Source organism: Arthrobacter sp. G.S.26 (assembly GCF_050847375.1).
Taxonomy (GTDB): Bacteria; Actinomycetota; Actinomycetes; order Actinomycetales; family Micrococcaceae; genus Arthrobacter.
In genome coordinates, this window is record NZ_CP193754.1 from 1 (window position 1) to 55,781 (window position 55,781).

Annotated in this window: 54 protein-coding genes and 2 pseudogenes (1 of these 56 running past the window's edge); 26 read left to right on the top strand and 30 right to left on the bottom strand. The window is 59.5% G+C overall.

Going from position 1 to position 55,781, the window contains the following annotated elements:
• Positions 1–185: 185 nt before the first annotated feature.
• The 3 genes and pseudogenes from ACRB8A_RS19925 to ACRB8A_RS19935 form a co-directional block, all read left to right on the top strand.
• On the top strand, positions 186–821 hold the full coding sequence (locus ACRB8A_RS19925) for an AAA family ATPase (RefSeq protein WP_432246253.1): 636 nt from the start codon (positions 186–188) through the stop codon (positions 819–821).
• Positions 815–1,078 (top strand): hypothetical protein, encoded by a 264-nt coding sequence (locus ACRB8A_RS19930; protein ID WP_432246254.1) that lies wholly within the window; start codon positions 815–817, stop codon positions 1,076–1,078. Before ACRB8A_RS19925 ends, ACRB8A_RS19930 begins: the two co-directional genes overlap by 7 nt.
• A 367-nt stretch (positions 1,079–1,445) precedes the next feature.
• Positions 1,446–1,934, top strand: a pseudogene (locus tag ACRB8A_RS19935) (ParB/RepB/Spo0J family partition protein); the annotation flags it as partial.
• 350 nt (positions 1,935–2,284) lie between these two features.
• Here the strand turns inward: ACRB8A_RS19935 and ACRB8A_RS19940 are convergent.
• Positions 2,285–5,395, bottom strand: a complete 3,111-nt coding sequence (locus ACRB8A_RS19940; RefSeq protein WP_432246255.1) for a DNA methyltransferase — start codon at positions 5,393–5,395, stop codon at positions 2,285–2,287.
• Between the two features lie 150 nt (positions 5,396–5,545).
• The gene (locus tag ACRB8A_RS19945; RefSeq protein WP_432246256.1) at positions 5,546–5,788 is read right to left on the bottom strand and encodes a hypothetical protein; all 243 of its coding nucleotides are present in this window, start codon (positions 5,786–5,788) and stop codon (positions 5,546–5,548) included.
• Between the two features lie 748 nt (positions 5,789–6,536).
• Here ACRB8A_RS19945 and ACRB8A_RS19950 point away from each other — a divergent pair.
• The gene (locus ACRB8A_RS19950; protein WP_432246257.1) at positions 6,537–6,995 is read left to right on the top strand and encodes a hypothetical protein; all 459 of its coding nucleotides are present in this window, start codon (positions 6,537–6,539) and stop codon (positions 6,993–6,995) included.
• A gap of 58 nt (positions 6,996–7,053) precedes the next feature.
• On the top strand, positions 7,054–7,482 hold the full coding sequence (locus ACRB8A_RS19955) for an ankyrin repeat domain-containing protein (protein WP_432246287.1): 429 nt from the start codon (positions 7,054–7,056) through the stop codon (positions 7,480–7,482).
• Positions 7,483–7,558: 76 nt separating this feature from the next.
• Here the strand turns inward: ACRB8A_RS19955 and istB are convergent, their stop codons facing one another.
• Positions 7,559–8,374 carry an IS21-like element helper ATPase IstB gene (gene istB / locus ACRB8A_RS19960; protein WP_432246258.1) on the bottom strand — a complete coding sequence of 272 codons (816 nt, stop codon included), beginning with the start codon at positions 8,372–8,374 and terminating at the stop codon, positions 7,559–7,561.
• Positions 8,371–10,047, bottom strand: a complete 1,677-nt coding sequence (gene istA / locus ACRB8A_RS19965) for an IS21 family transposase (RefSeq protein WP_432246259.1) — start codon at positions 10,045–10,047, stop codon at positions 8,371–8,373. The genes istB and istA overlap by 4 nt, the downstream gene beginning before the upstream one ends.
• Before the next feature lie 203 nt (positions 10,048–10,250).
• Here istA and ACRB8A_RS19970 point away from each other — a divergent pair, with 203 nt between their 5' ends.
• Complete coding sequence (locus tag ACRB8A_RS19970) at positions 10,251–10,526, top strand: hypothetical protein (protein ID WP_432246260.1); 276 nt, start codon at positions 10,251–10,253, stop codon at positions 10,524–10,526.
• Between the two features lie 555 nt (positions 10,527–11,081).
• Positions 11,082–11,660, top strand: a complete 579-nt coding sequence (locus ACRB8A_RS19975; protein WP_432246261.1) for a recombinase family protein — start codon at positions 11,082–11,084, stop codon at positions 11,658–11,660.
• 472 nt (positions 11,661–12,132) lie between these two features.
• Here ACRB8A_RS19975 and ACRB8A_RS19980 read toward each other — a convergent pair whose 3' ends face one another.
• From ACRB8A_RS19980 to ACRB8A_RS19995, 4 genes are all read right to left on the bottom strand, one after another.
• The gene (locus tag ACRB8A_RS19980) at positions 12,133–13,449 is read right to left on the bottom strand and encodes an EAL domain-containing protein (RefSeq protein WP_432246262.1); all 1,317 of its coding nucleotides are present in this window, start codon (positions 13,447–13,449) and stop codon (positions 12,133–12,135) included.
• Positions 13,388–13,609, bottom strand: coding sequence for a hypothetical protein (locus tag ACRB8A_RS19985; RefSeq protein ID WP_432246288.1), 222 nt, complete (start codon positions 13,607–13,609; stop codon positions 13,388–13,390). The genes ACRB8A_RS19980 and ACRB8A_RS19985 overlap by 62 nt, the downstream gene beginning before the upstream one ends.
• Positions 13,590–13,811 (bottom strand): helix-turn-helix domain-containing protein, encoded by a 222-nt coding sequence (locus ACRB8A_RS19990; RefSeq protein ID WP_432246263.1) that lies wholly within the window; start codon positions 13,809–13,811, stop codon positions 13,590–13,592. The genes ACRB8A_RS19985 and ACRB8A_RS19990 overlap by 20 nt, the downstream gene beginning before the upstream one ends.
• Positions 13,812–14,549: 738 nt before the next feature.
• On the bottom strand, positions 14,550–16,700 hold the full coding sequence (locus tag ACRB8A_RS19995; RefSeq protein WP_432246264.1) for a response regulator transcription factor: 2,151 nt from the start codon (positions 16,698–16,700) through the stop codon (positions 14,550–14,552).
• A gap of 366 nt (positions 16,701–17,066) precedes the next feature.
• Between ACRB8A_RS19995 and ACRB8A_RS20000 the strand changes: the two are divergent.
• Positions 17,067–17,522, top strand: a pseudogene (locus tag ACRB8A_RS20000) (recombinase family protein); the annotation flags it as partial.
• A gap of 576 nt (positions 17,523–18,098) precedes the next feature.
• Here ACRB8A_RS20000 and ACRB8A_RS20005 read toward each other — a convergent pair.
• The 8 genes from ACRB8A_RS20005 to ACRB8A_RS20040 all read right to left on the bottom strand — a co-directional run bounded on the left by ACRB8A_RS20005 (position 18,099) and on the right by ACRB8A_RS20040 (position 24,297).
• Positions 18,099–18,317 carry a hypothetical protein gene (locus ACRB8A_RS20005; RefSeq protein WP_432246265.1) on the bottom strand — a complete coding sequence of 73 codons (219 nt, stop codon included), beginning with the start codon at positions 18,315–18,317 and terminating at the stop codon, positions 18,099–18,101.
• A gap of 29 nt (positions 18,318–18,346) precedes the next feature.
• Positions 18,347–19,003, bottom strand: a complete 657-nt coding sequence (locus ACRB8A_RS20010; protein WP_432246266.1) for a helicase associated domain-containing protein — start codon at positions 19,001–19,003, stop codon at positions 18,347–18,349.
• Positions 19,004–19,025: 22 nt separating this feature from the next.
• A complete protein-coding gene (locus tag ACRB8A_RS20015; protein ID WP_432246267.1) occupies positions 19,026–19,568 on the bottom strand; it encodes a hypothetical protein in 543 nt (180 codons plus the stop codon).
• Between the two features lie 840 nt (positions 19,569–20,408).
• Entirely contained in the window at positions 20,409–20,663 is a 255-nt protein-coding gene (locus tag ACRB8A_RS20020) for a hypothetical protein (RefSeq protein WP_432246268.1), read from the bottom strand.
• Between the two features lie 613 nt (positions 20,664–21,276).
• Complete coding sequence (locus ACRB8A_RS20025; protein ID WP_432246269.1) at positions 21,277–21,840, bottom strand: hypothetical protein; 564 nt, start codon at positions 21,838–21,840, stop codon at positions 21,277–21,279.
• Positions 21,837–22,448 carry an RNA polymerase sigma factor gene (locus ACRB8A_RS20030; protein ID WP_432246270.1) on the bottom strand — a complete coding sequence of 204 codons (612 nt, stop codon included), beginning with the start codon at positions 22,446–22,448 and terminating at the stop codon, positions 21,837–21,839. The genes ACRB8A_RS20025 and ACRB8A_RS20030 overlap by 4 nt, the downstream gene beginning before the upstream one ends.
• Positions 22,449–23,218: 770 nt before the next feature.
• A complete protein-coding gene (locus ACRB8A_RS20035) occupies positions 23,219–23,905 on the bottom strand; it encodes a hypothetical protein (RefSeq protein ID WP_432246271.1) in 687 nt (228 codons plus the stop codon).
• A gap of 116 nt (positions 23,906–24,021) precedes the next feature.
• On the bottom strand, positions 24,022–24,297 hold the full coding sequence (locus tag ACRB8A_RS20040; RefSeq protein ID WP_432246272.1) for a hypothetical protein: 276 nt from the start codon (positions 24,295–24,297) through the stop codon (positions 24,022–24,024).
• A 593-nt stretch (positions 24,298–24,890) separates the two neighbouring features.
• Between ACRB8A_RS20040 and ACRB8A_RS20045 the strand changes: the two genes are divergently transcribed.
• The 3 genes from ACRB8A_RS20045 to ACRB8A_RS20055 all read left to right on the top strand — a co-directional run bounded on the left by ACRB8A_RS20045 (position 24,891) and on the right by ACRB8A_RS20055 (position 31,034).
• Positions 24,891–25,487, top strand: a complete 597-nt coding sequence (locus ACRB8A_RS20045; RefSeq protein WP_432246273.1) for a recombinase family protein — start codon at positions 24,891–24,893, stop codon at positions 25,485–25,487.
• 148 nt (positions 25,488–25,635) lie between these two features.
• Positions 25,636–25,947, top strand: a complete 312-nt coding sequence (locus tag ACRB8A_RS20050) for a hypothetical protein (RefSeq protein ID WP_432246274.1) — start codon at positions 25,636–25,638, stop codon at positions 25,945–25,947.
• A gap of 41 nt (positions 25,948–25,988) precedes the next feature.
• On the top strand, positions 25,989–31,034 hold the full coding sequence (locus ACRB8A_RS20055) for a helicase (RefSeq protein WP_432246275.1): 5,046 nt from the start codon (positions 25,989–25,991) through the stop codon (positions 31,032–31,034).
• A gap of 17 nt (positions 31,035–31,051) precedes the next feature.
• Here ACRB8A_RS20055 and ACRB8A_RS20060 read toward each other — a convergent pair whose 3' ends face one another.
• From ACRB8A_RS20060 to ACRB8A_RS20085, 6 genes are all read right to left on the bottom strand, one after another.
• The gene (locus ACRB8A_RS20060) at positions 31,052–31,459 is read right to left on the bottom strand and encodes a LexA family protein (protein WP_432246276.1); all 408 of its coding nucleotides are present in this window, start codon (positions 31,457–31,459) and stop codon (positions 31,052–31,054) included.
• A gap of 5 nt (positions 31,460–31,464) precedes the next feature.
• Positions 31,465–31,608: a hypothetical protein gene (locus ACRB8A_RS20065; protein WP_432246277.1), complete on the bottom strand. Its 144-nt coding sequence runs from the start codon at positions 31,606–31,608 to the stop codon at positions 31,465–31,467.
• Complete coding sequence (locus tag ACRB8A_RS20070; RefSeq protein ID WP_432246278.1) at positions 31,599–32,048, bottom strand: MbcA/ParS/Xre antitoxin family protein; 450 nt, start codon at positions 32,046–32,048, stop codon at positions 31,599–31,601. The genes ACRB8A_RS20065 and ACRB8A_RS20070 overlap by 10 nt, the downstream gene beginning before the upstream one ends.
• Positions 32,035–32,346: a hypothetical protein gene (locus tag ACRB8A_RS20075; protein ID WP_432246279.1), complete on the bottom strand. Its 312-nt coding sequence runs from the start codon at positions 32,344–32,346 to the stop codon at positions 32,035–32,037. Before ACRB8A_RS20075 ends, ACRB8A_RS20070 begins: the two co-directional genes overlap by 14 nt.
• The gene (locus tag ACRB8A_RS20080) at positions 32,327–32,656 is read right to left on the bottom strand and encodes a hypothetical protein (protein ID WP_432246280.1); all 330 of its coding nucleotides are present in this window, start codon (positions 32,654–32,656) and stop codon (positions 32,327–32,329) included. Before ACRB8A_RS20080 ends, ACRB8A_RS20075 begins: the two co-directional genes overlap by 20 nt.
• A 152-nt stretch (positions 32,657–32,808) precedes the next feature.
• Positions 32,809–33,054 carry a hypothetical protein gene (locus tag ACRB8A_RS20085; RefSeq protein ID WP_432246281.1) on the bottom strand — a complete coding sequence of 82 codons (246 nt, stop codon included), beginning with the start codon at positions 33,052–33,054 and terminating at the stop codon, positions 32,809–32,811.
• A 273-nt stretch (positions 33,055–33,327) separates the two neighbouring features.
• Between ACRB8A_RS20085 and ACRB8A_RS20090 the strand changes: the two genes are divergently transcribed.
• Genes ACRB8A_RS20090 through ACRB8A_RS20100 form a run of 3 tightly spaced genes read left to right on the top strand, consistent with a single transcriptional unit; the run spans position 33,328 to position 34,252 of the window.
• Positions 33,328–33,516 (top strand): ribonuclease PH, encoded by a 189-nt coding sequence (locus ACRB8A_RS20090; RefSeq protein WP_432246282.1) that lies wholly within the window; start codon positions 33,328–33,330, stop codon positions 33,514–33,516.
• Positions 33,513–33,893: a hypothetical protein gene (locus tag ACRB8A_RS20095; protein ID WP_432246283.1), complete on the top strand. Its 381-nt coding sequence runs from the start codon at positions 33,513–33,515 to the stop codon at positions 33,891–33,893. The genes ACRB8A_RS20090 and ACRB8A_RS20095 overlap by 4 nt, the downstream gene beginning before the upstream one ends.
• 29 nt (positions 33,894–33,922) lie before the next feature.
• Positions 33,923–34,252 (top strand): hypothetical protein, encoded by a 330-nt coding sequence (locus ACRB8A_RS20100; RefSeq protein ID WP_432246284.1) that lies wholly within the window; start codon positions 33,923–33,925, stop codon positions 34,250–34,252.
• Positions 34,253–34,555: 303 nt separating this feature from the next.
• On the opposite strand, the gene ACRB8A_RS20105 is transcribed toward ACRB8A_RS20100, so the two are convergent.
• Both ACRB8A_RS20105 and ACRB8A_RS20110 read right to left on the bottom strand, forming a co-directional pair.
• Complete coding sequence (locus tag ACRB8A_RS20105; RefSeq protein WP_432246285.1) at positions 34,556–35,695, bottom strand: hypothetical protein; 1,140 nt, start codon at positions 35,693–35,695, stop codon at positions 34,556–34,558.
• A complete protein-coding gene (locus tag ACRB8A_RS20110) occupies positions 35,692–36,243 on the bottom strand; it encodes a DUF4365 domain-containing protein (RefSeq protein ID WP_432246286.1) in 552 nt (183 codons plus the stop codon). Before ACRB8A_RS20110 ends, ACRB8A_RS20105 begins: the two co-directional genes overlap by 4 nt.
• Positions 36,244–37,110: 867 nt before the next feature.
• Here ACRB8A_RS20110 and ACRB8A_RS20115 point away from each other — a divergent pair.
• Together ACRB8A_RS20115 and ACRB8A_RS20120 are read left to right on the top strand one after the other, a co-directional pair.
• The gene (locus ACRB8A_RS20115) at positions 37,111–37,812 is read left to right on the top strand and encodes a hypothetical protein (protein ID WP_432246221.1); all 702 of its coding nucleotides are present in this window, start codon (positions 37,111–37,113) and stop codon (positions 37,810–37,812) included.
• A 174-nt stretch (positions 37,813–37,986) separates the two neighbouring features.
• The gene (locus ACRB8A_RS20120; protein ID WP_432246222.1) at positions 37,987–38,508 is read left to right on the top strand and encodes a hypothetical protein; all 522 of its coding nucleotides are present in this window, start codon (positions 37,987–37,989) and stop codon (positions 38,506–38,508) included.
• Positions 38,509–38,520: 12 nt separating this feature from the next.
• Here the strand turns inward: ACRB8A_RS20120 and ACRB8A_RS20125 are convergent, their stop codons facing one another.
• Together ACRB8A_RS20125 and ACRB8A_RS20130 are read right to left on the bottom strand one after the other, a co-directional pair.
• Positions 38,521–38,847: a CPBP family intramembrane glutamic endopeptidase gene (locus ACRB8A_RS20125; protein WP_432246223.1), complete on the bottom strand. Its 327-nt coding sequence runs from the start codon at positions 38,845–38,847 to the stop codon at positions 38,521–38,523.
• Positions 38,848–39,691: 844 nt separating this feature from the next.
• Entirely contained in the window at positions 39,692–40,030 is a 339-nt protein-coding gene (locus ACRB8A_RS20130; protein WP_432246224.1) for a hypothetical protein, read from the bottom strand.
• A gap of 223 nt (positions 40,031–40,253) precedes the next feature.
• Between ACRB8A_RS20130 and ACRB8A_RS20135 the strand changes: the two genes are divergently transcribed.
• The 4 genes from ACRB8A_RS20135 (at position 40,254) to ACRB8A_RS20150 (ending at position 44,201) form a co-directional block, all read left to right on the top strand.
• On the top strand, positions 40,254–40,646 hold the full coding sequence (locus ACRB8A_RS20135) for a plasmid mobilization protein (RefSeq protein WP_432246225.1): 393 nt from the start codon (positions 40,254–40,256) through the stop codon (positions 40,644–40,646).
• Positions 40,647–40,649: 3 nt separating this feature from the next.
• Positions 40,650–42,278, top strand: coding sequence for a relaxase/mobilization nuclease domain-containing protein (locus ACRB8A_RS20140; RefSeq protein ID WP_432246226.1), 1,629 nt, complete (start codon positions 40,650–40,652; stop codon positions 42,276–42,278).
• Positions 42,279–42,307: 29 nt separating this feature from the next.
• Positions 42,308–43,540, top strand: coding sequence for a hypothetical protein (locus ACRB8A_RS20145; protein WP_432246227.1), 1,233 nt, complete (start codon positions 42,308–42,310; stop codon positions 43,538–43,540).
• A 100-nt stretch (positions 43,541–43,640) separates the two neighbouring features.
• The gene (locus ACRB8A_RS20150; protein ID WP_432246228.1) at positions 43,641–44,201 is read left to right on the top strand and encodes an HAD domain-containing protein; all 561 of its coding nucleotides are present in this window, start codon (positions 43,641–43,643) and stop codon (positions 44,199–44,201) included.
• A gap of 577 nt (positions 44,202–44,778) precedes the next feature.
• Here ACRB8A_RS20150 and ACRB8A_RS20155 read toward each other — a convergent pair.
• Positions 44,779–45,900: a tyrosine/phenylalanine carboxypeptidase domain-containing protein gene (locus ACRB8A_RS20155; RefSeq protein ID WP_432246229.1), complete on the bottom strand. Its 1,122-nt coding sequence runs from the start codon at positions 45,898–45,900 to the stop codon at positions 44,779–44,781.
• The gene (locus ACRB8A_RS20160) at positions 45,897–48,203 is read right to left on the bottom strand and encodes a hypothetical protein (RefSeq protein ID WP_432246230.1); all 2,307 of its coding nucleotides are present in this window, start codon (positions 48,201–48,203) and stop codon (positions 45,897–45,899) included. The genes ACRB8A_RS20155 and ACRB8A_RS20160 overlap by 4 nt, the downstream gene beginning before the upstream one ends.
• Before the next feature lie 214 nt (positions 48,204–48,417).
• Between ACRB8A_RS20160 and ACRB8A_RS20165 the strand changes: the two genes are divergently transcribed.
• From ACRB8A_RS20165 to ACRB8A_RS20185, 5 genes are all read left to right on the top strand, one after another.
• Positions 48,418–49,839, top strand: coding sequence for a hypothetical protein (locus ACRB8A_RS20165; RefSeq protein WP_432246231.1), 1,422 nt, complete (start codon positions 48,418–48,420; stop codon positions 49,837–49,839).
• A gap of 37 nt (positions 49,840–49,876) precedes the next feature.
• Positions 49,877–51,139, top strand: a complete 1,263-nt coding sequence (locus tag ACRB8A_RS20170) for a hypothetical protein (protein WP_432246232.1) — start codon at positions 49,877–49,879, stop codon at positions 51,137–51,139.
• On the top strand, positions 51,127–51,879 hold the full coding sequence (locus ACRB8A_RS20175) for a VWA domain-containing protein (RefSeq protein ID WP_432246233.1): 753 nt from the start codon (positions 51,127–51,129) through the stop codon (positions 51,877–51,879). Before ACRB8A_RS20170 ends, ACRB8A_RS20175 begins: the two co-directional genes overlap by 13 nt.
• 67 nt (positions 51,880–51,946) lie before the next feature.
• Positions 51,947–52,216: a hypothetical protein gene (locus tag ACRB8A_RS20180; protein WP_432246234.1), complete on the top strand. Its 270-nt coding sequence runs from the start codon at positions 51,947–51,949 to the stop codon at positions 52,214–52,216.
• Between the two features lie 62 nt (positions 52,217–52,278).
• Positions 52,279–52,701 (top strand): hypothetical protein, encoded by a 423-nt coding sequence (locus tag ACRB8A_RS20185; RefSeq protein WP_432246235.1) that lies wholly within the window; start codon positions 52,279–52,281, stop codon positions 52,699–52,701.
• A 299-nt stretch (positions 52,702–53,000) separates the two neighbouring features.
• On the opposite strand, the gene ACRB8A_RS20190 is transcribed toward ACRB8A_RS20185, so the two are convergent.
• Together ACRB8A_RS20190 and ACRB8A_RS20195 are read right to left on the bottom strand one after the other, a co-directional pair.
• Positions 53,001–54,167 (bottom strand): XRE family transcriptional regulator, encoded by a 1,167-nt coding sequence (locus ACRB8A_RS20190; RefSeq protein ID WP_432246236.1) that lies wholly within the window; start codon positions 54,165–54,167, stop codon positions 53,001–53,003.
• Positions 54,164–54,997, bottom strand: coding sequence for a hypothetical protein (locus tag ACRB8A_RS20195; protein WP_432246237.1), 834 nt, complete (start codon positions 54,995–54,997; stop codon positions 54,164–54,166). The genes ACRB8A_RS20190 and ACRB8A_RS20195 overlap by 4 nt, the downstream gene beginning before the upstream one ends.
• Before the next feature lie 420 nt (positions 54,998–55,417).
• Here ACRB8A_RS20195 and ACRB8A_RS20200 point away from each other — a divergent pair, with 420 nt between their 5' ends.
• A protein-coding gene (locus ACRB8A_RS20200) for a S1 family peptidase (RefSeq protein WP_432246238.1) crosses the window boundary here: on the top strand, positions 55,418–55,781 show its 5' portion. Its footprint extends 311 nt past the window's final position; the window shows 364 of its 675 coding nt (coding positions 1–364); the start codon lies at positions 55,418–55,420; its stop codon lies off the right edge, out of view.

Sequence of the window (55,781 nt, forward strand, 5' to 3'; positions counted from 1 at the left end):
GTACTGGTGTGGTACCAGTACCGCACCGGTACTTATTTAGCGGTGTTGCGAATGGATTTACTGCACGCGCCGGGAGATGGGATGCAGATTTAGTACCACACTAGTACCGTTAAAGCACCACACTAGTGTGGTGCTAGTACTGTACTAGTGTAGACACCACACCAGTACCGCACTAGTCTGGTGTCATGATAATTCTCGTTGCACACGTCAAGGGCGGCGTTGGTAAATCAACGATTACCGTCAACGTGGCCGCCGAACTTCAGCGTTTAGGCAAAGACGTCCTAATTGTTGAAGCAGACCCCACGGTTCGTACAGTCTCGAACTGGGCACGCGACCGCGATGAATCAGAACTCGCAAAAATTCCATGTGTTCAAAAGGGCGGCAATATCCACAGCACGCTCAAAGATCTGTCCACCCGCTATGACGTTGTCCTCGTTGACGCAGCCGGCAAGGACAGCAAAGAAATGCGTACAGCTCTAACCGCCGCCTCGGTCGTTCTGGTGCCCATGCAGCCAAGTCAAGCCGACTTGGACACCGCAGAGGCTTTCGTCACGACTGTGACTGAAGCACAGGACTTCAACCCTGACCTCCGCGTCCTTGGGGTGCTCAACCGGGCCAGCACCCACGCGACAAACTCGGACGTACAAGAAGCCAGGGAATACATGTCCTCCTTTCCGGAGCTGCCGTTGGCTGGCGTAGTCCTGCACGAGCGAAAGAGCTATCAACGATGCTTGGAAGACGGCAGGGGAGTGGTCGAGATGAAGGATCCCAAAGCTAAGGCGGAAATTCAGATACTCACTCAGGAGGTCATGGCGTGGTGAAGCCCCGAGTTCGCAGCAGCGAACCCAGCAATGAAGAGATTGAACGGTTCGGCAATCAAGCCGAGCAGGGGGCTCCTGCAGCTGGACCAGCCCGACTCAAGGAACCAAAAGTCGTGGGAATCAACTTCCGCATGACAAAAACGCAGCAAGAGCTTCTACGAAAAGCGGCCGAGGCCGAGGACGTCAGTCAACAAAAGATCCTCGACCGCATCGTATGGCCGCAGCTACAAGCTAAGTATCAGGACGGGCAACTTTAGGCGGTTTGATCACGTGGTATCTAGATTCAGGGGAACGTTGAAAAAGAAGAAGTTGCCTTATGCTCTGTGGTTTGTTGGAGCCGTGTTGGTGACTGCTCTAGCGGGCGTGTGGGCAAGGGCCTCGTGGGGTCCAGCATGGGTAAATTTTATCGGCGCACTCTTCGTTGGGGTCGGCGGGTTCCTTCTGGTCGTAGAAAGAGATCTAAATAAAAAGGCTCCAGGAGTTGTAGGGCTCGCATTTGTCACCCTCGGTGGCGGCCTAATTGCTATCGCTGCCGCACCGTGGGCAGAAACTGCTGTGGCTATTTAGGGTCTACCCCAGACTGACGTCAGGCACGGCCGGCATTCATGTCGGTTTAGGGTCGGCACGCAGGCCCAGAAAGGCCCGATGACCGAGGAACAGAAAGCCGAGCGGAAGACCCTGATAGCCAATAACCGCGAGATGGAAAGTGCCACCAAGGTCAGGCGTGAATTCGTGAAGACCCTGCTCTCGCGGAAGACCGCGCCGAAGGGCTGGCAGTACTTCACCGTCCACGCCATCACCCACGACCCCGAAACCGCCAGCGGCTACGACGGCAAGGTCGCCACCGAGATGATCGGGGCCAAGACCGGCGAGGACACCGACCGGTGGGGCTGGAATCCGCTGCGGGACCACACCGCCAAAACCACCGCACGGCCCGAGTTCTCCCTCATCGCCCTGATCTGCGCCGGGTACGAAAAGACCATCCAGAAAGACTCATGGAGGAGTGCCGAAAAGCGGAACTTCCACTACCTGAACCAGCTCACCACCTGGGGTTACACAGCAAGCGCCGTGGAAAAAATCATCCTCGACAAGCACACCACCGACACCGAGTAATGTGACGGGGAACCGGGCGGCTGTACCCCAGAGGCAGCCGCCCGGCCCTCACCCCGGGGCCAGGAACCTCCCAGAAGTGGGGCGGTCCGCCGCCCAGGGCGAACCACAGCAGCCACTCACCAGCGACGGACCGCCATTAACCGCGACCATGCACCAGCACATCACCACTTCCGCGGGAACAGGAACAACGAGGTACCAGGCTGCGGCAGCACCACAACCCTTCAGCTAAGCTGAACCACATATTTCCTTTGCAGAGGGAAACCAGAGGGGCCGGCACTCACGTGCCGGCCCCTCTGCCTATGGGCGGACCAGCCCCGTATCCAGATGGGGTGTTCCGGCACACTGTAGAACTAAGGCGTTTTTCGCTCCAACCGCCAGTCACGGACGGATAGACCGGGGACGAAGGCCCAGTCCTCGCCGCAAGACTCGCAGGCGAGATGCTTGTCGTGATCTTGAAAGCCCTCGGTGTTCTCGTGCGTCTCGATGACCGCGCCCTTCCCACAGGGGCAGGCGAACTCGTACCGCTCTGTGTCCGTCGTACCTGGCCCCGAGCCCCAGCGGCGGCCGTCCGTCGAAGAGTGCCGCAGTTCAGTACGGATGCCCCGCTCACTTTCGCTCATGATCGGAACCGGGACAACTGATTCCTGCGTCAGGCTGACATATGAAGCGAAAAGTAACTCCTGCCGTTCGAGGGCGGTGCGGCACCGTCTGGATGCTCCCATGATTTTGTCCATGACCACGTCCAACTGATCGTGTGCTTGGACTAGCTCGGGGGCCATGCCTAGGGGCGCATAGTGTTTTTCGAGGGTTCGCGCGGGATACTGCGCGCGCGCGGTAAGTATCTTGTTTCCGGCCGATGCCAGCGCGGATCGTTGGGCGTCCGTAAGTGCTGGCATTGGGAAGTTGTTCCAGGTAATGGTGCTAGAAAATGACGGGTCCGATTTCATTCGGCCGCCCACGGTTTTCATCCAAGTCCAGAACATGGACGAGGACGCCACAGCGAAAACAATGCCGTCCGGATCGATCGCGCCGTAGACCTTGTTGGAAATGATGACTTCGGGGTCGAAGTGTGACACAGGAAGGTAGCGGCGGTTCTCGCTGCTGACTTCTGGAATTCCCACGAACGGGACATCGGAGACGAGGCCAATCTGTCGGAAGAGGTGCTCGAAACGTGCCCAATCGCGGGTGCTGGCTGCCGGAGAACCGTTGCGCATGGCAGCAACGCCTTCGAGTCGTCGTTTGAGCTTGGGTGAGTGGTTAGGCGCGTCAGAGTCCATCCCTCGCAACCATAGGCACCAGCGCTTGCTACCGCTGAGCAGTTCCTTAGAGCCGACGTATGGGCGAACGTACGGGGCCATGCTGGGGTCGGCCATGACTTCGTCGTATTCATCGGGAGTGATGATGAGATTGCCGCCGTCAGAGGGCTTAGATCCGTAGTCAACCATAGGCAGATCGGGAGCCAGCGCGCGCGTACGTTTGCCCACCAATACTTCCGGCCCGTCCACGAGGTAGGCATTTATGTCTGTTACGCCAGGAATCTCAACAGAGTCGGATTTGGCCGTTGGGTAGTCCCACAGGCGGCGCTTCTTTGCATTGTCTCGGGAGAAACCGATGATGACGCAGTGAACAGCGGCCTTACCGGGAGCTTCTGAGTCCCATTGAAAAGTACGGTGTGCAAACTTGATTCGCCAGCCGGCCTCGTAGATCGGTTCAAAGAGGCGAGCCGTCTGGTCACCCTGCGTGATGGAATTAGTAGTCACGAAAGCCCACTCACCAGGTCGGTCGGTGAGAAGGCGTAGCGTCAGCGCGTGCCAACTAGTGACGAAGTCTAGGCGGGAAAGCTGCTTGGTGGTCCCCCAAGCTGTTTGCATTAGCGCCAACTGCGCTGGAGTGCGGGTGTGGTCCCCCAAGAACGGAGGATTTCCGAAGACGTAGGTCTGTCCTTGGGGCTCGGGGAGCGTTTTGTTCCAGTCCAAGGTCAACGCGTCGTGATGGATAACGTGAGCGGTTATCTGGATGGGTAGACGGTCTGGTGCTGCCCCGCGGGCTTTTGCCAGGGCAAGGTTGGCCTGGTGGTCAACGAGGAACATGGCGGTTTCTGCAATTTTGGCGGGCCACCAGTTGATCTCGAACCCCCAGAACCGGTCGATAGTGAGCTTTTGTTCGTAGCTCACGTCATACGTGAGGTCCATCGTGCCCCATCGCTTGTTGCGCTCGACGATGAGGGCAGTCTCGATCGCTCGGAGATGGGCGTAGGCAATGTTCAGGAAGTTTCCTGCGCCACAGGCGGGATCGACATAGAGGTTCGAAGCTAGTTCGTCCTGCAGCTCATCAAACTCTTTTCGGGTGGCTGACTTTTTGGCGACTAACCGGTCAGCGCGTGTGCGGTATTCGTCAAGGAACAGGGGTCCTATGGTCTTGAGAATGTTTGATTCGGAGGTGTAATGCTCACCGTCGCCCCGGCGGGCTGCCTTCGACTTCACCAGCTGGAACAGAGCTCCGAATACTGCGGGGGAAATGTGGGTCCAGCGGAATCGGCATGCTGCGATAAGGGCTTGGCGCATCTCCGTGTTCAGGAATGGAACAGGGCTGGAACCGTCGAAGATTCCTCCATTGACGTAGGGAAATTTCGCCAGGGTGTTGGGGACTCGCTTGCGATGGCTTGGCGGCGTGTTCAGTACTGTAAACAGTGCTTGGAGTTGGGGGCCGAGGTTATCAGGGGTTGTGTCGTATTCAACCCAACGGCGGAACAAGTCGTCCTCCCACAACCCGGCGTCATCGCCGTAAAGCAGGAAAAGCAGCCGGGTGAGCAGTACGGATGCCTCCTGGGCCAGTTCGTCTTCGTCTTCAGGCGAACTTGGGGCGTCATCCCCAACGGCTTCATCGGCCTCGTCGCCGACCAGTGCTTGCCACAGGGCCGCCATTCGTTTCGCGGCGTCGATGGAGGCTGCTTTTTCTTCTGCCCGGGTTACGGTTTCCTGCCCCGCCAGGAACATCAGTTGATCGACATGGCTGGGGGCGTCATCCAAACCGAACTCAACTGTCCAGGGCTCGTCGCCGAGGCGGTCGATGCGTATCCGGTCAAAGTTAGTGACTAGAACGAACTTCGGCCATTCAAATGACTGGATCGAGCCACCTGAAAGGTAATCCAGCGCTTGCCGGTGCGCCTTGCCCAAATCTTTGTCGAGCGACTTGGCCTCGCCGATTGCGACACCGGACCAGAAGAAGTCTATGTAACCGCCGCCGCCGGTTGAAGCGCGAGTGGCATCCCGCTCAAACAGATCCATTCGCTCTGGAATGACTCCGAAGCAGCGGAGTAAGGAAGACCAAAACTGTTGCGCGTAGGACTTCTCCGTGTGCGTTTGTCCAGAATCGCGCCAATCCTCGATTCGCTGTGTCCATTCCCATGCGAATTTAGTTAGGCGATCCCGCGCGATCCCACGATCCAATTGTGACTGCATGGAGTTCATCGTAATGAAGTACTGCCTATAACTATGCAAGGGGACACGATTGCGCTCCCGCACCGTGGCGTCTGCACCGGCTGAGGCGGGTGCGGCGTCGCTTCGATACGCAGATGCTTAAGAGGCCACGGTCAAAACGACCGTTTGCGGTCAGGGCGTCGGACCATTACCCAAGGCTGCAATCGCCTCGTGGAGGTTGGTTCGACTTACAGCCCATGTCCCATCGTCCTGCTGCTCGAACTTCTTGTTCTCGCGAAGCCACTTTGCAAGATCGTCCTGATGCGGGACAGGGTCGTTCTTGTAAGGGCTGTTAGTGGCTTTCGTGTCTTCTAGCAACTGATGACGCGCGTGCGACGCGATACTAATAGATTCAACCAAACCGGGCTGGGACATACGGTCTCCTTATGAGAAATCTAGGGTTCACTTGGTTCCCCCTCGGATGTGGTGTACGAGCCAGCTCCGGCTCGTGACATACCGCGAGCCTACCGACTAGGAGCCCGCAGGCAAGCCACAGCCGAACACCCCGCCAAAGGACACGATCACTTGCGTCTGCTCCGGATGACGAGAGGCGAACGGCGTCGTACGAGCCGCCGAGGACACTGCGGCATAACGCAGGTGTCGTGCGGGGCCGGGGGTGTATTTGCAATACGCAAAAACGACCCTTTGAGACTGCATGTTGGCGACGGATGGAGCATCCACTGTCTACGGCTGATTCTGACTGTCAGAAGTCGAGAGCGCAATCAAATGCGGTCAAAACCGATTCGAAAGCGTATTTGACTTGGTGGGGGAGTGGGGCCGGCCAGCGGTCCTGGTACGTGCCCGTAAGGCGATCCTCTACCGGACACGTGCGTAAGTGGCTTAAAAACTCGGCCGGGGGAGCGCCCGGGCTTCTCTTGCCTGGGATGCGTGAATATGTCAACGTGATTCAGGGCCACCATGACGGCTTGATTTAGGACCACCGTCTGGAGCATTGGCGCGGCTCGGACGGGCGAATAGGGACCGTTCGGGGCGGGCAACTGTAATTCGCGGATCAAATAGGAGTTGAGCAACCGCGCGCCTCTGAGTTCCCGGTAAAGGATCACCCTGTGGCACGTCCGTTATGGAGGTGAGGGATGATCGACGCCGGGACTAGGGTTTTTCCATGGAACAGGAAACCGGAAATGTGCGCCTGATGTTTTTGCGCGACCAAGTGGGGTTGGTACCCAGCGAGAAGTATCCGGATGTAGCAGCTGATTTGCTTGTTGAGGGCTATGACTCTCCCTCTCTTCGCGAACTGGCTGGACACCCACGGAATGATCCACGGGGGGCGTCTGACTTATGGGTCCAGGTCCGGGAGCAGTTGGGCAGGCCCTATGAGGACGACGGCGACGCCCAGCGCGCATTGGTTCGGCACTGGCTCCAACAAATCGTTGACGGCGTCCTCGACCCGTACATTGGGACAAATCTCATTCTGGGCCATGCTTGGCACGAACTAGGTCAGCCCACGGAGTTGAATTATTTGGTTGTCCTCAGGGACGACTGGGACGACATGCCGCAAAGCCGGGAGGATATTTGCAACAAGATTGTGGAGGCGGCGCACGAAGTGTTGATTGATTGGTAGTCCGTCGAGGCTGCTCATCGCAAGGAAGGCGCACCCGCCTAGTAAAGGATTGTCTATCGTGGCAGTTTGCCCCTACCGTCCAGAAGTTGAGGTATCCATGGATCCCGCCGGTCGTTCGCCGCTGCACTACGCAGCACTTACCGATGCTGCAGCAGAGGTGACTCGACTGATTGCTGCCGGCGAGTCACCCGACTCCGCGGATAGTCAGGGGTTTACCCCACTTCACCTTGCGTCTCAGGAGTATGCCCTGAACGCCGCTGCCGCGCTGATCGAGGCCGGTGCTGCGGTCGACGCAAAGAACTCATACGGTAATACACCGCTGTTCGTCGCCGTCTTTAACTCCCGCGGACGACCGGCGATGATCAATCTGCTGCGTTCGCGTGGTGCCGATCCGCTTCTGGCAAACATGTCGGGCCAGTCCCCTCTAGGACTGGCCAGACTGATCGGCAACTATGACGTGGCAGAGTACTTTCAGGATCTCCCCTAATGCCGCCGAGTGACCCCGTGCGCTGGCGGTGGCTGTTCGGCGAGCTGCCGGCTGGGACTCCTCGCCGCCGTTTAGCCTAAGCGTTTCGTTGGGCGATGGTGCGTGCGAGGCGGTAGGAGTCTGTACCGGTTTCGATAATGGTGCCGTTGAAGGTGAGGCGGTCCACAATCGCGGCGCACAGGCGTGGGTCGGTGAAGGTCTTGGTCCAGCCGGAGAAGGATTCGTTGGAGGCGATCGCGATGGAGTTTTTCTCCTCTCGCTCGGTCAGGACCTGAAAGAGGAGTTCGGCGCCGCGCCGGTCCAGTTCCATGTAGCCAAGCTCATCAATGCACAGCAGGTCGACGCGGCCATAACGGGCGATGGTCTTGGCCAGCATTTTTTCGTCGGCCGCCTCGACGAGTTCGTTCACGAGCCGGGTGGCGAGGGTGTATTTGACCCTGAACCCTTTCTCCGCGGCGGTTGTGCCGAGACCGATGAGCAGGTGGGACTTACCGGTGCCTGAGTCTCCGATGAGGCACAGAGGTGCGCCTTTGCGGATCCAGTCACCGGTGGCCAGGGTGTGGATGGTCGCGGGGTTGATGTTCGGGTTCGCATCGAAATCGAAGTCCCCGATCCACTTGTCCCGGGGAAAATTGGCAGCCTTCACACGACGGATCGAGGAGCGCCGGTCACGGTCGTCGCATTCGGCCAGCAGCAGCTCGGCCAGGAACCCCTGATAGGACAGTTGCTCTTTCCCGGCGACGCTTAGTGCTTCGTCCAGGACCGCCCGGACGGTGGGCAGCCGCAGTCGACGGCAGGCCTGGTCCACGGCTGCGACCGCCGCTTGTTCGGTCAGGCCGCGGCGTCGGCGCAGGGTTGGAGTGATGGTGGTGGCCGGTGCGGTGGGGCTCATGAGATGTTCTCCTTCGACGGTGTTCCTGCAGAGTGCTCGGTGCGTTTGAACAGCAGCTCGTCGTAGGCGCCGATCGACGGAAGCGGGCGCGTGTCGAGCGGGAGCCCCGCGATGACCGCTGCCGGGTCCATGAGCCGGCGCTGAGTAAGGCTGACAACCCGTTGCACATTCACTTCAGCAAGAGCACCCGGATGACGGTCTGAACCGGACCCACCCCAGGTCGATGCCCCTGCGTGTCTGCGGGCCTCCACTGCGACAACATCGGCATTGACAGCTCCCACGCCCAGCGCTGAGGTGATTCCCGCCTGGACGTCTCCGTCGTTCATGGACCGGTGGAGCAGCAGGACGTCGATGAGTTCCCGGGTCCCCTCAGCGTCGCCATTGACGCGACGGGAGGCTGCCCAGAAGGCCTCGTGGGCACTGGTGAACGCCCCGGACTGCCGGGCCCTTGCCAGCGCGGTGGAACCTGGCAGGGCACCTGGTTTGGTTTTGAGGACCTCAAGGTAGTGGTCCAGCTGGACCGATTGCCCTGACCGAGCCGCCATGCGCTGATGCCGCGCGACCACGGCGCGGCCGTCGAACACCACAACCTCGGATGCCCGCAAGGACACTCGGACTTTCCGGCCGATGAACCGCGCCGGAACGGAATACTTCACCATCCGCACGGTGATCAGCGAAGACCTGTCCACGGTTGGGTTGAGCACCAGGCCGGGATCGAATTCCTCCGTTGGCAACGGTGCCAAGGAGGCCTGTTCGTTGGCGAAGTCCTGGCCGATCGTGTGGATTCTGTCCATGATCCGCCGGCGCTCGTCCCCGACTTCCCACACACGGATGCGGTCGTTGAGTTCTTTCAGCGACTCAACGACCGGCATCGGGGAGAGGCGGTTCCGGCGGAACCAGCCCACCTCGCCCTCAACCCCGCCCTTTTCATGCGCCCCGCCGATACCGGGCTGGCAGTAAAAGGCATCAAAGCCGTAAAACGACCGGAACAACACCCACCGGTCGTTCTCCTGCCGCTGCCGGCCTTGCCCGAACACCACAGCGGTGACCGCGCTGGTGAGATTGTCGTAACGGATGTGCCGGACCGGCACGCCCCCGATCTCGCTGAACGCCTCAATATGGCCTTCCAGGAAAGCCTCCTGCGCCTGGGTGGGATAGACACGGTGGATGGCCTTGCCGGAATGGGAGAGCCGGAAGACAAACATGTGGCACTTCGTCTTCACACCATTGAGCACCACCCAGAGCTCTCCAAAATCCACCTCAGCCTCGGCGCCTGGCTCATGTTCCTGGGGCACGAACACTTCAACCCGGCGGCCCGCTTCCACATCGATCTGCGCCCGGCGGACCCGCACGTAATCGCGCACCGTCGAATACGACAGTTCCTCCGCGCCGTGCTCTTCGATCAACCGGGCCAAGACCCTCCGCGCGGTATGGCGCTGCTTCCTCGGCGCCGTAGTGTCCCCGGTCAGCATGGCATCGATGGCAGGTTTGAACGGATCCAGCCTGGGCGATGACCTAACCGGCTTCTTCCGGGCGGGCGGGACAGGATCCGACAAGGCCTGCCGGACGGTGTCCCTGCCGATCTGATAACGCTTTGCCAGCCCGCGGATAGACATACCCTCCACACGGGCGTCTCGGCGGATCTTGGCAAACAGCTCCATGCGCACCCTCATCCGGGACCTCCAAATGTTCGCTTTCAACAGATGAAAGCAACACTGAGGTGGTCCTGACTCAAACCGTCACAAGCAACCGGCGAGTCGTGGGTGGTCCTGATTCAAACCGTCACACCGGTCCTGAATCAAACTGCCATAGTCAGATGCGCGGGCGATGCGTTCAGTAGCCCCACAACTTCGCCTTTCGAACCTATGATCGAGGCATGTCCAAAACGACAGTGGTGGTCGTAGTTTCGGCTCTGGCGGCTGTCACCGCCCTCTTCGCGTTTCTCGGAGGACCAACCGCGGCGGCAACAGCTTTCTTCGTCTGTGCTATTGGACTTGGAGCATATGTTGGTGCTGGTTGGGGTGCGTCGCAATCTGCTGAGACAGAAAAATACCGAGAAAAAATCCTCGGCAAACGCCAAAGTCCCACCATCTACTACGACGGTGAAGGCAACCCTCTGCCCAACTACTCCAAAGATTCTGACAAGAGCTAGCATCTCCTGTGCAGTCGGTGCTCTTTCGGCGTTCCGGTAGACGATCCGCTGCGGGCGGCTACCGCCCTTGGGTTCTCTCGCGCTTCAAGGTGCTAATCGCCCTAAACAAGAGGTAAATCGAACCTGCTTCCAGCAGGGCGTAGGCGATCGTTCGCCACGAAGCCCCGTTGTTAGCGAAATCGATTGCACCAAACACCACCCAGAGAACGATCCCGATGACTGCGTAGATAGCCCATGTTCGGGGCGCTTCGATTTTTTTCACTTAGTCCCCGCTAACGCCCCAGTGAACTTGCTCCGACTCATTCGCCGGTCATTGCTCAAAGCCTAACCACGCCAGTCAAGCACCCGCGGCATCATGTATACCCGCTCCGGAAGCGCTCAGCTGCGGCTTCACGGTTCCGCATAGCCCCGCCCGTAAGGCGGTCCTCCACCGGCCGCGATACTGACCGATTTAGCGTGCAAGAAAATTCCCGACTTTCCGGGATTTTCAGATTCCCGTAAGACCCGCCCGCAAAACTGCCCGCTGAAGGGACCCTAAACGCTACACTCAACCATATGCTTATCGGTTATGCCCGCGTTTCCACCAACACCCAGGATCTGACCGCCCAGCGCGATGCTCTCGCGGCCGCCGGCGTGGATCCCGACGCTATATATGTCGACCACGGGTTCACCGGCACCCAACGCGAACGTCCAGGCCTTGGCAAAGCCTTGGCCGCCTGCCGTAAAGGGGACACCCTTGTGGTGACTAAGCTTGACCGTTTGGCTCGGTCCTTGCCTGATGCCAGGGATATCGCGGATGAGCTCACCCGCAAAGGGGTTGCTCTGAACCTGGGCGGTAGCGTCTATGACCCTCACGATCCGGTAGGGAAGCTGCTGTTTAACGTCCTGGGCATGGTTGCCGAGTTCGAGGCGGACCTCATTCGTGCCAGGACGCGGGAAGGCATGGCAGTGGCTAAAGCCAAGGGTCGGCTGCGAGGCAAACAACCTAAGCTCTCGAAATCCCAGGAAGCGCACCTCGTTAGTCTTCACCAGGGCGGGGTGCACACCACCACCGAGATAGCAGAGCTCTTCGGCGTTGCCCGTTCGACGGTCTACCGCGCCATCCAAAGGGCTACGCCAGTGCTGTTCATCTGATAGGGCGTCTCAGAACCGTGGGAAGCCTCAGCGAAGTCCAACCTGACGTAGGGGGGGCAGATTTTCTGGATCTGGGTCCGAGAACATTCGTAGCTTTCCGGGTGGCAGGTCCAGTTCCACCGCCGTTGTTATGTGATGAACATAATGCCCGTTGCCGGCAGTCGTTTGGGCGCATGCCGGCAGAGTAGTTGGGCTGTAAAGCGCCCCGGTTGTTACTACATGGGTCTTTGCGCGAGGTAGTGCAGGTGGTGGGTGTCGGAGCAAAAGAGGTTGGAGCCGGCGCGTAGAGCATCTTCGTCCTCCGGGTGGAGCCCGCAGTAGGTGCACCTTGGATGTGATCGTTTTTTTGCGAGCCTGAGCGCCAACTCTCTTCATCGAGGCCTTGGAACAATCCGCAGCTTAGGGCTCACATGCCGGGCCAGGCAAAATTGGGAACATACTGTTGCACCGGCTCAAGCACGTATCCAGTAGTCTATGAAATTAGTGGCCTTGGGTGTCCAATGAAGTACCCTTGCCCTGCAAAGACATTGATTGATCTCAAGCACGTCAATTCGGCTTCCAGCTCAATTCCTTCGGCTATAAGTTTACAATCGATCAACACGCACCAAGCAACCAAGCATTTTATAGTTTGAAGCTTTATGGTTTCTCGATGTATATTAGCCGTTAGAGTCCTGTCGAGCTTTATGAAATCCGGTCTGATTGTCAATATGTCAGTAATATTGGTGGTTCCGGTACCAAAATCATCGAATGCTATCCTGGCTCCCTGATCGCGATAACGCCGTAAGGCCGGCTCCAAAAGCTGGATTTCTTCGTTGAAGGACGTTTCGTTGATTTCGATGACGATCCGTTCCAGAATGCTGCCAAAATCGTGCATAAGCCTGTCGAATCCGGAGGACACGCAGGTCTTTGCTGAGAGATTGATAAATACGGTGTCAGTGATTCTATTCTTGCTGACATTTTCTAGTGTTCGCCGGGCTGTACTCAGCTCGAGAAACTCGGCGAAGCCCTGTGTGCGAGCGAATTGAAAAACCGGCTCAGGGCTATCCAGACCATGAAATCGGGTGAGGGCTTCCCTGCCTATACGCCTACCCGAGTCTAAATCGATTATTTCCTGATAGAAAATATCGTAACTTTCATCAAAGATTTTTGCTACAGTTTCGAGCTTCGCACAGCTTCTCTGCGTCGTTGATTCAACGGAGAATAGTATTCTTTGTTTAGCTACTTCATTGGAATCCATGCGGCGAACGAGCGCAGGCAATTCTTGTCCGTCCCGATCAGCCAGAAGTGTTGATGTCCATCCTCTTCTCACGAGTGGGGCGGGGAGCCGTTCGGAGGAGGAAATCTTGTATGGATAACTTTCATGCACGTTGCTTGCCAGCATGGTGCGCCGCAGATCCTTTTCGATGTCCGCACTATTGCTGTTGAGTGCAATGATCTGTCCACTTTTGCTGATGTCAAGGACAACGAAGAACGTATCGGCATGTGTGCCTGGCCTATGTCTTCGTTTTTCCGTTGAGTTTATTTGTACGGTTATCAATCCAAACGCAATAAAGACAAGCAAGGAAGCTATGAGTAGAATTGGTGCCCAAGTGTGGGTTGCCATTCCAAAAATCGCACCAACTGCGCTGATAATTATCAGCAAGCCGAGAAGCGTTGCAAAGATCAGTTCGCGCGTAATCCAGATGCGTGGGGCGGCATGGGCACGTCTATCGGATTTGGTGATCCTTCTACAATAAACTCGCATCTGATGGATGAAACGTTTTACGGACCGGCTCACCATTTTCGTCATCCAATTCAATAACTAGTTTATTTGAACTTGCTTTCACAACTTTTCCGAATTCGCCGGCATTCCAGACGCTAGTTATTACGACATAATCCCCCTTTTTTGGGCGGTTGTGACCTTTTGGCGATTCCTTGTCCGTTTCGGCTTCAAATTGTGGGTTGTCCATCACTCGTCTCCGCCGGAAGGGTTTTTGCCTTCGCCAAAAGGTTAATTACTTCCTCTTCTGGTATGCGTATTAGCTTTCCGATACGAAGCGAGACGAGGCTACGTTGACGTACCATTCGGTAAATAGTCATCTTTGAGACGCCGATCCGGTCAGCAACGTCACTGACAGTCAGATACTTGTCCTCCACTTTTCCTCTGGTCATTTAGCCTCATTAGAAATTGAAATGCCTACAATGACACGTTGAAGCGGCGGGACGGAACACCTAATTCCAGCCGGTGAGGCCGGCACCCCCCGGGGAAGAGAATGTCGACCAACTGGTTGGCACATCCGCCCCGCCGATTCCACGATTAGACCACCGAGTTTCCTATGTGGCTGATGAGGATCATCCACCAAAGGGGTATTTCACCCGCCTTTTCACCCTCCCCTTCAGGGGTCGCCAGTACCCACATGATTCCTTCACGCTCAAATGCCAGGAGTCACTGCCGTCAGGACAGGCGTTCAGAATGCCTCATCAACGTGTTTTCGATCCCGGAGGTCGCAGGCAGAGTGCAGGAACAGGTCTGAGATACGGGTCGAATTCAGGCCAAAGCTCTGGCATTTATCTCCACTGAAGGAGTTGCAGTAGGTTCCGCCGAACGCTTCGATGCTCCCCCATCCGGTCCTGTTCGATCACGGGTTCTCAGCCCTTCCATTGGCCGTCTTCACTCTGAGACGCCGGCGGCGATCAACTCCCCAGAGGCTGACAGCCTACGGAAGGACCCGGCCATCAGAGCCGCCTGGTACGGGGTTACTTCAAGCATCTCGCTCCCACCCCGGGGCAGGTTCGTGGAAACCAGCACTCCTTCGACGACCCGACACCTCACCCGCCATCCTGGGTTACGGCAGGAGTTACTCAACTGCAAGTTGTCTGGGACCTAAAGAGGTTTTGCATTCCGGAAGCCTAGAGCCGGAACTGTCGGGCCTGCTCAATTGCCTGGGCATACGTCTCGACGCCGAGTTTCCTGTAGAGCGCCTTCAGCTGGGTCTTTATCGTGTTCTCTGACCGGTAGCTGGTATCCGCGATCTGCTTTCGGGTCAGTCCCTGACGCAACATATCAAGAATCTCTTGTTCTCGCGCGGTAAGAACAGGCCGTTCCTTACGGACGTCGCGAATGACCGGCATCGATCTGAGCATGGCTCGGGCACCCGGTTCCAACAGATGTTCCAACGGCGAAGAAAGCCCCAGATATCGCAGCGGGAGCAGATCGATTGGCTCACCATCACGCCGATGGGAGCGTTCGATGGCTGCGACCGCAAGAGGGTCAAGATCCCCGGACGCCCGTGCTGCCATTTCCAAATAGAGAGCCGGGTTGCGGTGCCGTGGACCAGGCGCTGTCCACTGGAAGGAATCCAGGGCTTTTAAGGCCTTGTCCTGATCTTCGGAGATCAGGTGGCCCAAGACTTCAAGGTTACGGAGTTCCGGCCATTCCCCTGACCCGGAAACGCCCGTTACATCGGCTTTGCAGGTCCGGGCCGTGAGCTCAACGTGCGCGAGCATCCGCGTAGCCAAGGGGGCGGCAGAGGCATAGGGGCGTTCGTGACGCATGGCAGTCATCAACGCAATGGCCGAATCCGGGTCATGCTGCAGAATATTTCGCATACCCAGACACCACGTATGGACTGACCAGAATTCGTCATTATCGGGCCGCCTGGGAAGCCTGAGCAGTGCATCACGAAGAGCCTCAACGTCCAGCGATGAAATGGCGATGTGGGCGCGGGCGAGGTCAGCGCATCGGCCGACCATCCGGCGCCCCCACCCCACCTTCGCTTCCACTGCCTCATGGCGGGCGATCCAATCCCTCGCCGAGTCCGTGTCACCTTCCTGGGCCGAAAGGAGCGCCAGGTTGGAGGTGATGTTGGCATCCAAAAATGCCCGTTCGGCCAGATGCGCCCAATCAAGGGCGGCCTCATAGCTCTGCCTGGCTGGGACGCTTTGCCCAGCCAGATGAAAAGTTATGCCCGCATGCAGTTCCACAAAGCACCCCAAGACCGGGTTGATCTGGTGAACATCGGCTGCCTTCGATAACGCGAGACGAAGACGCGAAGCAGCCTCGGCTGCTTCCACGTAATTCCCGGAGAGGCGAAGATAGCTGATTTTCAGCAGACCCACTGTCAGCGCCTTCGCACCCGGGTTCCGGTACAACCTATCGGTTTGCTTCCTCAAACGTTGTGCCGTCGTATCACGCGCGTAATCCGGTTCGAGACTCGGCAGCGGCAGCTCCATTCTTTCCGCGCCGGCGGCAGTAAGAATCCTCATAGCGACAGGGAACAACCCGGATTGCTCGGAAAGGAAACGCGGCAAGCGCCCGACCGACCTGGCCAACCCGGAAGGATCTGAAATGAAAAGATCAGCCCACCGCTCAGCCAAAAGATCCTTAAGCGCCGGCCATGACCGCTGCCGGACGGCGAGACTAACCGCAGCAGGGACACCGGCAGTTAGGTCCATGGCCCTGACCGCTGAAGCCGCCAGGTTTTCAGCGCGGCCTGGTTCCAAATTCTGCATCCTCTCAACAAGCGAATTTCTTACAAGCGAGGGAATGAACCACCCGTTCGGCTCCAGATGCCGGGCCAGCCCAGCAGCCGCAAGCTCATCCACCAGAGGCAACCGCCCCCCCTGAAGCTCATACTCAAAAGCAGACAAAAACTCCGTCTCCAGGCTGGGCAGGAAACCCGCAACATCCCACTGAGTACTCGAATCAAGGCCATCCAACCATCGACTCAACGCAGGGTTAACGATGGCCTTGGCGGAGACCAGCCCACCTGAACCCAACATCGCCTCCAACAGGCGCAGCCATCCACCCGTCAGTTGATATAACTCCAAGGCACTCTCATTACCGACAGGTCGCGCATCGCTTCGACAAAGGTCCTGAAGCTCATCCAGTTCCAGGAACAGATCCCTCACACCGGCAACACTGCACGGAAGACTTGTAGCCAGACGCCACGCAATCTCTGCAGACTCGGTCACGACCGCCAAATGAAGAGAATGGTCCTCCTCAAGCCGCCTGGCGATCGACTCAACCGAAGATCCCGACCAGCCCAAGGTCAGGTCCAACACCTCACCTGGCCGGTCGGAAACCCAACTACGTCCAAAACGAAAACGACCACACCCCGCCGGGCCCTGAACAACCAGAAGACGCTCCCGAGACATGACCGCTGACGCAAAGCGAGGCCACGCGGGATGAAAGCCCTGAGAGGCCCGAACCGACATTATTTCCCCCAATAGAAATCATAGTTTGCGCTAACATACGGGTCATAACACCGTTATCATGTGGATACGTCTCAGAAGTACAAGGGCGTACCGAAAACGGTCCGGCTCTTCACGACTCAACCACCCTGCCTCAGTACCGGGTGCCTATTGAGAATGAGCCTCAGGTCGGAATGGGTTCTGACAGTGTAGCCCTTGGTCTTGATAAGTCCGAGTCCAGCGGATGTGAAGCGTCCCCAGCTCGTGGAGTTGGTGAAGTTCGCCCGTGAGGGTGACACCTTGGTAGTGCACAGCATGGACCGTCTCGCCAGGAACCTTGATGACCTCCGGGCCCTGGTGCAGAAGCTCACTGCCAAGGGAGTACGGATTGAGTTCGTGAAGGAGAACCTGAGCTTCACGGGGGAGGACTCGCCGATGGCTAACCTGATGCTCTCGGTGATGGGTGCTTTCGCTGAATTCGAGCGGGCGTTGATAGGGGAGAGGCAGCGAGAAGGCATTGCCCTGGCCAAGACCAGGGGCGTCTACCGCGGCCGGGCCAAAGCACTCTCACCCGAACGGGCCGGCACCCTCAGAGCCAGGGCCGCAGCTGGAGAGCAGAAAGCCGCCCTCGCCCGAGAATTCGGGATCAGCCGGGAGACGCTGTACCAGTACCTGAAAGCGGGCACCTAAGCATTCATTCGGGGGAACCCCTCATTTTTCTGCGACATACTGTTCTCGTTGGCCGCTATCCAACAACACAGAAGAAGGGAGTGCACGGGTCCATACCCGTGCACTCCCTTCACTGTCTGTTGCCCGGGGGATTAGCCCTTACTAGACCCCATTAACCAGTCCGAAAATTGATAGTCCCAGACCGAAGACAGCAGGACGGAGCCTGTGATTCTGATGAGGAAAAGCTGCCGTTTTTGAAACCTGCTTCGATCAGTATCTGTTGCGAGAAACGGGTGGGATCTGCCTGCGAACCTAGCTAGGCGCTTCGAAATTAGCCATCCGAAGATGCCGGCTGCCAGAACAACCAGGCCTGCGATCAGTACGGGCGTCATGGCATGTTCTCTCTAGTGCAACTTGGAGTAATCAGTGAGATTCAACGAATGAGGGTTCTTCCCGTCGCTCATCGGAGACCCTGGTATCCGCCGAAGAACCTCACGAACTGCCTCGAACTGGAAGGCAGGCTTCCCCGCGGGTTCGAGATCTGCCGGGAAGCGTTCTACCGCACTTCGGCTCCCTCGTCCGTGAGCGATCGCCCACTCATCGAATCACGCCCAACGTCGCTTCGGTAGAAGGCTGATTCAGCAGGAAAAGGACCAAACAGGCCGCAACGAGAACCAAACCAGCGAGACTTGAGATCACAGTTCCCTTTCTGAACTCCGGTGATCGTCCACGGCGATCCGCCGTTTGCCAGAGAAAGAAGCTTATTCCGAACCCCACGAAGAAGATGCAGCCAGCAACCAGGTAGAGAAGTGCCATGTTCTTGTCCTAACTATTGCTTCAGATATCTACGCTTGCGGTCCGCGGTTTCTGTGTTTCCTCCCGGCCCGCCACCCTGGGAGCGTGGTGTCGAGCATTGCTGCTTTCCGTGGTTCGAGCTTTGAAGCGCGAGCGGTGATCCGTTGGCCATGGAGCCAGAGCCCGAGCTGGCGTTCATATGGGTCGGTGGTCTTGTTGTGTCGGGGCCAGTCGTTGCCCTCGGCACGGTAGCTGACGAGTTCTGCGAAGCGAGTGGCCCAGCGGGTTTCGTCCCGTTCCTTCTTGGAGGGGACCTCTGCCCAGCCCGGGATGGTGGCGAGCTGGTCTGCGTAGGCAGGGGAGAGGGAGTTGCTGTTCGCTTCTTGCCGGCGGTCGTGGAGCCATGAGGCGAGGCTCCGTTCCCGGACCGTGGTCCCGACAGCGGAAGGGAGCCGTCCCGTGCTGTGGAAAAGGGAAAGGATTTCTGCGAGGTTGGTGCGGCCGGCGGTGGTGGTCCTTGGTGCGCGGGGAAGGAGCTGTTGGTGCGCCTCAGCAAGGCCGGGGTCCTGCCGTTTAGCCAGGGCGAGGTGATAACGGACCGACGAGCCGGCGACTCTGGCCAGGGCAGCGATCCTCCGGACGGGTACGCCCTGCCTGTACATCTGGACCCATTCGGGGTTCGGCGCTGCACGCCGCCGCTCAGTCATCCGCCGCCACAGTCTCTTCTTTTCACAACAGTGGCTGGTCATTCTCGGCGAGAGTAAGTAGCTGCGACTTCAGCGCTTCCATCTTTCGCCGACGACGGAATGTCCAGGGTGGTGACCAAAATGCCAGCCCGGCGAAGAGGGCGGTGACGATCACCCAATACCAAGGATGGGTGGGACTGGTGGTGATCAGGAATATGCCTAGGACGACGAAAGCGCCGGATACTAGAGGACCGATCCACACGAAAGGTCTTTCCTGCCGAATGGTTTTGTCCAGCTCGCGACGCCAGAGCTCACGATCAGCGTCTGCCGGCACCCGTCCACTCGACATCGCTGACCGGAACCGCGTCACCGTCGGGAAGCCCTTGGGCTTCTTGCGTTCCCTGGCCTCCTGCCAGCGGACCACCCCAAAGATTCCGGCCGCCACAAGCAATCCCACAGCAGCTGTGGCGAGAACCTGGTCGGGCTCGATCTTTTCCCCGCTTAGGAGGGGCCGGCTGAGCGTGACGAGTGTGAAAGCCACGGCGGTGGCAAGAAAGACGAGCAAGATGCGCAGTGGCTTCTTCATCCGTTGCACCCCTTTGATGCGGATTCACCCACCGTACCGAGACCAGGGACTTTAGGAAGCAAATTCAGGGAACCTTGAGAATCAAAGTGCTTCCCGTAGCGCAATAAAGCCTCACAAGCAGTCGGGAAGTTTCGTCCTGGGCGGTGCCGGTGTCACATAACCAAGGCGCAGTACAGAGGCCGGGTTCGGCGGTTTTGAGGCGTAGTTATGAGAATCGATCGACCGAGTTTAAACCGCTTGAATCCAAGGAAAGTTGGCTTCCGCAGTCGCACGTCCCTGCGAGGCCGGTGAGACGCCTCGTATCCCAAGGGTTTCGAGGCAGTCTGAGGCGTAGCAGTTAAGGCACCTTCACCGTGCATTTCATCGTTCGGGGTAAACGTACATATCAGGGGCCGATAACGGAGCAGAGGGATGAATCCATGCCAGGCTGTTCGCTCGTCGACCGGCTAACGGGCGCTTTTGCCGGCGCCTCGCAGCGCAAGAAAGTGGCAAGGGTTCTTTCCACTGGAGTGGAGTCGTGAGTGACTTGATGGAACCGCAAAACCTTTCCAGCGCGCGCAAGACGAGGAGTCGCAGATGAGTGCAGCAGTAGTTTTTGGGCTGGCGCTTCTTGGGGGCGGGTTGTTTCTCTGGACGATTGCTGGCGCCTTGGGCAAAGGCTCGGCGGTTATCAGGTCTTGGTTCCGGGACGGCTTGGATATCTCGTGGTGGGCCGAGCGCGGGAAAGCTCAGCTCCACGTAATTGCGTCTATCTGGGTCCTCTTAGGCATCGGGTTTGCGCTTTACGGATCAGTTGCTGATCGATGACACCCGACGCCGGTCAAGACCGTGGAGAATCCTTCAGGCCACATCACCTGATTGCTGTTCGTCTTTGCGTGCCTGCTTCCGCCTGCCTAGCCATTCTTCTCGGTACGCATCAACTTCTGCAGCCTTCTTATTGCCGAAGTGAGCCCCAATTAACGGGCCGAGGCCAGCCCCAATCCCGATGACGGAGTACTGCCACCCCAGGATCAAACCAAGGGCCACGCCGATCACGACAGTCACCGCAATTGAGAGTAGAACCGATTTACCAGTAACTATTCCGTTCCGCGTCATCTCCGAATCATGAGGCATTCCTATCCATCAAACAAGGCGTTTTCCGGTGGAGGATCGACTTACGTGCGCGTGGCGCGCCCACTAAGTCGGCTATGCGCCAGGTGACACGATTGCGAGCTCTCCGCTGCTCAAGAGCGGAGCCAAGCAGTCTGCAATGCTGACAGCGTCCGTTTCCGAGGCTCCAGCTTTCAAGCGAAAACCGAGCCGAGAAGAAGGCATGTCCGCGCTTTGCACAGCTGACTCCACGCTTGGGTCGTCGTCACACTCAGCAAGCGACTCGAAAACCGGGTCAGTTACACCTACGCCCCACCGATCGTCCGTAGAAGCAATACGCGGGTAATCCGATGAATCGGAAGGTGTAGCGCAGGAAGCCAGCAACAAAATAACTAACGGTATCAAAAACTTCTTTCGCATTACCGCCCCCACTCGGCTGATATCTCCCATTGATCACGGCGTTTAGTCGACTTTGCAGGAAGACCCCAAGTATTTCATGTCTGTCCGGTAGAGGATCCGCTTCCGGACGCTATTTAGCTTCGTGAGTGACGAAAGTCTTGACCGCCGGGTCCGCGGCTCTAGCCAGTCGGCTGGTGGCTGTGGTCGTTAAACCCGAAGATCAACGCTGCGTTGTCTTGTCGTCTTTCAAAGCTAACCCGAGCGAGGCGCAGACGTCTTCATCACCTGGGATTACTGCGGCTCGGCCGTCTCTCAGCACACAGACGGTCAATGGATTCGGGACGGGATGGGAGGAACTCCGGTCATAGAGGCTTGGGTGCGCCATTCCGTTAGGGCTATCCGGGTCGAGCCGGTGCTGTGCCCACATCGTTCGGCAAACTGCCAATGCATCCTCGATGGGAATGGGGTTGCGTTGCGTTGATTGTTCACCGACCCGCGTACCTTCCCCCAAGACGGCGGTAGTGCCCGGGAACTGACTGCCGTTCAGTTCGGGGCGTGCGAAACAGGCGATCGAGCTTTTATCAGTAACTGGCATTTGCAGCGCAACGGCGGCTCCGCTTACTGCTACGGCCACTACGAGGCCGGCAAGCAGGATTCGCTTGCCTTTGGTGTTTTGGAAGTGGCGGTTTTCCGGGGTTCCGTCCTGGGCGACGTTAGCAAGGAGCCGTTCGATGGCTTTGCTGCGTTCGGCGTTGAAGTGCGGTGGACGAGGAGTCTCGCTCATGGTGTTCCCTCTTCAGGGGTAAGTGGGTTGGCCGGCAGCAGCCCGGTTTGTGGATTCAGCAGCTTCGACAGTTTTTGTTTAGCGCGGGAGAGCCGCGACTTTACGGTGCCAGGCGGGATACGTAGCAGCTGGCTCACTTCTGTCGTACTCATCTCCTCTAGAACGCAGAGGGCAATGATTTCCTGGTCTCTCCGGCCGAGAGAACGGTAGGCACGCTGCAGGAGCTGAGAGCGGCGATCCTGATCGACGGCATCAGCCACGGAGTCGCCGTGATCAGGCGCGGTCTCGGCACCTGGGAGTCTTCGGATAAGTCGCTCGTACCGCAGATTGGACCGGATACGATTCCTGGCCACATTCGTGGTGGTGACCAGCAACCAGCCGATGACGGAACCGTTGACGAGTCTGACGCTTGATCTGCAGCGCCAGGCCTCAAGGAACACCATCGCCGTGATGTCTTCTGCCTCATGGGAAGTTCTAACGAGGCGCAGGCTGTGACAAAAAACCCGGTCCCGATGGAGAACGAAGAGTTCAGCAAAGGCGGAGCCATCACCAGCCAAGACTTGCGACCACAGATCGCTGTCCTTATCTGGCTTCCCCTGGTTCCCCATACCCATAAGTGTCCGGCAACCCCTCCGCGGTTCCATCTAGGAGGGAAGATATTTATCGGCTCGGCTTCCTGCCTCCTTCGGCTGCCGAATATGGTTGTGACTCCTGACGGGCCTTTCCACACACGGCCGGACGTGAGCACGCGAATGGTGGCGGCTATTTATTCAAAAAATATTGCGCAAGATACCGGTAGTGGAGGACACGACTTGCTGCTCGCGTCAGCAGCGCCCGGTGAAGGATCCTTTACCGAAACGCCCCGATGCTCGAAGGTTGTCTCCTTAAGCGCTAATCTCACTCCATGAAGCGTCGGTGGGCAATGCTCCTTGCAGTCGGTGGCGTTGTCGCAGTGCTGTTGGCGGTTATCGCTGCGCTTGGCAGCGTGTCCCGTATTCCCCGCGTGTGCCCAGCCATTGGTTATGCCTATACGGGTCCCGTGGAATTAGTATTCTCCAACCCGCCGGCATCAGTTGCAGCTTGTTTTGGGGAAGGATGCATGCCTGACCCGGTGGAACAGGGCGATGAACAGAAGTGGCTGGTCCCCCAATCCGCGCCTTACCTGAACAAGCCCGTAAGCGTGACTTCAATCCATGTTGAGGCCACAGCTGCGCTGGGCGGCCAAACCAAAGTTGATTTGCCAGTAGTAACTGAATCCACCGGGGAACATCCCTTCGGAGCCGGATGTGGAGGGCCTTTCAGGTTCAAGCCAGTTCAGGTCACATCTAACTGAGGATGTCCGGTGAAGGATCGGCATACGGACGTTGGCGTGTGACGGTTAGGTCCGGGTCGTGAATTGGACTTGGATGTGCTTGAGCTCAGTGCGTGGAAGCACTGCGGTGACGACGCCGCCCTCTGCGAGTCGGGCTCCGATACCGTAGACGAACGGGTCCGTGTCGACCTCCGCGCCGGGCACATCGATTCCGTTGATTATGGTCCTAGCTTGGCCGTTGACCATCCGGCCGGTTACTGCGGGTGTGTGCTGGTCCCACGGTTTGCTACCCGGCCAGAGCTCCTGCCGGTACTGGTTCATAAGGATGTGGTTGACATGGTCTGCCAGGAGGTCTCGAACTGAAGAGCACTCGGACGGCTCACGGTGCCAGGTGGTTCGCACTGCCTCCCAAAGTTGCGGATAGCGCATTCGCTCCACTTGCTCGATCAGCCAAGGGGGCCGTGGCCATGGCGGAACTTCCTCGATCGATCTGCGTGTCTTCTCGTCGAGGTCCGCTAGGTTAATGCGGTCTGAGTGGTCATCCGGGTTTCGCCAGAGCGTGTAGGTGATGCTCGCCGTCATTTCGCTGTATCCACGATCATCCAAGCCGTAGCTCAGACCGACGGAGTCCGTGTCCTCCAGCGACGGTTGGGGTATGAGCCCGAGCACCGGAATAGGCATGAGTTTCAGGTTCTCGACCCATTCGGAACGGGGGTCGGGGGCGTCCTCGGGAAGAATGCCAGCGGGTCTCATGTCTCGACTATGAACTAAACGAGGGCACCCTGTAAAAGGGAACGAGCTTCGGCTTCCATGTCCGGAAAAGGATCGTCTACCGGCACGCCGAAAGAGCGCCGACTGCACAGGAGGTGCTAGCTCTTGTCAGAATCCTTGGAGTAGTTGGGCAGAGGGTTGCCTTCATCGTCGTAGTAGATGGTGGGACTTGGGTTTTTGCCGAGGATTTTTTCTCGGTATTTTTCTGTCTCGGCAGATTGCGCCGCACCCCAACCCGCACCAACGTATGCTCCAAGTCCAATAGCACAGACGAAGAAAGCTGTTGCCGCCGCGGCTGGTCCTCCGAGAAACGCGAAGAGGCCGGTGACAGCCGCTAGAACCGAGACTGCGACCACCACTGTCGTTTTGGACATGCCTCGATCATAGGTTCGAAAGGCGAAGTTGTTGGGCTGCTGAACGCATCGTCTGTGCATCGCAGGCAGGAGAAACGGGGGCTTCCATTGGCAGAGATCTTTCATGCGCCACAAACTCATGTGTCCAGTAGAGGTCCCACCGCGGGCGGGCCATGCGACATATAGCGCCGTGAAAGCCGCCATCCACCGCCGAAGGTCACCCCAGAGAAATTCCGAATGATAGGGTTATTCATAAGTCAACTACGAAAACAAATTCATCATTGGAGCGAAAGGCAAGGGACTCTGTTGCGGTCAGCACTTTTCCGCCAGCTGAAAGCACCTGGACGGAAAGTCCTGGATGCAGACCGCGGTAGGGGTGCTAGTTACAGTCGCTGTGTCTAAGCGCTATGTCGCAGAGCAAGTCGGGGTTGTCCAGCCCACCGTTGGTTTGCACGACCAGAAAGCCAATGATCACTGCGCATACAACGGCTATCGCGGTGTAGATCCAGAATCTTTTCCACGTCATTCAGCGAACTGTACATCGCAGTGGCCAGAGGGGGCGGGGGAACAAAAAAGTCCCGAATCCGGCGCATCAGCATCTCGAAGGGAATCACATGACGGTTCGATCACCGACCTTGGTGGGCTATGCCAGGGTCAGTACGACGCAGCAGCCGGTGGACCATCAGTTGAACGCGTTAAACACTGCCGGTTGCTTTCGTATTTGGACGGACTATGCCTCCGGGGCAACGGAGGAACGGCCACAGTGGCAGGAGTGCCTGAGCCACTTACAGCCCGGCAACGTCCTAGTGGTGAACGACCTGTCCAGGTTGGGGAGGAACACCGCTGACCTGGCCAATATCGTCAAGGCACTGGCTGACAGGCACGTCGGGCTGCGTTCTCTGACTGAAACCTGGCTGGATACCACTTCCTCCCAGGGCCTCCTGATGTTTCACTTCTTCTCAGCTATTGCCGAGTACGAGCGGAACCGGTTGAGGGAACGGACCAAGGCGGGCCTGGTTGCCGCGAAGGCCCGCGGCCGTGTCGGCGGGCGTCCGACGAAGATGACTCCGGACAAATCCGAGATCGCCCGCAGCATGAGGGCGAAGAAAAGGACCATCGCCGATATTGCGACGGCCATTGAGGTCAGTGAGGCCACCGTGGTCCGGGAGCTGGCCAGACAGCGCAAGGATCTGCAGATTCCCACCGAATAGTGATGTGACAAGGCGTCTGTTCGTGCCTTCGTTAGCGTGGAGGCAAACGGAGGGGGAGCGGGGCACATGGCACAGAGAAAATCAAAGAACCACATTGAAGGCCAGATGAGTCTGGAGTCGTTGTGGGCCGAACCGGAAGAGGTAGTCAGTGAACGAGCACGGCAGACACGCCATGGAGACCATGAAGAATCACGACCCGGAGACGTACGCGCAGATAGCGGACCCCGAGACGTACTTTTCGAACTTGGGGCGCCAGATTCAGGACCAGATCTGGTCCCTGAGCGAGGATATGATCCCAATGCGCGGCCAGGAAGAACCGATGGAGTTCATCGGGATGGTGAACATGGCCAAGCTGCGGGCCCGAGGGAAGGTGTACCAAGAGATGATCTACGACAGCCTGCCGAAGGAAGCCGAGGAGATGGAGCCGGCCTACGGGCCGCAGGAGGACGAGGAGAACTAGACAGCTCTCCCGAGCCGGGACAGTCCGCGCCCGCAGCAGGTGTGCGTTTCCGGCCGGCTTCGCAGGCTGACCTTGCCCCGTCCGGGCAGAAAGCCCGGTTTATCGCGAATATTGAAGCCATCCGGATCGTCCGTGAGCTGGAGCACCAGCAGCGGCCGGCCACGGCGGCTGAGCAGCGTGCGCTGGCGCAGTGGTCCAGTTGGGGAGCTGTCCCGCAGCTGTTCGACAAGGCTGACTGGGCGGATGAACGCGCCCAGCTGCAGGAGGTCCTGAGCGAGCGGGAGTACGCGGCCGCGTCCCGGACCACCACCAATGCCTACTACACGGACGCTGCCCTGGTGAAGGAAATCTGGTCCGCCGTCGAACACCTGGGCTTCGACGGGGGAGAGGTCCTGGAACCGGGGTCAGGGGCCGGCACCTTCATCGGGTTCGCGCCGGACTCGGCCCGGATGACCGGTGTGGAGTTGGATGCTCTGACCGCTTCCATTTCCCGCGGCCTGTACCCGGAGGCGAATATCCGCAGCGAGTCCTTCGCCGACACCCCGATCAAGGCCAACTCCTTCGACCTGGCCGTAGGTAATGTCCCGTTCAGCAAGAACGCGCTCTACGACAAAACCCACAACGCCAACTCGCAGCACTCGATGCACAACCACTTCATCCTCAAGTCCCTCGCGGCCGTAAAGCCCGGCGGCTACGTCGCCGTGCTGACCTCCAGCTTCACCATGGACGCAGCCAACCCGACCTCGCGGCGCGAGATGAGTGCCATGGCCGACCTGGTGGGTGCAATACGCCTGCCGACCGGGGCGCACAGGCGTGCCGCCGGCACCGACGCCCTCACCGACCTGCTGCTGCTGCGCAAGCGCGAGCCGGGCAGGGAACCGCTGAACACCGAATGGGAACGGGTCACCACCGCAGTCGCGGGGGACCGCAACATCAAGATCAACGCCTACTTCGACATGAACCCCCAGAACGTCCTGGGACAGATCACCATCGGCCACGGCATGTACGGGGAGGAAACGGTCAGCGTCAAAGCCGACGACCTCTCAGCCGTCCCGCAGCTGCTCTCCCAACGCCTCGACACAGTCGTCCAGGACGCCTTGACCCACGACCTGGCCCAGGCACCCACGGAGCAGACCCCGGGCAAAACCCCGGCAGCGCTCCTGCCTTCAATGGAGCAGGAATGGGACGGGACGATCAACGTCCTGCCGAACGGCTCTTTCACCATTGTCCGGGCAGGAGAAGCAGAGGAACTTCCGGTACCCAAGGCGCATGCAGGCGAGCTCCGGGACCTGCTTACACTCCGCAACGGTGCACGGGCGCTGCTGGAACTCGAAGCCTCAGATGCAGAGGATACGCCGGAGCTGGACGTTCAACGTTCCTCCTTGGCCGCACATTACTCTGCATTCGTTCAGAAATATGGGCCGGTAAACCGCTATACCGAATCGGTGCGGATTGATAAGGAAACTGGCGAGGAAATTGTCTCTCGCCGGCTGTCGCCGGCCTTTCGCCTGCTGACTTCAAAGGATCCATTCGGTGCACTTCCCGGCGCCCTGGAGAATTTCAACGACGAGACGAAAACAGCCACACCTGCCGGTCTGCTCCAACACCGCCAGGTGGTGGCCCGCAAACCGGTTCTGGGGGCGGACACCGTTGATGAGGCCCTGGCCATCGCCTTGGACACCTACGGCGCCCCGGAGCTGGAGCAGATCGCTGATCTGTTGGGCCTGACGGAAGAAGAGGCCCGTGGGCAGCTGGGCACACTGGTTTTCGATGATCTCGAAACCGGCAAACTCGTCACCGCCCCGGAGTACCTGTCCGGGAACGTCCGCACGAAACTGAATGCTGCCCGCACCGCTGCGGCCGCGGATGAACGGTGGAACGTCAACGTTCAGGCCCTCGAGGAAGTCCAGCCGCCCCGGGTCGGGATGGAAGACGTTGAAGCCCGGCTCGGTGCTGTCTGGATTTCCCCGGCGGACCACCAACGGTTCGTCCAGGAGATCCTGGCTGATCCGAACGCGAGCGTCAGCAGCGTCGGGGGAGGTATCTGGCGGGTCAAAGCCAACCGCGGCTCGGTCCGTTCCACCAACGAGTGGGGGACTGGCCGCCGGCCGGCCCCGGACCTGCTCCAAAGCATCCTGGAACAAAAGAGCATCCAGGTTGAGGATAAGAACGAGGACGGTAAACCCGTTGCGAACCTCGAAGAAACCGAAGCGGCCCAGGAGAAAGCCGAGGCCCTGCAGGAACGCTTCGCGGAGTGGGTCTGGGAAGATCCTGCCCGGGCCAGCCGCCTCATCGACGAGTACAACGTCCGCTTCAACTCCCTGGCCCTGCGTGACTACACCAAAGAAGGCCAACGGCTGAGCCTGCCCGGACTGGCGAAGTCCTTCACCCCGCACCCGCACCAGCGCACCGCCGTTGCCCGCATCATCTCCGAACCGGCCGTTGGCCTGTTCCATGAAGTCGGCGCCGGCAAGACCGCCGAAATGGTGATGGGTGCGATGGAACTCAAACGCCTGGGCATGGCTTCGAAGCCCATGGTGGTCGTCCCGAACCACATGCTTGAGCAATTCACCCGCGAGTGGCTGGAGCTGTACCCGCAGTCCAGGCTGCTCTCGGCCGGTTCTGATGACATCAAAACCAAGAGCGGGGACCTGAGCGCACGCCGCCAGTTCGTGGCACGCGTGGCGGCCAACGACTGGGACGGCATCATCATGACCCAGCAGGCCTTCAAGAGCATCGGGGTGAAATCCGAAACGATCGAGGCGTACCAGGAATCGATCATCGCGGACGTCCGGCAAACCATCGTCAACGCCCAGGCCGAGGGCGAGGACCGGACCACGGTGAAGAAGCTCGAAACGAAGCTCCAGGCCGAAGAAGAACGCATGAAGAAACTCATGGACACCGCACCGGACCCGGGATTGACGTTCGAGGACACCGGTGTGGACTACCTGTTCGTGGACGAGGCCCACGACTACAAGAACCTCCGCACCGTCACCAACATCAAGGGCGCCGAAATCGGCGGTTCCATCCGCGCCACCGACATGCACCTCAAGCTCGAGTACCTGCGCCGCGTCCACGGGGAACGGGTGGTCACCATGGCCACCGGCACGCCCATCGCGAACTCCATCACGGAGGCCCACGTCATGCAGCGGTACCTCCGCCCGGACCTGCTGCAGGCTTCCGGGGTGGAGAACTTCGACGTCTGGGGGGCCACGTTCGGGGAAACCGTCACGGCCATTGAAATGGACGCCGGCGGCCGGCTGAAAAACAAGCCACGGTTCGCCAAGTTCAAGAACGTCCCCGAGATGCTCCGGACCTTCCACGTCTTCGCGGACGTGAAGCTCGCCGAAGACCTCTCCTACCTGAAGAAGCCGGACCTCGTCCGCCGGCCAGGGGACGGTGAGCGGCAACCGGAGCTGGTGTTGATCCCGCAGCCCCCGGAACTGGCCGACTACATGAAAGGCCTGGCCGACCGGCTCGATTCACTCTCCGGGTGGGCCGAGAAGGGCGCGGACAACGCCCTGAACGTCTACAACGACGGACGCAAAGCAGCACTGGACCTGCGGATGGTCGGCATCGAACCGGACTCCGGGACGAAGATCGACCACGTCGTGGCCAACACCCTCAAAGTCTGGGAACAGAACCGGAACAACGAATACACCATCGACTTCGACTCTGACGTCACCTCCGGGACCAGAGGGTCCCTGCAGATCATTTTCTGCGACCTCGGTACTCCCTCGAAAAAGGCCGGCGATGACGGGAAACCCGTCTGGACCGTCTACCAGCAGCTGAAAGACCAGCTCGTGGCCGGCGGGATCCAGCCCGAACAAATCCGCTTCGTTCAGGACGCACCCAAGCCCGAGCAGAAAGCACAGCTGTTCGCCCAATGCCGCAGCGGTGAAGTCGCTGTCCTGATCGGCTCCACCGCGATGATGGGGACCGGCACCAACGTCCAGCTCCGTGCCAAAGCCATTCACCACGTCACCTGCCCCTGGCGGCCCGCTGACCTGACCCAGCGCGACGGGCGCATCATCCGTCAGGGCAATGCCAACACCGAGGTCCAGAACTTCCAGTACGCCACGGTGGGCAGCTACGACAGTGCGGCGTGGGACGGGATCCAGCGCAAAGCCACGATGATCCAACAGGTCCTCCGGGGCCGCCTGGACATCCGGGAAATCGAGGACGTCGGCGACCTTGCCCTGAACGCAGCCCAGATCAAGGCAGCAACCAGCGGGAACCCGCTCGTGATGGAAAAGATCGAAGCGGACGCCGAACGGACCAAGCTCGAACGCCTCAAACGCGCCCACGAAAAGGGACAAAGCACCCTCGGATGGACCAGGGCCGCGACCCAGAGCGCTATCGACAAAGCCGAAAACGCTCTCCCGGCAGTCCAGGCAGCGATACCCCGCATCACCTCCACCGCAGGGGACAACTTCACCGTCGGCATCGACGGCAGTACCTACACCAAACGGACCGAAGCGGTCGCTGCCATCTCCGAATGGGTGCGAACCCACACCCCGGACTACGGCAACTACTCCTACCAGGAACGCGATTACGGGACTCTTGCAACACTTGGTGGCCACCAGCTCCAGGTCCGCAACGCGGCCCAGAACTCACGGCTCGGCTCCTACCAGGACCTCGCCATCACGATCAAGGACGTTCCCGTTCCTCCCTTGGTTCTCACCAGGCTCGAACTGCTCGAAGGCAGCACGGGAATCATCACCAAACTGGAAAACAAGATCGCATCCCTCCCGGAAGTCGAAGCGCAGCTTCACCAAAGCCTCGAAGAGAAGCGAGCAGTCCTGGCCGACGTGGACAAGCAAACCGGGAAACCCTTCAAATACGAAGACAAACTCGCCCAGTCAAAGATCAAATGCGCCGAGCTGGACGAGAAGCTGAAAGCCTCCATCGAACCCGCCAAACCAGCAGAACCCGAGACACCCGACCCGGCAGCGGAAAGACACCGGCGCCTCATGGCGGCCAGTTACCCGGACCGCCCCGCACCTACCGGGCCCTCAACCAGCCCCACCCATACAACGCCAGCCTCCCAGCCGCTGCGCGGCCGCGGCCCGGTGTGGGAACGGTAAAACCGGTACCCGCATCCTCAGAGTCTGTGGAGGGTGCGGGTGGCGACGCCGAGGATTTGCAGGTCCGTCCCGTCTGAGATTTCAGTGGGTGGGACGTTGGGGTTTGAGGCTTCGAGCCAGGCTCGGCCGTTGGTTTGGCGGAGTCGGCGGATGAGGATTTCGCCGCCGTCCACGGTGGCCACGACGACGGAGCCGTGGTGTGGTGTGCCGGCGCGGTCGATCAGGATCTCATCCCCGGTACAGATCCCGTCAAGGTTCATGGCGTTATCGCGGACCTTCATCAGGACGGTGCTGGACGGGTTGGGTATCAGGGCCTTGTTTAGATCGATCCGGCCGGAGAAATAGTCTTGGGCGGGGGAGGCGAACCCTGTGGGCAGAAGCGATTCCGGGACGGGTGAGAGCTGGGGTTCTTCTGTGGCGGCCATGCTGTTCAGTTCGTGCGGATGACGATGAGCCGGTGTCCCTCCGGGACCCGTTCGCGCAGTGTTGAGAGGGCCGCGTTGTATGTGTCTCCGGCGGCTGTGATGTGGTCGTGGGACCCGTCCTGGGCTTCGATGGTGCCTGTTAGTTCCACGTTTTCACCTTTTGCTTTGTGGTGGTGTTCTTTGATGTGCCGAATCGCTCCAGCGCGTGCAGGATCGGGGGAGTGGGGTGGTGGAGCAGGTCCACCGGGCGCCGGCCGTCCAGGGCCGGGCACGGGGTGGTCATCCACGCGCTGAAGTAGTTGTGGGCAATGCGCAGCTCCATCGCCCTGGCGAACAGGTCCCGGACAGCCGGCTTCACTTCCAGGGTTTCGGTGAACTGGTAGCCAGGACACAGAACTTCATCCCCGAGGAAGATCCGCACTAGCTGACGCATGATCGGTTCAGGATCAGCGTGGATCGAAGTCAGGCGGGAGCGCACCTGGGCGAGGGTAGGAAGACCGAACTCCGTCCGGATGCCCTCCCATACCGCAGGCGGGATCGCCTGCCCGCACAGCACCGGCGGGGCCGTGGTGGGGTTAGGCGGCGTCATCGATGGAGGCCAGGATCCAGTGATCGGTCATCGCCGGCTGACGCAGCTGCATGGTCTGCAGCGGGGAACTCGAATTGATCCTGACCTGGACCTGCCAGACCGTCGTATCAACCACCGCGGCCCCGACCGGAACCCTTGTCTGGTTTTCCCACCAGGATTCGCGTTCGAACCAGCGAACAGGGTCCGCAGCCACAGCCCAGATGTGTCCGTCGTACCGGACGGCCAGGGGTGTGCCGTCGAGGGTGAAGCGGACGTCCACCGCGGCCGCGAGGGGCGTTTCAGTCTGTACTGCTGTCATTGTTGGTTCGTTCTCCCAAGGTTCTGTCCAATGTCTTCGTGCGGGTGACGGCCGAGGCCCACACCCACGTCGAGCGGCGCAGCGGCCCGTCAATCCAGGACACCTGCACGGCTTTCTGTGTCCACGTGTGTGCAAGGCCCTCGATGAGCTCGGAGCAGTCCTGGAACCGGATCCAGGCTTTGACCGGGATCCCGTGCACATCGGCCTGCATCGGGGCGTTGTCCAGGTCCAGCTCTTCCGGGGTCAGCCCTATCGGGCCGGCCCGCCGGGCGTACCGAGCCTGCAGCCGCTTGAGCTGGTCACGGTCCATACCACACCTTTTAGTACTTACTTACTAACAACACGAAAGCAGTTACGAATATATCTTCGAGTCTTACCGCTGTTTCATGATGCAGGGTGGGTCTGACAATCACCCCAACCCGGCACGACTGGTGGTGAAAAGTGCGCAGGGGAGCGGGCTGGTTACCCAGCGCCCGCTCTGCGGGACGCCTTGTCCCAACGCCACAGCACCACTGCGGCCACTGTGTTGAGCGCGGCGATGAACAGATCGCCGGCAGCTGGCCGGCCGATAAACAAATCAAGGCCAACGATGACCAGGGAAAGCCCGGTGGCCACCGAAAACACCACAGCCAAGACCCGCAGCAAACGGGCCGGCGGTCGGTAGCCAGCCCCCTGCTTGCCGCCGGGGAGGGGTCCTGGAAGGCTCATGACCTCACCCTACCCACACGGTGTTGTGCGGCATTGGTCCCGTCGAAGGCGGGCTCGCTGGGCTCGCCTTGGTTGCGGTGCAACCAGTTGATGGGCGTCCGCTGGTGCTGCCGGCTGTCCGGTGCTGCCGGTCCGGCGCAGAGTTCCCGTCATGCTACCGAGCTGAGAGCTGAGGTTCACGCTGAGCATCAGATTTATGGGAGCTGGTCCGCCAGACAGAAAATGTCTAGAGTGCCATTGACTAGAATGTCTAGTATGAGATAGACTAAAGTTATGGTCAAGAGGAAAGAATTGATGAAGCGGTTGCGGAACGCTGCGAAGGATCGGGGCTTGGAGTTCACTGAGACCGAGGGTGCCAATCACACGAGGGTGTGGGTTGGTGAGGCGTACACGACGGTTCCGCGTCATAGCGAGATTGATGATCTTCTGGCAAAGAAGATCATGAAGCAGATCGGAGAATGAGTATGCGCAAGTTGACGGCACGGGCCGAGCGGGGGACCGGTTGGTGGGTTATTGAGGTCCCGGAAATTGACGGGCTTCTGACCCAGGCCAAAAGTCTGGGCCAGGTCCCGGCCATGGTCAAGGATGCGGCCGCGCTCCTCACGGGGGAACCGGAGGAGTCATTCGAGGTGGAGGTGGTTCCGGTGATCGCGGATGGTGTGCGGGAGCATTTGGACGCGGCCCGGCAGTTGTTTGATGAAGCTGCCAGGGCGAGGCATTCGGCGGCCGAGCAGTCCCGGCTTGCTGCCCGCGAGCTTGCCGCAAGCGGCTTGACCGTCCGGGATGTGGGTGCCGTTTTGGGTGTCTCGTTCCAGCGGGCCCATCAACTGATCAGCTGAGAGAACTAAAGGCTAAAGGGGCAGGATCTATGAGTCGTGAAGCGCCATACAGCGGCCCGTCAGGCACCAATGATTTCGATGGCCTTACGGCCGACGAGATGGCCGCGTCCCTGCACGGCTATCGCCTGTTGGGAGAGTGCTTTGAGGACTCCACTGACGAGGAGATGATGGGCCGTGGGTTCCTGCTGGATGATCCGCTCTTGCTTGTGCGTCAACGTGTTGAGGACCAGGCGCGAGTTCAGCGTGAGCTGGCCGCTGCCGTGCGCCTGGCCCGCTACAAGGACATGAATTGGTGGGATATAGGGGAAGCTTTGGGGGTGCCCGCTGCCGAGGCGCGGCAAACGTTCAGGGACGACTAAAGGCCGGCTGAAATCGTGTCCTGCCCCTCGACGCCCATGGGCACGGCACAAGCCCAATCGCTCCGCTGCTTTTCCCGCACACATGGGGACGACGGGACCCACCTGACCGGCTGCACATCATCGCCAGGTCACCGATAGCCGGCATGGAACCCCGGGCGGCCGGCGATCATGCACAGCCTCGTCCTCGATTGCGGGAGTTTCTGGGACAACATCCGAGACCATCAGGTTACGCGGCATTTCGCCGGAACCGAGTCACTAGGAATGTCCCACGAACGGTGTTCCAGTTCCATGGATGTGGGAGACCTAGTCAGAGGCGTGGAACAGCAAGGTTTCTCTAAGAGGCTGAACCCGTACGGGATTGTCCAGGCGTAGCCCCCGCCCTGGGAGCGATTCAATTGTTCCTTCGATGACCAGAACTTCGTGGCTCATGAACCATGCGTGGGATTGTTCGAGTTCATCGCCGCGCAGACGCACGGCTACCTCGCACGAGCGCCCGTTCCGCATGGTCTGGATGTACACGTCACCAAAAACCACAGCTTGATCATCACGTAACTGCACGATGGGACCGGTAATGGTTTCCGTTTTTCCCTTTTTAAGTGGGCGCATCAGATCTGATGCCAGTTTCAGTACTTCAGCGGCGCTAGCTGGAATTTCGACACGTTCAGGTAGGTGTTGCGGTTCATCGAGTCCTGGTGCCCAACGGAAAGACGCGTCAAAGGTTGAAACAGAATCTTCGGTCAGGAGTTGGTGCAGTGCAGTGATCATTTCCCTGCTTACTCCCGCTATGACCAAGTCGGGTATGACAGCGGGGCGGGGAGCGTGCGCGGGCTCAACTATCCGGTTCTGAATTGCGCTCAAGGCTTGGGCCATAGTTCGCGTCGCACGCCGCTCTTCAGGCTCGAAGGGACTGCGGACCTTGGGATCACGGGGTAGCAGGCTCCCAGTGTCGTCAGCTGTCCTTGAAATGGGGACCAACATCGGCAAGATATACGAGCCGTGAATCGTGTGGCCAAACCTGGCGTTTTCTACGATCCGTTCCCCTGGCTTTGAATAGTTGCCGCCAATGAGGGCCTTAGGGCCTCGTGAGGTCGTCGCGCTGGCTCGAAGTAAGGTTCTGGCAGTAGACATCAGGGAAAAGCCAGCTTCAACGGGGATGGAGCCGTGAATGAGGATGTCATCAGCGGCACGGAATTCTGTGACGTCAACGAACATGTTCAGCACTGCCGACTCCACCGTCGATGGAGAGGAACTACTCGCGGCAGCAATTCGCTCCATAACTCCTGCCCACGCAAAGTCCCCGGGCTTGATGTGGGTTGGTATTGCTACTATCGTCCCGGTTTTGGCCTCCCAGAGGCCTCCGGCCGGACCCTGAGTTTGTTCCTGCCAACCATTGAGATTCAGGTAGTCATGCAAGTCCTGGCCGACTGATGCAGTGGTGGTCATGGCGTAACCAGCCCGAAGTCCGCCAACATATCGTCGTGCCAAAGCTGCAGAGTTGCTGCTGTGAAACGATTTGCGCGATTCACGCGGATGCTTGAGCCCAAAGTTGCAGCATCAATGCGGGCCCAGTAGGCCGCTGCTTGGTGGAGGGTTTGATCGTCAGCGTCATGCTGTATCCACTCATCAGGTGAACTCGGCACGCGCACGACTAGAAAGTAGGCGGGTCCCCCTCGGTAGTTCGACCATTTGGAACGCCAAGCTGGTTTGATCGGCCAGGAGAGGTGTGGATCGGATGCGGTGAAGTCTGAAGACGTGCATTTGATTTGAACGGGCACGCTATTGATGACGTACTTCACCGCGCAATCCCAAGCGTTTACGTCTTCGTCGGCTGACGTCTCATCCAGTCCTACTCCGAACTGAGCACAGACATTTTTGAGGTAGGCGACGCCATACCGTCCCTTCCTACGGTTCAGGTCAAAGGTAGACGCTTCCACAGCGGCAAGACTCAAGAGGACCCCCATACAAACTTGTGATGCCTCAATGCTAGGCATGTGGGACGCACTCTACCTGCCCGAGGCAGCGCCACTGCTATAGCGGAGACAGGATGGCTTCAGCTTCGGGGCGAATGGCTTTTGCCTCGACGTTGCGGCGCCGCTTACCTAGAACGCGAAATCTTTGGGCAGCGGTTGCAGCAGGCTATGTTTCCTCGTTAAACGAAAGAGGGAGAAGGCGTCCCCGCCCTCTCCCTCCGCAGGCCGTGTCGCCTTCACTACCCCCCTCCCCGCCCATACGACGGAGCCGATAGCGGACGCATACCGATTCGCTGGAATACTCATTCGGTCTTGGCCTCGCTAAAACGCTCGTTTCCACTTCAACGCCGCGCACGTTACCCCCAGAGAGGGCCTGCGACGCCTCCGCTTCCAGAAGCATTCATTACATTAATAAAACCATAAGGCTTGACTAAAGTCAAATATAAGGAGTACAATGCCCTCCCTTACCTTTTCGACCCAGTTACACCTACCTTTATGAAGGAAACAGCAGTACCTTTTTGGCAATAGATAGGTACCCTTGGTGAAGGAGACTAGTGAGGACATGTGATCGCTGTGAACACTGTTGAGGAAACTTCGCAACCTTCGGTCGCGCCAGGGTTGCTACTCAGGAGTGCGGGCACCTTCTACTCAACTCCCGAGGGTATTTCGAATGCATCTTTGGACAAGGCAGAGGAAATTGAAAACTGGGCCGGACGACGGGTAAGTGCACCCGTCCGAAAGTGGTTCGTCCGGTCGCGGGCCGGCGAGGCCCCGAAGCTTTCTGTGCTGTATTCCGGGGCAGGCGGTGGAGGACGGTCCGGCTATGTAAGTATCAAGGTTCTTCTAAGTCTCCTGTGGAAGACGTCAAAGCCTCCCTTTCATACCGTTATGACCGCACCGGCCCTGGCTGAACTGCTTGACCTGCCAGACCCAAGAGGTAACGGCGCGCGAAGAGTTCGAGACGCGCTGAAGGCACTGGCGGCCGCCCAGCTCATCCGTTTGATGCCACGCCCTGGGACATCTCCTCTCATTCAACTGATGAATGAGACAGGGAATGGGGAGGAATACGACCTCCCATCCACGTCCTATGTCCGGTCACAGCGCACAAAACCGAACCAGGAGTCGGTTACACATCCCGACCTTTACTTCCAGTTGCCAGCAGAGCTGTGGACGGAGGGTTTCCTCCAAGCGCTCAAAGGTCCGGGCTTGGTGATGCTATTAATTTTGCTTGCAGAGCAGGCGAACAAGAACGAAGTCTGGTTTGCAGGCACTGAGTTCACTGACCGCTACCGAATATCGCCGTCCACCCGCACCAAAGGCACCAAGGAACTCGTAGAAATGGGCATGTTGACCCTAACGAGTGTTCCTTTGCCCGAAGCCCGTGGAGGCTCCACATTCGAGCAGCTGCGCCGCCGCTACGAATACCGTCTCAAAGGCGTGGTTAGCCACCTTCCCAATGGCGACTCCGCGTCAACTCCGACTATCGCAGGATGGCCAAAACCGGCGGCTAAAGACCCAGTGCCGCAAGCGCCTGAAAAGGCCAAGGAGACGAAGCGCAAACGTCGCAGACGGCCAAAGAAGGTGGTTTAGCCCGCTCGTTCCGTTCGTCCTCTGTTTTGGTCCTTGATAGACGCCCGTCCAAGGCCTAGCATGCGGGCCATGGAACCTGTTTGCGGAAGCTGCGGATCAGAAATGGAAAATGGATCAACGGTATGTCCTGACTGTGGAGCCACATCAGCGTCAGGAAGCCTTTTTCTCACTGGCGTGGGGAAGCTGGAGGTTACCGCTGAGGAAATCGGTTATCCAGAGCAGGAGTCCTGGCTAAGTAAGTGGGATGACGTAACACGGGACTACGAAGCCGCTGAAGAGACCCTCACCACCGAAGGTACTGACAACCGCGTCATCAGACATCGGCTCCTAAGATTTTTCGAGGACTGCTGGCACCTTGCTGAGTGGATAAAAAACGATACGGAAGTGCCCGCCGCAGTCGCGCAGAAAGTTGTGAAAGAGGCTTGGGCTGCGGAGCCAATGAAACTCTGCGAGGCTGTAGCAAACACCTCCAAACACCACACACGACGAGCGGACAAAGCAACGGCGCGGGTGATGGCAGTGAAGTTTCCGCAGGGCAGTGGCACTTGGGCGCCCACAGTGACAATCAAAATTTGGCAACCGGGAATAGCTGAACCCCAGGAGCACGACGGGCGCACTCTTGCTGCTGAATGTATGGCTTGGTGGCGGGGTTTCATCAAGCAGAATGGACTGCCGGTTCCATGGGACGAGAACTAGCGGGGACTACTTCTAGATGAGGCTGCCGGTAGCGTTGTATAAAGCGTGGGAGATGATTCCGGGAACGAGGCTCTTGGTGCGGATCGTCATAGTCGCGGCGGCCACTCCAAAGACCCCGGCTGACAGGACGTTGTAGACGCCCGTGGCGCTGTGCGCCAGGGCGAACAGCAGTACTGAGGTCAGGCAGGCCAGGACTAGTACTAAGACGTTCCTGGTCCGCGCGGTGATCTTGTGGCGTGCTACCGCAATATGCAGTACCCACATGCCGACGATGAGTGGGCCGCGGAACAGAATTTCTTCGGTCAGGGGAGCGGACAGAAGCCTACTGAGGAACACCATTGCCGTGCTGGCGTTGTCCGTGGGAGTTACTCGTGGATCGGGACCTCTGGGAATCCACCCCGAGGGGAGTTCTACCTTTGTCACCATGACGTAGTTCAGAGCTAGGAAGGTGGCAGCGACGACGATGCCAAGAAGGAGCATTCCCCGCCATTGTCTAGCTGTGTACAGCCGAAATCCGAGGTGCCTTAGCGTCCTGCGGACTTGCAGGATCACCCCGCGCCACGCCAGGTGCCGGTGCTGTCTTGCTGAGGCATCCGTGGATCGTACAGTGTTCAGCGCGAACAGGACCATGGGACCTGCTCGGAGTGCGATAACGACGTTGGCGATTTTAGGTGTGAACTCATTCTTGCTGTAGTCCATGCCTGGCAGTGACATAGCTGCAAGTGTTGCAATTTGGCCCAGGCTGCTTAGGCAGAGAATAAGAATGAGAAGACCGACAATGACGGATGAAGCATCAGTGATCCGGGCAATGGTCCGTCCGGCTTTGACGTTGCTCTTGGTCCTTACGGACACTTTCCCCCCAGGTTGGTCTCCACGGTTCTTGCGTTGTGCTGTGATGGCGATGGCAGCTCGTGCCAACTAATGGTCTGGCGTCCCCGCTTGAAAGATCCCGGCCCGTCACCGTGGGGGGCCGGCCCCGTATGGCGTGGTCCATGGGGAACTTGCCCGGTGGTGACCACCGGTGGGTGCAGGTTGTGCACAGACGCCGGTACCTGGTGGTGAGGTGCCCACTCTTGGTGAACCCGGTGTCTGTGTGCAACCGGTCAGGTGGGTCCCGTCGTCCACAGGGGTGCGGGAAAAGCCCGAAGGTTTTAGCTTTTGCCGTGCCGCTGTGGGCGAGGGGTCACTGATGCGTGGAGGCGACCCCGGCGGAAGCTTCGTTCTGGCTGGAAGTGGAATCTGTGCTGTTCGTTTGGCGTGAGGTTTTGGTGCCGCGCGGACGGCCGCCGGCTTTCTTTGTCGGGGCGTCGAGGCCGAACCCTTTGAGGTCTGTCTCGGTCCAGGTTGCGCGGAGGGCTGACTGGTAATCCTTTGCGTACTTCTGTTCGGCTGCTGCAAGCAGCTGTGCGGCTTCCTGCAGTTCGACGCCGCTGGCAGCAGCGTTCTTTACCGCAGCGACCTTGGCGTCCCGGGCAGCGTCGATTTTGGCAGCCGCTTTCGCGGCAATGTCGTTGATGTCCATACCCCGACTCTACCGACCACCGCCGACACGGGAGGGGAGGTTTTTCGGCGTGCCGCACCAGAGGTGCGAAAACCACCAAAGACAGCCGTGCGGAGCAAGCTATACATTTACACGGGTGTAAATGGCTTGTCGTCCTCGACACTGGCGGTCGAGTACGGCACACTGGTGAGTGTGGTCCCCGGTTCGGGGTCGCTTCGCTGGGCCTTTGAGGGGAGGAATTGGAATGTCAGATGAGGAGAGTTCTCACCGCACCAATTTGTTCCGCCGGCGTCGGGAGAACACCCCGGCGGGGTCGAAGAAGCGCCGCGACCTGTGGGTCACGGTGGAGGAGGAAGCGGCTCTGGTTGCCCGGGCTGAGCGGGAGAAGGTGACGGTCCCGAACCTGCTGCTTTCAGCAGCACTGTCGGCGCAGAATGATTCCCCGACTGAACGCCGTGCCGTCATGGCCGAACTGATGCAGCTGCATAACCTTTTGGCCCGTTCGTCGAACAACATCAACCAGATCGCCCGGCATGCAAACGCCACCGGAGAGATCCCGGCTGAGACCGGTGAAGCGTTGAAGCATCTGCGGTCCGTGGCCATGCGGATCGACCAGGCCATTGACGGGTTGATGTAGCCAATGATTCCGAACATCACCCGCGGCTCGCGCATGGGCGGGCTCATGGTTTACCTGGCCTCGACCGATGCCGATAAGACGAAGAACGCCCACACTGATCCGCACCTGGTGGCCGGGGATGCGGCGCTGATGGCGTGGTACGACAACGGCACCCTGGACCGTGAGGATGCGTTGGCTATCGCCAAGCATCTTGACCGGCCCCGCAAGGCCTACGACGTGTCTGTGCAGATTAAGAACTTCGAGTGGGACGCTGCGAAGAAGCAGCGTGTCCACGCCGGGTACAAGGACGCCAGTGTGTGGCACTGCTCGCTGAGCCTGCGGGCCGAAGAGGGCGCATTGACCGACCAGCAATGGGCCGATATTGCCAATGACTTCGTGGACTCCATGGGCTTCACTGAGGCCAGCGGAAAGGCGCGCTGCCGGTGGGCCGCGGTCAACCACGGGACGAGTGAGAATGGGAACCACCACATCCACCTGGCCGTGTCTCTGGTCCGTGAGGACGGAACCAAAGCCTCCACCCATGGGGACTACAAGAGGGCTCAGGAAACGTGCCGTGAGCTGGAGGTCAAGTACGGGCTGGAACAGCTCTCCACCATTCACGCGACCCGCGGTTATGACCAGGCGGAGAAGGCCACCGCCGTCCGGGACGAACGGGAAATGCACCGGTCCTCGCTGTCCCGGAAAGTCCGTGCCTGTGCCAGTTCCTCAGCGACCGAAGCCGAGTTCGTCCGCCGCTCCCGTGAGGCCGGGATGCTCCTGCGGCCCCGGTATGCGAAGAACACCACCGACGTCGTCGTTGGTTATTCCGTTGCTGAAAGGCCGGCACGCGGTGAGCGTCCGATCTGGTTCGGTGGTGGCACGCTCGCGTCCGATCTTAAACTCGGTGCCCTGCGTGAGGAATGGATGGACTCACCGCACCTGGCGACCGAGGCCGCAGCGGAGTGGAACGCCGCAGCACGGAACAAGCGCACCGTCTCCCGCACCGGTCCTGAGCATGCGACCCCGGGCCCGCAGGTCTGGGTGGAATACACCCGCAACGCCAGCGACCTGGCGGCTCAGCTGCGGAACATTCCGATGGATGATCACGCGACTTGGGCGAAAGCTGCCCGTGAGGTTTCCGGCGCGTTCGCTGCCTGGTCCCACCGGCTCGAGCCCACCCCCGGACCTCTGGCGGCGACCTCGGCGGAACTGGCCCGCACCGCGCAGTTGCGGAACCCCCGGCAGTACAGCAAGCCGGTGGCCCTGCCCTCCATCGCCGGCACCGCGATGTTGTTCATGGCCGCGTCGAGTAAGAACAAGACAGCTGCGCAGGCGGCGCTGATGGTGCAGCTGGCCAACATGGCTTTCGCTCTCTACGAGATGCACCGTCAGTCCGGTAGGAGCAGGGAAGCCGAACGGCTCCGCGCCGTGGTGGCGGATCAACTCAAGCCCTTCGCCGCGACGATGCCCAAGCCTGAACTTGTTGGTGCGCCGGCCCAGGCCGCCGCGACTGAAGCTGCACGGAACCCGGTCGAGCTGGGGCTACGCGGGATGGCCCCGATCCGGCCAGGGTCCGCCGTTCCGACGACACCGGAGCCGGCTAAAACACGAACCCACACGGGCCGCGATGCCGGCCCTGTCATTGACCGCTAACACCACATCTCGATGTAAAGGGGAACACCTTGAGTGAAGCAGATGGAATGGAAGATGTTGTTGAGGGCGGGCTGCGTCAATCGCTGCTGATCGCCTCCCGCATCGCTGAAACGATTGCCCGGCGCCGGCAAGAGAATCAGCGTCAGCTGGAACAGCAGGACACCGAGGCCGCACGTGAAGCCGTGACCAGGTTGGCCGGCGAACGCAGCGCAGCCCGGGCCGTCCTGTCACCCGTCCAGAAGGACGAATGGTGGGACAAGGCCCAGCCCGCCGACGTCGCCACGGTGTACGCCGTTGCTGAGGGGTGGAAAAACCACGACCCAATCGCGCTGGCAGCCGCTGAGAAGATCCGCACCGAAGTCCAGAACCGGTACGGTATCGAGACCCACGACCTCGGCGGGGACCCCGCCGCCCTGCAGGCCGGCGTGCAGGGAGCTGTGGCTGAGAAAGCCAAGCAGGACGCCCAGGCACAGGCCGAAGACGAAAAACGCAAGAGCGAAGCCGAGCACGAGAAATCCATGCAGCTTATTGCTGCTGCCCGTGCGGAAGAACTGCGCGCCCAGGCAATCAAGCTCGCCCCGCAAATGGAGCGTCACCAGGTGCCAGCCGAGTACCTGGCCAACCCCGAACTGGCCCAAGCCCTCGAACGATCTCAGAATGCGAAGACCCCTAAGGCGCTGGAAGCAGCTGACACCGCGATCAAGGAACGCATGTATCTGATTGGCAAGGACGGGATTAACGGGCCGGACATAGACCAGCTCCGGGCCGAGACCACCGCGAATATCAACGGTGCTGGCGAGAAGCACTTCGCTGATCCCGGCTTCGTCCAGGCTGCCAAGGAGATGCACGAAGCGAAGCTCCTGGCCGAGGGCGGCTTCACTGGAGACAAATGGTCTACGCAGGAACAACGGTACGAACGCGCTGAAAAGGAACTCTTCGCCCGGATCGAAGGAGTCGGCCGCGAAATCGAGAACCGCGTCACCGGCAACGACAGCGGCCGGCTTAAGGATCAAGGCCTGAAGGCTGAGACAACCTCCGCAGAAGACTATGGCTCAGCCGAACGGCAGGAAGCCTTCGCCGCTTCACTGGCAAGAACCGGCGCCAACGAGTCCCAGGTCCGTGGACGAGTTGCCGCAGAACGCAGCGAAGCCACTCACCCCAGTGGAGCTGTCACAGCGGGGAAGGGTGCCGCAAGGGCTAAGAAGACCCGGGCAGGGGCAGCAGTGAGTTCAGATCGGGCCAAGAGCGGACCCACCCGCTAGTGGGGCAGCTCGCCGAGCAAGGAGACCGATCCTGGTGGCACCCCCGTCTCAGACTTGAAGCTCAGTGCCCTCCGACATACCTTCAGAGCAGGGCCAGTCCATGAATCCGGTGATCCTTCTTGACGTGGACGGCGTGCTCAACCCACTAGCACGTCCCGACCGAGGAGGCGACCGCCCAACACTAAAGCTCTCGGATGCGAAAGCTACTCTCGTCCGGAGACTGGCCAGCTGCGGAAGGATCGCGTGGGTATCCACTTGGCCTGCGGATCTGACGAATGGATTAGAGGCGCAGCTGCAGTTGGAAGTTGATCCGTTGCGCGTGACACTGACGGTACGTGGCAGCGATGATGACGAACCGACACCTAAGCTTCGATCGGTGACTCGGTGGCTGGCCCGCATGGAAAGCTCAGGCGATGCTGACTGGGACTCGGTCGTGTGGATAGACGACGTCCTCGGCCCGGACGCCCGGGCATGGGCAGATGGCTATAGCAAGCCGGTATTGCTGGAGAAGCCGTTGTGGAATGAAGGCCTGACCGAGGCGCACGTCATCAAGGTGGAGATGTTCGGTGATAACGGCTCTGAACCGGAATGCAAAGTAGCAAATGAGATGAGGGGGCCGTCCAGCTCTATGTTGGGCGAGAGTAGACGCCGCACTTTGTAGATGGGCTGCAGGACGGGCGCCTTCATGGTCTAGCAGGAGTTGGCGTCCAGCAGGTACTTTTGCCACATGGAATGCGAGCATTGTGACTGCCGGAACAGAGACGTTTACTGTTCGAGCTTTTGCGGCTGTCAGTCTGGTGGCAGTCACCTTTGCTTCGATGAAAACGATAAGTATCTGGGCTGCTGGTCATATGCGGGGACTGTGGAAGAACTGCTTAGGATTGCGCGGCAGGTGGCTTACTCCATGCCTAAGGGTTCTCAGGTGCAGCCGGACGGCCTTGATGACGTGCAACGTCCTAGTGGGTGGCCCCTTGCTCTACCGCTGGATACTGCAAGCGGTGAGCGCGTGGCGGGGTGGGTCCTGGGCGAGGACGGCGCACTACATTTTTTGTGGGAACCGGGGTTTGAATCAGGTAGTTGGGCTGCGCAGTTGCGGTGGCAGATCCTTGAGAAGGAAAGCGCGCTGCCGGCAGTGCGCGCCGGTGAACCGCTAACGCCGGAGGCGGTTTCACGCGCCTTGGTGGGCTTGCTGCGCTGAGAAACCCTGTCGCCTGGTCGTGGCTCAAGTCTTTGCGAAGCTAGGTGGCCCCAATGATGCCGAGCCTGTCTGGGTCTGGTGAGAGTTCGGGCACTTGAAGGCGACCTTCGGCCTGAAGTTGCTTGGCGAGCGGGAGATGCTGGATTGACCATTTGATCCCGCGCAGGAGCTGCAGTCCGGTGGGGTCTGCATACGCCAGGTGGTGCATCATCCTTAGACCGCCCAGGTAACCCCAGTCTTTGGTCAGGCCTCCTGGATTGTTTGGATTTCGGAGACCGCGTTTGACCCGGATAGCGATCTCCGCCGCTGCTGGCAGGTCGACGTATTCGTGGAGGGCAGAGGCGATTTGGAGAAGGCCTTGGGTTTGCGACATTTGTACCGCCAATACCCTGGCCGCGTAGGTGCGCAGGGTCTTCGTATCCAGAAGACCTGCTTCGTATTCGGCTCGCAGGGCCAGGCCTTCTTCTGTGGCCACCGTGGATCCCAGGGTGAGCAATGCAAGGGGCTCAGGCTGTCTTGCAGCGTTTTCCCACCGAAGAACGTGTCCGCCGATCTCATGGGTAAGTAGCCTGTCCGCCTCCGCCGGAGAAAAGGTGGCGTCCGCTCTGATTCGCAGGCGCCGAAGCGGGCCGTTTACACTCATCCTTGCTGACATGTCGGCGCTGATTTGGACATCCCAGTGGTCCAGGTCGTAGTTTTTTAGGGCGGTTTCAAAACGCTTTGCAAGTTCCTGCGCGCCGGAGCATCCATGTGCAGTGACCGTGGCCGGAGCGTCATCAGCCAACACGGACACTGCGTAGGCGACAAGCTCCGAACCGGGGAGCCCGTCGAGGGAGACTGCCGCTGCTTGGTATTGGTCATCATCCCCTGAGGCGAGGGCGACGGCGCGCACGACGTGCGCCTCTATATGGTGACGAACGGGGGTCAGCAGAGCGTCGGGAAGGGTCTCTCTCGCGATTCCTTCCACCGAACGGACAGCGTCGACATAGCCTGTGAGGTCGATGTCCGGGTACTCAAAGTGATGAAGGTATTCGGAGTCGTTTTCCAGGACCGCCTTGGCAACTCTGTCTCGGTGGAGACTAGAGTCCCGGGGCTGGGTCCATGTAGCGGTCCTAAAAAGGCGGGAGGCGGCGCGCAGGGCTTCGATAATGTGGATTGTCATGCCGTGCCGTTCAGTTTGTCCCAGCGCTCACGGTAAACGCGCACATTCTGTGAACGCGAGGTTTCCTTTTCGGGTCCGTTCGGCCTTCCCTCGGTCATGGCGCCAAGGGCTGTTGCAGCCATGTCCAGAACCCGCAGTGTGTCATCGCGGCTGAGGGGACTGTTTTCGCCGTTTTCGTGGAGGGTCAGAGCGGCGCTGGAAATTGCGTTTAGGACATACAGATCGGAAGCTTCCTCGGGCGCCTTATGCCCGGTTCTGAGTTCTTTGACCAGCTTGGTTTCCAGTAGGTCTTTGAGTAGGGCGGAAGAAATAAGGAGAAGTTCCTGACGGACGCGTTGGTTTGAGGTCTCAGCTGCAAGCTTTGCCGCAGCACCAAGCACGATCTGGATGCTTAGCCGTACGACATTGTCATTTTTCCTGTCCTCTGCGACACGTCGTCGAGTCGGCACCACGACGTTTCGCCCGAAGCGGATGGCTGCTAGTCGTTCCTGTTCGCTCGGCGCCTGCAGCGCAACTCCCAAGTAGTTGTGAAGCAGTAGCGCCACCTGTGTCAGGCCCGGAGCAGGGTTATCTGCTCCGTGAAGTGTTTCCTTGGTAGCTTCGACGTCAATGTTCAGAAGTCGAAGGGCATTTTGCCAATCACTGTGTAACTCGGCGCGAAGCGCTTTGGCTTCCTTTTCCTGACTTCCGCCTCGGATTCCAAGGTCTCGGCTCCTGGCATTAATGGTCACAGATGAACCGATGAAGATATCGACCCACTCACCGACTGTCAGGCCTTCACTTTCCCTGAGAAATCGGAGCTTCCGGTAACTGGTAATGAATTCTCCCCAGTTAGCGTCAACAAACCCAGGATCCTTATCGCGTGCCGCCTCGATTCTGCTGCGTAGGCTCATATGGTGTGACCACGTAGACAGAGGGGCCTCAGCCCCCCACAGGGAGGCACTGAGCTCCGCGACTCGTTGCTCGTCATCCCTTATTTCCTGAAGCATCCGTGCACCCCTATCCCGAAACGCGGTAGCGCCTCGCAGTGCCCTGTGGAGGCATATAAGAGTGTGGATGATGGCTTTTTGGGATTTCTCCGGCAACGGGCTCAGCTCTGCACGCGAGGGGATCCTTGGGCGGATCCTGCGCCGGTGTTTCTCCAGCGTGACGTCGAGCGGTAGCCATTGACTCGTTTCGCCGCGGCTGTCTTCGCCGTAGGGGAGGATTTGCGGTGAGAGAAGCTGGATTTCGGTGAGGAAGCGCGACAGGGGCGTCAGACCCGAGAGATAGATGTCGACACTGCGTCGGCTCTGTTCCTGCACAGTCCATGTCAGACCACGGTCTGAGGACTGAGTGAGGTGACGACACCATCGGTCAACAAGCCCGTCGATAAGGTAGTCCCGGTTGGGGTCGTCGCTTCCAGCGGGAGATCCGTCTGTTTCGGCACCGATGGGTGCACTGTTTTTGTCTGGCCCGACGTTCTTATCGACGGATTCATCCCGAGTTTTTGTTAGGGCGGAGGGGGAGCTGAGTCCAGGACCGATAGAGGGCCGGACGTAGTCTCTGATGACGCCGTCCAGAATCCCTAGAGTTGTGGGTTCCCAGTAATCGTCGTTCCCCTCCGCTCCGAATTCGCAGGTGGCGCTTTCGGTGCTCAGAGTCAGGGAGACGCGAGGCTGCCACTGAGAGAGGGCGGCCCGCTGGGTCAGCCTCGCCTGTACCGCGGCGGTGAACAAAGCGGGCTGACTGCGGTATACCTCGGCCAACAGGGACGCCCAGATTCCGATGCGCACGTTGTCCGCGAGCAGTGTCCCGTCTTCGAGGGTTCCCAGAACGCGAAGAGTGTCCTTGAAGGTCTCTTCCAGCCCGGCGAACAGCCGGTCTGCGCCGGCGAGCAGGGCCGCTGCTTTGGTGTCTGGTTTGAATCGGTTAAGCGTGGCAGAAGGTACCTCGTCAACACCCTCGACCCGAACGGGTGGCGCAGCGCCGATGATCCCGGTGTCGGTGCTCGGTCCTGCCACAAGTGCCCGGTTGACCAGATACCACCCCTTCAGTGGCAGCGGTCCTACCTTCTGATTCTTTTTGACACTGAGCTTGGGCGCGCCGCGCCCGATGTCACCCACTGAAACCTTGTTGAAATCACTGACCCACACGGTTTCCGTCGGGTTTTCCGGTACATCCACGCCGAAAAGTACGGCGACGTGCCGGGCCAGTTTAATTCCGGTGATGTCATTACGGCGGACCGCAGGTGACGGCGGGGGAGGGGGCGCCACGCGCAGGAAGTCCACAGTGCTCACTAGTCTCTCGTCGGAAATATGCATCAACCCTATCTACTGGACATTACATGTGGCAATCCTATGAGTCTAGTATTTGTTACTAACAAATCCCTTCACTTAAGTGCACTGATAGCTGTACGCTGATGTCACCCAGCAGGCTTGTCGGAAAGAAGGCAAAAATGTTCTACGGCCTTACGCAACATCACCTCTCCGGGCTCCTCGCCACTGAGCGCCCGCACAGTGGAACGAGGGTGGCGGTATGAGCATCCCCCAGAAAACCGGTCAAATGTTCGGCCGTGCCATCCGCTGGTTGGGCGGCGGGGCACGTCAGGGAAGCGCCTTTACCCAGCCTGCTGCCACTACGTTGGCGGCAGACATTGGCCGGCAGCAGGCCAGCCGCTCGAATCAAACCGCTGCGCCAGCTCTTGGCGCTCTCCGTATCAGGGGAATCGCAACTGGTAAGAAGAGCGCCCACACGCCGGCCAAGCGTGCGATGGCGAGAATCGTTGCGACCGAGAAGCTCGCCAGCGGATACCAGCGCCATGTGCAGGAAACACAGGTTTTCCTCCGCCAGCCGCAGAACATTGCGCGGATGACCCAGGTTGCCCTGAAAGCCCGTTCCTCCACCTTGCTTGGGCATCTCAGCTCCTGGGTGCCGGGTTTCGCTGTGGCGGTCCTTGCGGCACTCCTTTTCTTAAATGATCCTTCGATGGTCTACGCTATCCTCCGCGAGGCCTTCGACGTCCCTACATCCGTCGGCTTCTTCGATATCTCCCACCCAGGCGTGCTTGTAGCTCTCGCCGGGGCAGGAATCGTCACCGGCGGTCTCCTGCTCTCCACAGTTGTCGGGGGCAAGGCGCTGGGCTGGCTGATTTTCGTCAACACCAGAGGCAGGCTGGACCCTCACGATGAAGAGCTGGTCCGAAGTGACCGCAAACTCAGCGTGGGGCGGCGCTTTGTCATCTTCGGGCTGATGGCGGTAGTAACCGGGGTTCTGATGTTCGTCTTGCACGCGTTCGCCCGGGCCCGGTTCACTGCCAACGCCTTCACCAACGGCGCGAACGCCGGCGATGTGATCGTGATACTCATAACGGGATTGCCGCTGCTCGTGTTCACCTTCGAGGCAATTTCCGCGGCGCCGGTCTTCGTTCACGCCCGCAAGGTCCAATCCTGGAACCGTGCCTTCGCCAGGAAGGAACGCCGCACCCTGAGACGTGAACACCGCCTGCTGCGCACCTGGCGGAGCGCCTACAACCGCGCCGAGGAGCGCGTCACTGTCGTCCTCGATGTCATCGGCGACACGGCGTTGCGCACTGACGCCGAGGTCATCGAAGCAGCCATCGCGACTGGCGAGCAGAACCTGATCACCCTGCTTGATCCGCACTCCGGGGCGAACCCGTCCGCCGGCCCGGAAGATCAGACGGGCAAGCAAAACGACAGGGGCCGCCTTACCAGCAGCTACCTGCCTTCTTTTGGAATCGTGTCCGAACGCGTAGAGCGGGTGTTCCGCCGGTGGGGTGAGCTGGATGCCCCCGGCACCGTGCAGCTGAACGCAGCGTGGGACGCCTTCAAGACAGGTGCCACCCCACCCAAGAGCAGGCAGCACGCAGCGGAATCTGACGCTGGCGGCCCCCACTTAATACGTGACGAAGGACCCTCCACCGACGAACAAGCAGCCTGAGAGGTACTAGGACATGAACTCGCACACAATAAAATTGATGGGCCCTATCCTGATTGTCGTTGCCACACTGACGGGCTGCTCTGCCAATGCGTCCGCGACGGCACCAGCGGCTCCAACCGGACGCAGTGAGCACGGACTCTGGACCACCACGGCGTCGGCCTCCCTGCGGCAAGACACGAAAGACGCCTGCCGGGACATCTGGGCAACCCCCGGCGACGAACTGTCTGGCAGGACGCACATCATCATCGTCGTCGACCGGACGGCAGGGATGGCCGACCAGCCCCTGCCGCCCTTGCTGGAGACTGACATCAGGGATGCCAGCAGCACGGGGGGAAAGCTCAGCGTTATCGGCGTGGAAGGGGCAGGAAGGGCCCCACTCATCCTGGTCAAGAACGCCGCCCTCAACACCCCAGGGCCCTTGGACCGACCCTCCGTGAAGGACGTCGCGGAGGCCATGCCGGCCTGCGTTGCCGCCGAGCTCCTAAGCCGGGATCCTGAAGCCGAAGGCAGCGACATCTATTCCGCACTTGCCATCGCAGCTGAACTCGCCACCGCCGACTCCAAGCTCTGGATCCTCAGTGACGGGCAGTTCAACGCCGGGCCGGCCGTCCTCACAGAAGACCTGCTGCGGCTCGAACCTGCCGCCGCGGCGTCCCGCATCAGCTCAACAGTCCCCCTGAACCTCAAAGGCCAGTGGCGGCAAGCCGGATTGGCCAACACCACAACATCTCTGGGACCCGCGGCACGCGAATGGATGCGGACCTTCACCTCGGCGCTCTGCGCAGAATGGAAAGCCAGCGGCTGCCAGGACATCGCTCTGACACCCGTCAATCCGATCCGATCCGGTTCCGGCGAGCTCCCGGCCGACGAACCCTTGCGCTACCCGGCCACCACGGTCGTGAGGACAACAGCAGGGTGCACGTTCACCATCCCCGAAGGCCTCACCTTCGCCAAGGACTCGCCCGTGCTGCGTGACGGCGCTGAAGGTGTCCTCCAAGTCCCCGTGGCTCTGGCCGCAGGGACCCCAGAGTCCGTTGTGAGGATCACGGCGCACACGGCCAGCGTCCCAGGCTCCCGCAGTGAAGACCTCGTGGGCTTCTCCCGCCTACGTGGCCAATCAGCCGCCAACGTTTTCCGGGCAGCCGGCATCCCCGAGGACAGGTTGGTCATCGAGGGCGTCGGGGACACGATGCCCCTAGCTGAGGACATCGACCCAGCAACAGGGGAGCAGATCGAAAGCCTGGCTGCCCTCGAACGTCGGGTCGACATCCTCGTCCAGGGGGCACAATGCTCCCCGTAACCAGCCTTCCCCGAAACAAGCGGAATCCGGGACGGCTTCAGGAACTCGCCCCTGTCCCCCCACCCTGGTCCAGATGGCTCCTGATTCCGCCGCTTGCCATCATCCTCGCCCTGGGCGCCCTGATATGGGAAACCCACCGACCACCATCAACGGTCGACGAGGTCCGTCTCGCCGGGCCACGCAGCCCGGCCGCCATCAGTCTGGTGCTGTTCCTGGACGAATCCGGAAGTTTTGAAGGCTACGACCAAGTCCGCAGACAAACCCTGGAGAGCATCATGACCTGGTCGCAGGAAAATCTTCGCCCCGACGACGCTCTGACGGTGATCTCCTTCGCAGGGTCGGCAGGGACAAAGGTGAAAACGACGACCATCGCCGACCTTGCCGCCGGACGGATCACGCCGGAAAGCCCAACCGTGGGAGGCGGCACGTCCGTCCAACCGGCCCTGGACCTCGCCGGTAAAACCACCCTGACCAACCGGACGCAAAGCCTTATCGTCCTCACGGACACAATCATCGACGACGCACACGAAGGACCGATCAGCGACGCCATGAAGAGCATGAATGCGTCCAGCATGTCTCTCATCATCCCTGACGGACTGAACGTGACACGCGAATGGGAAAAGGTCTTTCCCTACGAACTGGTCATCCATGCCCCTGCAGACTCCGCAGACCAAGGTGCCCTGGCAATCGCAAAGGCAGCAGCTCACGCCACCGGCCAATCACTGGAGAAAATCCGGTGACCCCCAGATCCGACACTCCCGCTCGCACCCGCGGCACTGCACACCCACAGCAAGAGGAGGCCAAGTCATGTCAGTAAAAAGAACGCTCGTCATTGGTACCACCGTCGTAGTCCTCGCGGTGGGGGCGAACGCCATGCTGGAACCACGAACGGCTGCGGAACGACGCGAACAGCATCAGCAACAACAAACCGGCGATCTCTCGGACTCCGTGGATAATTCAAACGAGCGGAAGCGCGATGAGGCCAATGACGCCGTGGACGCTGAAAACACCAGGAAACTGGATCCTGCCGAGCCACGCCATCCGGAAAAGCTCAAGCTTCGGCTGAGGTGGCCGTGATGTGGGGGACCCAGCCAGGGCCCGGCGACTGGGTCAAAGTCACGGACACGATACCCGTATCCATGACTGACCACCTTCTGGGTGCCGGCCTTCCCGCCGGCACCCGGGGCGTGGTCACGGGCAGAAATGGGAACAGGCTCAACGTCGAATTCGACACTGGTTTCGGGACGGCAAGCGCCATCGTCCCTGTGGCCAAATGCGCCCTCGTGAGAAAAGGAGGAGGAAAGGACGTCTTCATTCGGCGTGCGGGCACCGTGGCGACCATCCGGATAGCCCTCAGCCTGTTTCTTACCTGGCCCCTGCTCCAGTTCGCAGGCTTGTACTGGTGGGAAATGCGCTCCTTCGACGGAATTGTCGAAGCATTTACCCTGGCAGGCTTCGAGAGCCTAGGCGACTGGCTCCTGACGGCAATACATGATCCACTTCCGGCTCTCACCTACGCACTGTTCATCGCCGTGCTGTCCCGGTTCGCTTTCAAACGCTGACTCCTGTGAGGCAGGGAATCCATCTGCTGCGTGACCGATCCTTCTCTCATCCTTTCGGAAGACTCTCTGCAGTCGTTCCCGTTCGTCTGACGCTCCAATACTTTCTGGACGCGACAGCACACCTGACTTCGGGGAGCTAACCTGCGGCATGCAGGCTCCTGTCGCAGTTGTAGAACGGTCCTTGGGGGTTAGGAGGATGCGCATGTGAGGGTCTGTGTGGTCCCGCCATCAGATACTTATGCCTGCGGCACTCGTCCCGGCACTACTTTCGTGGCGTCTTTGAAAGACTGAGGAACCCGTTACACCAGCCGCAGTTGCGGTCGACGGTCGCTTTGACCCAACAACATGCGCACCCGCGCGGGCTTGCACGAAAGCTCTTGAGATAAGGCGGTGAGCGAAAGACCGTTCGCCTGTGCAACTTCGAATGCTTTTGGGAGCAGTGCCGGTATCTCACCCGGGTACCCGTCAACCGACTCGAGGTTGAACAAACTTACTTTTCTCAGCTGATTCAATCTTTGGAAAGCCCGTCTATAGGCTGCCTCTGAGACTGTCCCCAGCTCATGGCAACGATATATAAGGGACTCAATCGAGACTCCCCACTCCTTGCTGAGCCGATTCAAGGCATGAAGGTCTAGCCGGTTCGGCAATAGTGGGGTTATGGACTCTGCAGGCGTCAGGAGTTCAGCTGCGAACTGGTCAGCCTCCTTCTCAATCTGCGGATCGCCTGGAGCGGTGTCAGGGTGCATGATTAGGTGCCCCAGCTCGTGAGCTGCAGTGAACCTGTGCCGGTTTACATCCTGGGCTCTGTCAGGTGTCATCACCACGACCGGACGCGGCAACCGCGACGTGGAAAAGGCATCTACCGTTGGTGTCGCGGAGCCTGCGAAGGGGGCAAGGGCTACCACAATGCCGTGTTGTTCCATTAACCTGACCATGCGCGGAATCTTGCCCAGTCCCAAGTTCCACTCGGCTCGAAGCATTCGCGCAGCATAGGCAGGTTCATCGGATTTAACCCGGGGAGTGACTTCGCCGGCGCTAAATCCGGGCAAGCGAACTGGTGGCAGCTGTACGCGTTTTTCCAGCGCGTAGGTCAATTCCCAAACTTGTTCAGTGAATGCGATGGCTTTGGCCCGCTGATGAGCGGGGGTCCGACGGAGGCTGCGGAAATGGGCGTCGGATTCGCTCAGTCGAGCGTAGGGGCGCCCGGCAGCGAAGAACGGAATTGGAACGTCTAGGGCGTCGCACAGCTTTTGTACGTGGTCTGGACGCGGCAAGTTGGTGCCGGCTTCCCAATTACCGAGGGCTACGGCCGAGACGCCAATTTCCTTTGCTACTGCACTCTTCGTCAGGCCAGCCAGGCGTCGGGCTTGTACCAACCTTCCTGGATCAAATGCTGCCGCGATTTCGACAGCACTTTGCGTGCCAGACGAAGCGCCGTGGCCGATCACACTGAGGTGCGACATCATTGGTTTTCCTCAACCCCTGTCGATTTCGGTTCCCGTTCTGGTTCGCTGGTAGGCGCTTCAGAACTGGGGGACCGCGGAGTCAGATCGAAGTCATCATCGTCCTCGCCCGAATCGAACCGATTCGCGACATCGGTGTGGGGCGTGGCCTCGACTGCGCGTAGCGGGATATCCCGCACAAGATTGAGGTCACGGCTCTCGATCAAGGATTCCCAGTGCGTCCAGTGAATTTGGCCTGTACTTTCGTCTTCCAGTTCAAGGTCTCCCCAGCCGATTCCCCACACGCCAACGGTGGGGTTACTCGCATATCCCACGACGACGATGCGGCCGAACTTCCTGAGCTGCTTGTCAATTTCTTCGAGTTCTTCGAGATTGTCGGCCAGCGTTGCATCGTCTTCAAAGGCGTGCTCAATGGTGAGCTGCCGGGGCGTGGCCGAGGAATTAAGGCCCAGCAGAGACTTGCGGAGGTCCGAAACCGGTGACGGGAGACGGCTGTCCTCACGCTTTTCCTTAGGATCGGTCGTGTAACGAAGCGGGAGAATGGCAACGTTCGTTTCTGGGACCACGGCCAGCTCAAACCGCATCCCTTGCGGCCTTCGGGTTGTTACCCCAGTTATGTCACGGACGTGCTCAACTAACAGCTCATACTGCTTGACCTTCAGAGTGTGGCCATACGTATCGTTCGACGTCATTTCCGCAGAAATATGGGCAGTGAGGGCGGCCTTATGAGCGGCACGCAAGGCACCTGGGACGATAGTAGCCAAGTCTGCTGCCGCGTCGCCGAACGCTGTCTGAGCCCACTTGCTCGCTTGCAAATCATCCATCTCGATCAACGCCCCAATTCATTTAAGCCCCACGACAGCATCTGTGAGCTTTACTTTAGCGCAATAATGAGACAAGTGGATAATCTCTTCAATCTGCGATGTTGAAAACTTGCTGAGAGCAGCGTTCAGGCGCGCATTGATCCCCGTCCGAGACGGCAAATGTCCACCCTGGAACAACGCTCCGACCGGCCAAAAGGGACGATTGGCGCGTAGAAGGCATTGGCCGACGAATTTAGAATCGCGTCACCGGAACGGCAGCGGACGACTCAAAGACGAAACAACCTTTGCGGAAGACCCTGGCTAAGCGGAACGCCAGGAGGCATTCCTGCTTCACTAGCAGGAACCCTCGCCGACGAGCGGTGCCCAGGAAGCCTCACGCAAGTATCCATGGATGCGGGTTTTTTACTTTCCACTTAGTAGCGTCAGGGGATGACCTTCGAGACCATGGCGATCCCTCTAACATCACCCACAGCTACCCCTGGCGTACATATGAACGGTACTGGCTTCTTGGCGAAGATCAGCGGCCAGACCTACCTCGCGACGGTTGCTCACATTGCTACCGGGAAGGAGGAAATATTGGACAACTGGTCGCTTTGGTCCAGTGACGTGATCTTCTGGGATGCTCAGGGAAATCAGGCAGGACAGCTACCCCTTTTCAAGGTGCAGGAAGATGGCCTCAGGCTTCCAGAGTTCAAATTTGTTCGTACTCGCGACATTGCCAACGTACTCGTTGACGCAATCCTCTTGCCGATTCCCGAAGATCACCCTTTGATTGGCCTGAAGAAGATCTTTC

What these genes read in the sequence shown, in the direction of transcription:
- ACRB8A_RS19925 (WP_432246253.1), top strand. Translation starts at nt 186, where the DNA reads ATGATAATTCTCGTTGCACACGTCAAGGGCGGCGTTGGTAAATCAACG.
- ACRB8A_RS19940 (WP_432246255.1), bottom strand. Translation starts at nt 5,395, where the DNA reads ATGCAGTCACAATTGGATCGTGGGATCGCGCGGGATCGCCTAACTAAA.
- ACRB8A_RS19945 (WP_432246256.1), bottom strand. Translation starts at nt 5,788, where the DNA reads ATGTCCCAGCCCGGTTTGGTTGAATCTATTAGTATCGCGTCGCACGCG.
- ACRB8A_RS19950 (WP_432246257.1), top strand. Translation starts at nt 6,537, where the DNA reads ATGGAACAGGAAACCGGAAATGTGCGCCTGATGTTTTTGCGCGACCAA.
- istB (WP_432246258.1), bottom strand. Translation starts at nt 8,374, where the DNA reads ATGAGCCCCACCGCACCGGCCACCACCATCACTCCAACCCTGCGCCGA.
- istA (WP_432246259.1), bottom strand. Translation starts at nt 10,047, where the DNA reads ATGAGGGTGCGCATGGAGCTGTTTGCCAAGATCCGCCGAGACGCCCGT.
- ACRB8A_RS19970 (WP_432246260.1), top strand. Translation starts at nt 10,251, where the DNA reads ATGTCCAAAACGACAGTGGTGGTCGTAGTTTCGGCTCTGGCGGCTGTC.
- ACRB8A_RS19975 (WP_432246261.1), top strand. Translation starts at nt 11,082, where the DNA reads ATGCTTATCGGTTATGCCCGCGTTTCCACCAACACCCAGGATCTGACC.
- ACRB8A_RS19980 (WP_432246262.1), bottom strand. Translation starts at nt 13,449, where the DNA reads ATGACGAAAATGGTGAGCCGGTCCGTAAAACGTTTCATCCATCAGATG.
- ACRB8A_RS19985 (WP_432246288.1), bottom strand. Translation starts at nt 13,609, where the DNA reads ATGGACAACCCACAATTTGAAGCCGAAACGGACAAGGAATCGCCAAAA.
- ACRB8A_RS19990 (WP_432246263.1), bottom strand. Translation starts at nt 13,811, where the DNA reads ATGACCAGAGGAAAAGTGGAGGACAAGTATCTGACTGTCAGTGACGTT.
- ACRB8A_RS20005 (WP_432246265.1), bottom strand. Translation starts at nt 18,317, where the DNA reads ATGGCACTTCTCTACCTGGTTGCTGGCTGCATCTTCTTCGTGGGGTTC.
- ACRB8A_RS20010 (WP_432246266.1), bottom strand. Translation starts at nt 19,003, where the DNA reads ATGACTGAGCGGCGGCGTGCAGCGCCGAACCCCGAATGGGTCCAGATG.
- ACRB8A_RS20015 (WP_432246267.1), bottom strand. Translation starts at nt 19,568, where the DNA reads ATGAAGAAGCCACTGCGCATCTTGCTCGTCTTTCTTGCCACCGCCGTG.
- ACRB8A_RS20020 (WP_432246268.1), bottom strand. Translation starts at nt 20,663, where the DNA reads ATGACGCGGAACGGAATAGTTACTGGTAAATCGGTTCTACTCTCAATT.
- ACRB8A_RS20025 (WP_432246269.1), bottom strand. Translation starts at nt 21,840, where the DNA reads ATGAGCGAGACTCCTCGTCCACCGCACTTCAACGCCGAACGCAGCAAA.
- ACRB8A_RS20030 (WP_432246270.1), bottom strand. Translation starts at nt 22,448, where the DNA reads ATGGGGAACCAGGGGAAGCCAGATAAGGACAGCGATCTGTGGTCGCAA.
- ACRB8A_RS20035 (WP_432246271.1), bottom strand. Translation starts at nt 23,905, where the DNA reads ATGAGACCCGCTGGCATTCTTCCCGAGGACGCCCCCGACCCCCGTTCC.
- ACRB8A_RS20040 (WP_432246272.1), bottom strand. Translation starts at nt 24,297, where the DNA reads ATGTCCAAAACGACAGTGGTGGTCGCAGTCTCGGTTCTAGCGGCTGTC.
- ACRB8A_RS20045 (WP_432246273.1), top strand. Translation starts at nt 24,891, where the DNA reads ATGACGGTTCGATCACCGACCTTGGTGGGCTATGCCAGGGTCAGTACG.
- ACRB8A_RS20060 (WP_432246276.1), bottom strand. Translation starts at nt 31,459, where the DNA reads ATGGCCGCCACAGAAGAACCCCAGCTCTCACCCGTCCCGGAATCGCTT.
- ACRB8A_RS20070 (WP_432246278.1), bottom strand. Translation starts at nt 32,048, where the DNA reads ATGACGCCGCCTAACCCCACCACGGCCCCGCCGGTGCTGTGCGGGCAG.
- ACRB8A_RS20075 (WP_432246279.1), bottom strand. Translation starts at nt 32,346, where the DNA reads ATGACAGCAGTACAGACTGAAACGCCCCTCGCGGCCGCGGTGGACGTC.
- ACRB8A_RS20080 (WP_432246280.1), bottom strand. Translation starts at nt 32,656, where the DNA reads ATGGACCGTGACCAGCTCAAGCGGCTGCAGGCTCGGTACGCCCGGCGG.
- ACRB8A_RS20085 (WP_432246281.1), bottom strand. Translation starts at nt 33,054, where the DNA reads ATGAGCCTTCCAGGACCCCTCCCCGGCGGCAAGCAGGGGGCTGGCTAC.
- ACRB8A_RS20090 (WP_432246282.1), top strand. Translation starts at nt 33,328, where the DNA reads ATGGTCAAGAGGAAAGAATTGATGAAGCGGTTGCGGAACGCTGCGAAG.
- ACRB8A_RS20095 (WP_432246283.1), top strand. Translation starts at nt 33,513, where the DNA reads ATGAGTATGCGCAAGTTGACGGCACGGGCCGAGCGGGGGACCGGTTGG.
- ACRB8A_RS20100 (WP_432246284.1), top strand. Translation starts at nt 33,923, where the DNA reads ATGAGTCGTGAAGCGCCATACAGCGGCCCGTCAGGCACCAATGATTTC.
- ACRB8A_RS20105 (WP_432246285.1), bottom strand. Translation starts at nt 35,695, where the DNA reads ATGACCACCACTGCATCAGTCGGCCAGGACTTGCATGACTACCTGAAT.
- ACRB8A_RS20110 (WP_432246286.1), bottom strand. Translation starts at nt 36,243, where the DNA reads ATGCCTAGCATTGAGGCATCACAAGTTTGTATGGGGGTCCTCTTGAGT.
- ACRB8A_RS20115 (WP_432246221.1), top strand. Translation starts at nt 37,111, where the DNA reads ATGACCGCACCGGCCCTGGCTGAACTGCTTGACCTGCCAGACCCAAGA.
- ACRB8A_RS20125 (WP_432246223.1), bottom strand. Translation starts at nt 38,847, where the DNA reads ATGGTGTTCCTCAGTAGGCTTCTGTCCGCTCCCCTGACCGAAGAAATT.
- ACRB8A_RS20130 (WP_432246224.1), bottom strand. Translation starts at nt 40,030, where the DNA reads ATGGACATCAACGACATTGCCGCGAAAGCGGCTGCCAAAATCGACGCT.
- ACRB8A_RS20135 (WP_432246225.1), top strand. Translation starts at nt 40,254, where the DNA reads ATGTCAGATGAGGAGAGTTCTCACCGCACCAATTTGTTCCGCCGGCGT.
- ACRB8A_RS20140 (WP_432246226.1), top strand. Translation starts at nt 40,650, where the DNA reads ATGATTCCGAACATCACCCGCGGCTCGCGCATGGGCGGGCTCATGGTT.
- ACRB8A_RS20150 (WP_432246228.1), top strand. Translation starts at nt 43,641, where the DNA reads ATGAATCCGGTGATCCTTCTTGACGTGGACGGCGTGCTCAACCCACTA.
- ACRB8A_RS20155 (WP_432246229.1), bottom strand. Translation starts at nt 45,900, where the DNA reads ATGACAATCCACATTATCGAAGCCCTGCGCGCCGCCTCCCGCCTTTTT.
- ACRB8A_RS20160 (WP_432246230.1), bottom strand. Translation starts at nt 48,203, where the DNA reads ATGCATATTTCCGACGAGAGACTAGTGAGCACTGTGGACTTCCTGCGC.
- ACRB8A_RS20165 (WP_432246231.1), top strand. Translation starts at nt 48,418, where the DNA reads ATGAGCATCCCCCAGAAAACCGGTCAAATGTTCGGCCGTGCCATCCGC.
- ACRB8A_RS20170 (WP_432246232.1), top strand. Translation starts at nt 49,877, where the DNA reads ATGGGCCCTATCCTGATTGTCGTTGCCACACTGACGGGCTGCTCTGCC.
- ACRB8A_RS20175 (WP_432246233.1), top strand. Translation starts at nt 51,127, where the DNA reads ATGCTCCCCGTAACCAGCCTTCCCCGAAACAAGCGGAATCCGGGACGG.
- ACRB8A_RS20180 (WP_432246234.1), top strand. Translation starts at nt 51,947, where the DNA reads ATGTCAGTAAAAAGAACGCTCGTCATTGGTACCACCGTCGTAGTCCTC.
- ACRB8A_RS20185 (WP_432246235.1), top strand. Translation starts at nt 52,279, where the DNA reads ATGACTGACCACCTTCTGGGTGCCGGCCTTCCCGCCGGCACCCGGGGC.
- ACRB8A_RS20190 (WP_432246236.1), bottom strand. Translation starts at nt 54,167, where the DNA reads ATGATGTCGCACCTCAGTGTGATCGGCCACGGCGCTTCGTCTGGCACG.